This window comes from Algibacter ulvanivorans (assembly GCF_048381495.1).
Lineage (GTDB): Bacteria > Bacteroidota > Bacteroidia > Flavobacteriales > Flavobacteriaceae > Algibacter_B > Algibacter_B ulvanivorans.
This window is the reverse complement of record NZ_JBLWGD010000005.1, coordinates 172,215-228,351: the sequence shown is the minus strand read 5'-3', so window position 1 is coordinate 228,351 and position 56,137 is coordinate 172,215. Positions and strand designations below refer to the sequence as shown.

General features: G+C 31.6%; 65 protein-coding genes (2 of these 65 only partly in view). 11 read left to right on the top strand and 54 right to left on the bottom strand.

The genetic code is table 11. The annotated features are described in order from the left end of the window. From ACNG5D_RS13250 to ACNG5D_RS13035, 44 genes are all read right to left on the bottom strand, one after another. Window positions 1-318: the 5' portion of a hypothetical protein gene (locus tag ACNG5D_RS13250; protein WP_418184006.1), read on the bottom strand. It extends 282 nt beyond the left edge of the window; the window shows 318 of its 600 coding nt (coding positions 1-318); the start codon lies at window positions 316-318; its stop codon lies beyond the left edge, outside the window. Window positions 319-322: 4 nt separating this feature from the next. Beyond that, complete coding sequence (locus tag ACNG5D_RS13245; RefSeq protein ID WP_418184005.1) at window positions 323-1,135, bottom strand: CUB domain-containing protein; 813 nt, start codon at window positions 1,133-1,135, stop codon at window positions 323-325. Between the two features lie 4 nt (window positions 1,136-1,139). Then, window positions 1,140-1,373, bottom strand: a complete 234-nt coding sequence (locus ACNG5D_RS13240) for a hypothetical protein (RefSeq protein WP_418184004.1) — start codon at window positions 1,371-1,373, stop codon at window positions 1,140-1,142. A 2-nt stretch (window positions 1,374-1,375) separates the two neighbouring features. Continuing rightward, window positions 1,376-2,035 carry a hypothetical protein gene (locus ACNG5D_RS13235; RefSeq protein ID WP_418184003.1) on the bottom strand — a complete coding sequence of 220 codons (660 nt, stop codon included), beginning with the start codon at window positions 2,033-2,035 and terminating at the stop codon, window positions 1,376-1,378. Window positions 2,036-2,040: 5 nt separating this feature from the next. Next, on the bottom strand, window positions 2,041-2,265 hold the full coding sequence (locus ACNG5D_RS13230; RefSeq protein WP_418184002.1) for a hypothetical protein: 225 nt from the start codon (window positions 2,263-2,265) through the stop codon (window positions 2,041-2,043). Beyond that, window positions 2,249-2,566 carry a hypothetical protein gene (locus tag ACNG5D_RS13225; protein WP_418184001.1) on the bottom strand — a complete coding sequence of 106 codons (318 nt, stop codon included), beginning with the start codon at window positions 2,564-2,566 and terminating at the stop codon, window positions 2,249-2,251. Before ACNG5D_RS13225 ends, ACNG5D_RS13230 begins: the two co-directional genes overlap by 17 nt. A 14-nt stretch (window positions 2,567-2,580) precedes the next feature. Continuing rightward, complete coding sequence (locus ACNG5D_RS13220; protein ID WP_418184000.1) at window positions 2,581-2,808, bottom strand: hypothetical protein; 228 nt, start codon at window positions 2,806-2,808, stop codon at window positions 2,581-2,583. A gap of 97 nt (window positions 2,809-2,905) precedes the next feature. Further along, a complete protein-coding gene (locus ACNG5D_RS13215) occupies window positions 2,906-3,235 on the bottom strand; it encodes a hypothetical protein (RefSeq protein WP_418183999.1) in 330 nt (109 codons plus the stop codon). Window positions 3,236-3,255: 20 nt separating this feature from the next. Further along, window positions 3,256-3,747, bottom strand: a complete 492-nt coding sequence (locus ACNG5D_RS13210) for a hypothetical protein (protein ID WP_418183998.1) — start codon at window positions 3,745-3,747, stop codon at window positions 3,256-3,258. A gap of 11 nt (window positions 3,748-3,758) precedes the next feature. Next, the gene (locus ACNG5D_RS13205; protein WP_418183997.1) at window positions 3,759-4,334 is read right to left on the bottom strand and encodes a peptidoglycan recognition protein family protein; all 576 of its coding nucleotides are present in this window, start codon (window positions 4,332-4,334) and stop codon (window positions 3,759-3,761) included. Next, on the bottom strand, window positions 4,331-5,026 hold the full coding sequence (locus tag ACNG5D_RS13200; protein ID WP_418183996.1) for a hypothetical protein: 696 nt from the start codon (window positions 5,024-5,026) through the stop codon (window positions 4,331-4,333). The genes ACNG5D_RS13205 and ACNG5D_RS13200 overlap by 4 nt, the downstream gene beginning before the upstream one ends. A gap of 8 nt (window positions 5,027-5,034) precedes the next feature. Next, the gene (locus tag ACNG5D_RS13195) at window positions 5,035-6,957 is read right to left on the bottom strand and encodes a pectate lyase family protein (RefSeq protein WP_418183995.1); all 1,923 of its coding nucleotides are present in this window, start codon (window positions 6,955-6,957) and stop codon (window positions 5,035-5,037) included. 163 nt (window positions 6,958-7,120) lie between these two features. Further along, window positions 7,121-8,065, bottom strand: coding sequence for a DUF6712 family protein (locus tag ACNG5D_RS13190; RefSeq protein WP_418183994.1), 945 nt, complete (start codon window positions 8,063-8,065; stop codon window positions 7,121-7,123). After that, complete coding sequence (locus tag ACNG5D_RS13185) at window positions 8,062-9,408, bottom strand: hypothetical protein (RefSeq protein ID WP_418183993.1); 1,347 nt, start codon at window positions 9,406-9,408, stop codon at window positions 8,062-8,064. The genes ACNG5D_RS13190 and ACNG5D_RS13185 overlap by 4 nt, the downstream gene beginning before the upstream one ends. Continuing rightward, complete coding sequence (locus ACNG5D_RS13180; protein WP_418183992.1) at window positions 9,409-9,750, bottom strand: hypothetical protein; 342 nt, start codon at window positions 9,748-9,750, stop codon at window positions 9,409-9,411. Between the two features lie 316 nt (window positions 9,751-10,066). Beyond that, on the bottom strand, window positions 10,067-11,587 hold the full coding sequence (locus tag ACNG5D_RS13175; protein ID WP_418183991.1) for a terminase large subunit domain-containing protein: 1,521 nt from the start codon (window positions 11,585-11,587) through the stop codon (window positions 10,067-10,069). Continuing rightward, window positions 11,574-12,149 (bottom strand): hypothetical protein, encoded by a 576-nt coding sequence (locus ACNG5D_RS13170; RefSeq protein ID WP_418183990.1) that lies wholly within the window; start codon window positions 12,147-12,149, stop codon window positions 11,574-11,576. The genes ACNG5D_RS13175 and ACNG5D_RS13170 overlap by 14 nt, the downstream gene beginning before the upstream one ends. Window positions 12,150-12,214: 65 nt before the next feature. Continuing rightward, window positions 12,215-12,457, bottom strand: a complete 243-nt coding sequence (locus ACNG5D_RS13165; RefSeq protein ID WP_418183989.1) for a hypothetical protein — start codon at window positions 12,455-12,457, stop codon at window positions 12,215-12,217. Window positions 12,458-12,595: 138 nt separating this feature from the next. Next, window positions 12,596-13,876 (bottom strand): DNA methyltransferase, encoded by a 1,281-nt coding sequence (locus ACNG5D_RS13160; protein ID WP_418183988.1) that lies wholly within the window; start codon window positions 13,874-13,876, stop codon window positions 12,596-12,598. Then, a complete protein-coding gene (locus ACNG5D_RS13155; protein WP_418183987.1) occupies window positions 13,873-14,622 on the bottom strand; it encodes a hypothetical protein in 750 nt (249 codons plus the stop codon). The genes ACNG5D_RS13160 and ACNG5D_RS13155 overlap by 4 nt, the downstream gene beginning before the upstream one ends. A gap of 98 nt (window positions 14,623-14,720) precedes the next feature. Further along, window positions 14,721-15,290 (bottom strand): hypothetical protein, encoded by a 570-nt coding sequence (locus ACNG5D_RS13150; RefSeq protein WP_418183986.1) that lies wholly within the window; start codon window positions 15,288-15,290, stop codon window positions 14,721-14,723. Between the two features lie 2 nt (window positions 15,291-15,292). Next, entirely contained in the window at window positions 15,293-15,721 is a 429-nt protein-coding gene (locus tag ACNG5D_RS13145; RefSeq protein WP_418183985.1) for a hypothetical protein, read from the bottom strand. Between the two features lie 18 nt (window positions 15,722-15,739). After that, complete coding sequence (locus ACNG5D_RS13140; protein ID WP_418183984.1) at window positions 15,740-16,687, bottom strand: hypothetical protein; 948 nt, start codon at window positions 16,685-16,687, stop codon at window positions 15,740-15,742. Between the two features lie 17 nt (window positions 16,688-16,704). Continuing rightward, a complete protein-coding gene (locus tag ACNG5D_RS13135; protein ID WP_418183983.1) occupies window positions 16,705-18,018 on the bottom strand; it encodes a S49 family peptidase in 1,314 nt (437 codons plus the stop codon). Window positions 18,019-18,097: 79 nt separating this feature from the next. Beyond that, window positions 18,098-18,571, bottom strand: a complete 474-nt coding sequence (locus ACNG5D_RS13130; protein WP_418183982.1) for a hypothetical protein — start codon at window positions 18,569-18,571, stop codon at window positions 18,098-18,100. A 66-nt stretch (window positions 18,572-18,637) separates the two neighbouring features. Then, entirely contained in the window at window positions 18,638-19,150 is a 513-nt protein-coding gene (locus ACNG5D_RS13125) for a hypothetical protein (protein ID WP_418183981.1), read from the bottom strand. Window positions 19,151-19,189: 39 nt separating this feature from the next. Continuing rightward, window positions 19,190-19,429: a hypothetical protein gene (locus ACNG5D_RS13120; RefSeq protein WP_418183980.1), complete on the bottom strand. Its 240-nt coding sequence runs from the start codon at window positions 19,427-19,429 to the stop codon at window positions 19,190-19,192. A gap of 519 nt (window positions 19,430-19,948) precedes the next feature. Then, window positions 19,949-20,797: a tyrosine-type recombinase/integrase gene (locus ACNG5D_RS13115; protein WP_418183979.1), complete on the bottom strand. Its 849-nt coding sequence runs from the start codon at window positions 20,795-20,797 to the stop codon at window positions 19,949-19,951. Window positions 20,798-20,865: 68 nt separating this feature from the next. After that, window positions 20,866-21,177, bottom strand: a complete 312-nt coding sequence (locus ACNG5D_RS13110; protein WP_418183978.1) for a hypothetical protein — start codon at window positions 21,175-21,177, stop codon at window positions 20,866-20,868. 223 nt (window positions 21,178-21,400) lie between these two features. Further along, entirely contained in the window at window positions 21,401-21,574 is a 174-nt protein-coding gene (locus tag ACNG5D_RS13105; protein ID WP_418183977.1) for a hypothetical protein, read from the bottom strand. Between the two features lie 304 nt (window positions 21,575-21,878). Further along, a complete protein-coding gene (locus ACNG5D_RS13100; protein ID WP_418183976.1) occupies window positions 21,879-22,577 on the bottom strand; it encodes an NUMOD4 domain-containing protein in 699 nt (232 codons plus the stop codon). A 94-nt stretch (window positions 22,578-22,671) separates the two neighbouring features. Then, the gene (locus ACNG5D_RS13095) at window positions 22,672-22,923 is read right to left on the bottom strand and encodes a hypothetical protein (RefSeq protein ID WP_418183975.1); all 252 of its coding nucleotides are present in this window, start codon (window positions 22,921-22,923) and stop codon (window positions 22,672-22,674) included. A gap of 134 nt (window positions 22,924-23,057) precedes the next feature. Then, window positions 23,058-23,699, bottom strand: a complete 642-nt coding sequence (locus ACNG5D_RS13090) for a DNA cytosine methyltransferase (protein ID WP_418183974.1) — start codon at window positions 23,697-23,699, stop codon at window positions 23,058-23,060. Window positions 23,700-23,893: 194 nt separating this feature from the next. Beyond that, a complete protein-coding gene (locus ACNG5D_RS13085) occupies window positions 23,894-24,160 on the bottom strand; it encodes a hypothetical protein (protein WP_418183973.1) in 267 nt (88 codons plus the stop codon). Between the two features lie 102 nt (window positions 24,161-24,262). After that, on the bottom strand, window positions 24,263-24,628 hold the full coding sequence (locus tag ACNG5D_RS13080; RefSeq protein ID WP_418183972.1) for a YopX family protein: 366 nt from the start codon (window positions 24,626-24,628) through the stop codon (window positions 24,263-24,265). A 152-nt stretch (window positions 24,629-24,780) separates the two neighbouring features. Continuing rightward, window positions 24,781-25,263, bottom strand: coding sequence for a hypothetical protein (locus ACNG5D_RS13075; protein WP_418183971.1), 483 nt, complete (start codon window positions 25,261-25,263; stop codon window positions 24,781-24,783). A gap of 241 nt (window positions 25,264-25,504) precedes the next feature. Then, complete coding sequence (locus ACNG5D_RS13070; protein ID WP_418183970.1) at window positions 25,505-25,828, bottom strand: hypothetical protein; 324 nt, start codon at window positions 25,826-25,828, stop codon at window positions 25,505-25,507. Then, window positions 25,825-29,289, bottom strand: a complete 3,465-nt coding sequence (dnaG, locus tag ACNG5D_RS13065) for a DNA primase (RefSeq protein WP_418183969.1) — start codon at window positions 29,287-29,289, stop codon at window positions 25,825-25,827. Before dnaG ends, ACNG5D_RS13070 begins: the two co-directional genes overlap by 4 nt. Further along, window positions 29,286-29,444, bottom strand: coding sequence for a hypothetical protein (locus tag ACNG5D_RS13060; protein WP_418183968.1), 159 nt, complete (start codon window positions 29,442-29,444; stop codon window positions 29,286-29,288). The genes dnaG and ACNG5D_RS13060 overlap by 4 nt, the downstream gene beginning before the upstream one ends. A gap of 111 nt (window positions 29,445-29,555) precedes the next feature. Further along, a complete protein-coding gene (locus ACNG5D_RS13055) occupies window positions 29,556-29,825 on the bottom strand; it encodes a hypothetical protein (RefSeq protein WP_418183967.1) in 270 nt (89 codons plus the stop codon). A gap of 13 nt (window positions 29,826-29,838) precedes the next feature. Continuing rightward, on the bottom strand, window positions 29,839-30,000 hold the full coding sequence (locus tag ACNG5D_RS13050) for a hypothetical protein (RefSeq protein WP_418183966.1): 162 nt from the start codon (window positions 29,998-30,000) through the stop codon (window positions 29,839-29,841). Continuing rightward, window positions 29,997-30,386: a hypothetical protein gene (locus tag ACNG5D_RS13045; protein ID WP_418183965.1), complete on the bottom strand. Its 390-nt coding sequence runs from the start codon at window positions 30,384-30,386 to the stop codon at window positions 29,997-29,999. The genes ACNG5D_RS13050 and ACNG5D_RS13045 overlap by 4 nt, the downstream gene beginning before the upstream one ends. 2 nt (window positions 30,387-30,388) lie before the next feature. Next, complete coding sequence (locus tag ACNG5D_RS13040; RefSeq protein ID WP_418183964.1) at window positions 30,389-30,979, bottom strand: response regulator transcription factor; 591 nt, start codon at window positions 30,977-30,979, stop codon at window positions 30,389-30,391. Between the two features lie 60 nt (window positions 30,980-31,039). After that, window positions 31,040-31,300: a hypothetical protein gene (locus ACNG5D_RS13035; RefSeq protein ID WP_418183963.1), complete on the bottom strand. Its 261-nt coding sequence runs from the start codon at window positions 31,298-31,300 to the stop codon at window positions 31,040-31,042. 94 nt (window positions 31,301-31,394) lie between these two features. Between ACNG5D_RS13035 and ACNG5D_RS13030 the strand changes: the two genes are divergently transcribed. The 9 genes from ACNG5D_RS13030 to ACNG5D_RS12990 all read left to right on the top strand — a co-directional run bounded on the left by ACNG5D_RS13030 (window position 31,395) and on the right by ACNG5D_RS12990 (window position 46,337). After that, window positions 31,395-31,793 (top strand): hypothetical protein, encoded by a 399-nt coding sequence (locus tag ACNG5D_RS13030; protein ID WP_418183962.1) that lies wholly within the window; start codon window positions 31,395-31,397, stop codon window positions 31,791-31,793. Between the two features lie 127 nt (window positions 31,794-31,920). Beyond that, window positions 31,921-32,193, top strand: coding sequence for a hypothetical protein (locus tag ACNG5D_RS13025; RefSeq protein WP_418183961.1), 273 nt, complete (start codon window positions 31,921-31,923; stop codon window positions 32,191-32,193). A 38-nt stretch (window positions 32,194-32,231) separates the two neighbouring features. Further along, on the top strand, window positions 32,232-32,369 hold the full coding sequence (locus ACNG5D_RS13020) for a hypothetical protein (protein ID WP_418183960.1): 138 nt from the start codon (window positions 32,232-32,234) through the stop codon (window positions 32,367-32,369). Window positions 32,370-33,165: 796 nt separating this feature from the next. After that, window positions 33,166-36,324, top strand: a complete 3,159-nt coding sequence (locus ACNG5D_RS13015) for a SusC/RagA family TonB-linked outer membrane protein (protein WP_418183959.1) — start codon at window positions 33,166-33,168, stop codon at window positions 36,322-36,324. Window positions 36,325-36,334: 10 nt separating this feature from the next. Next, entirely contained in the window at window positions 36,335-38,014 is a 1,680-nt protein-coding gene (locus tag ACNG5D_RS13010; protein ID WP_418183958.1) for a RagB/SusD family nutrient uptake outer membrane protein, read from the top strand. Between the two features lie 160 nt (window positions 38,015-38,174). After that, window positions 38,175-39,488, top strand: coding sequence for a sugar MFS transporter (locus ACNG5D_RS13005; RefSeq protein ID WP_418183957.1), 1,314 nt, complete (start codon window positions 38,175-38,177; stop codon window positions 39,486-39,488). Then, a complete protein-coding gene (locus ACNG5D_RS13000; protein WP_418183956.1) occupies window positions 39,481-41,823 on the top strand; it encodes a GH92 family glycosyl hydrolase in 2,343 nt (780 codons plus the stop codon). The genes ACNG5D_RS13005 and ACNG5D_RS13000 overlap by 8 nt, the downstream gene beginning before the upstream one ends. A 29-nt stretch (window positions 41,824-41,852) precedes the next feature. Next, on the top strand, window positions 41,853-44,798 hold the full coding sequence (locus ACNG5D_RS12995; RefSeq protein WP_418183955.1) for a GH92 family glycosyl hydrolase: 2,946 nt from the start codon (window positions 41,853-41,855) through the stop codon (window positions 44,796-44,798). A gap of 3 nt (window positions 44,799-44,801) precedes the next feature. Next, window positions 44,802-46,337 (top strand): basic secretory protein-like protein, encoded by a 1,536-nt coding sequence (locus tag ACNG5D_RS12990; RefSeq protein ID WP_418183954.1) that lies wholly within the window; start codon window positions 44,802-44,804, stop codon window positions 46,335-46,337. Between the two features lie 8 nt (window positions 46,338-46,345). Here the strand turns inward: ACNG5D_RS12990 and ACNG5D_RS12985 are convergent, their stop codons facing one another. From ACNG5D_RS12985 to ACNG5D_RS12975, 3 genes are all read right to left on the bottom strand, one after another. Further along, complete coding sequence (locus tag ACNG5D_RS12985) at window positions 46,346-48,232, bottom strand: helix-turn-helix domain-containing protein (protein ID WP_418183953.1); 1,887 nt, start codon at window positions 48,230-48,232, stop codon at window positions 46,346-46,348. A gap of 108 nt (window positions 48,233-48,340) precedes the next feature. Further along, window positions 48,341-49,525 (bottom strand): glycine C-acetyltransferase, encoded by a 1,185-nt coding sequence (gene kbl / locus ACNG5D_RS12980; protein ID WP_418183952.1) that lies wholly within the window; start codon window positions 49,523-49,525, stop codon window positions 48,341-48,343. Window positions 49,526-49,529: 4 nt separating this feature from the next. Next, entirely contained in the window at window positions 49,530-50,492 is a 963-nt protein-coding gene (locus tag ACNG5D_RS12975) for an NAD-dependent epimerase/dehydratase family protein (protein WP_418183951.1), read from the bottom strand. Between the two features lie 170 nt (window positions 50,493-50,662). On the opposite strand from ACNG5D_RS12975, the gene ACNG5D_RS12970 reads away from it, so the two are divergent. Beyond that, on the top strand, window positions 50,663-51,124 hold the full coding sequence (locus tag ACNG5D_RS12970) for an Lrp/AsnC family transcriptional regulator (RefSeq protein ID WP_418183950.1): 462 nt from the start codon (window positions 50,663-50,665) through the stop codon (window positions 51,122-51,124). A 149-nt stretch (window positions 51,125-51,273) separates the two neighbouring features. On the opposite strand, the gene ACNG5D_RS12965 is transcribed toward ACNG5D_RS12970, so the two are convergent. The 7 genes from ACNG5D_RS12965 to ACNG5D_RS12935 form a co-directional block, all read right to left on the bottom strand. Beyond that, the gene (locus tag ACNG5D_RS12965; protein WP_418183949.1) at window positions 51,274-51,876 is read right to left on the bottom strand and encodes a nucleotidyltransferase family protein; all 603 of its coding nucleotides are present in this window, start codon (window positions 51,874-51,876) and stop codon (window positions 51,274-51,276) included. A 1-nt stretch (window position 51,877) separates the two neighbouring features. Then, entirely contained in the window at window positions 51,878-52,903 is a 1,026-nt protein-coding gene (locus ACNG5D_RS12960) for an XdhC family protein (RefSeq protein WP_418183948.1), read from the bottom strand. Between the two features lie 110 nt (window positions 52,904-53,013). Next, complete coding sequence (locus tag ACNG5D_RS12955) at window positions 53,014-53,283, bottom strand: hypothetical protein (RefSeq protein ID WP_418183947.1); 270 nt, start codon at window positions 53,281-53,283, stop codon at window positions 53,014-53,016. A 200-nt stretch (window positions 53,284-53,483) separates the two neighbouring features. After that, a complete protein-coding gene (locus ACNG5D_RS12950) occupies window positions 53,484-53,885 on the bottom strand; it encodes a rhodanese-like domain-containing protein (protein WP_418183946.1) in 402 nt (133 codons plus the stop codon). Between the two features lie 2 nt (window positions 53,886-53,887). Beyond that, on the bottom strand, window positions 53,888-54,205 hold the full coding sequence (locus tag ACNG5D_RS12945) for a rhodanese-like domain-containing protein (RefSeq protein ID WP_418183945.1): 318 nt from the start codon (window positions 54,203-54,205) through the stop codon (window positions 53,888-53,890). 105 nt (window positions 54,206-54,310) lie between these two features. Further along, the gene (locus tag ACNG5D_RS12940; RefSeq protein ID WP_418183944.1) at window positions 54,311-54,928 is read right to left on the bottom strand and encodes a thioredoxin family protein; all 618 of its coding nucleotides are present in this window, start codon (window positions 54,926-54,928) and stop codon (window positions 54,311-54,313) included. A gap of 6 nt (window positions 54,929-54,934) precedes the next feature. Then, a complete protein-coding gene (locus tag ACNG5D_RS12935; RefSeq protein ID WP_418183943.1) occupies window positions 54,935-55,480 on the bottom strand; it encodes a TlpA disulfide reductase family protein in 546 nt (181 codons plus the stop codon). Between the two features lie 298 nt (window positions 55,481-55,778). On the opposite strand from ACNG5D_RS12935, the gene ACNG5D_RS12930 reads away from it, so the two are divergent. Further along, window positions 55,779-56,137, top strand: partial view of an anthranilate synthase component I family protein gene (locus tag ACNG5D_RS12930; protein ID WP_418183942.1) — the 5' end (the start) only. Its footprint extends 1,048 nt past the window's final position; the window shows 359 of its 1,407 coding nt (coding positions 1-359); the start codon lies at window positions 55,779-55,781; the stop codon falls past the right edge of the window.

The window sequence follows — 56,137 nt, the reverse complement described above, 5'->3', positions numbered from 1 at the left end:
ATTTGCTGATGCATTATTTGAATTTAAAATAGATTTAAAGCGTCTTATTTTTAAAGATGTGTTTGTTGGTTTTTTTACAAAAACTAGACTATCTCGCCATTTGATTACTGTTTTTCCTTTTATATATTTTGTGCTTCCTGTGTCAATATAAACAGGTTCTAACTCTTGAATTAATACGTTTTTTATACTGTCTTTTATTTTTTCGTAATCAATTTTTGTTTCTGTGATTACTTGAGGCTCGGGATTGCATTTTTTAAAAACAACTATTGTTGCTACTATAATTGTTATTATACCGATATATGTTAGTGTTTTTTTCATGATACTAATTGTTTTCTATTACAGAAATCATTTCTATATGTGCTTCATGTGTTGAATCTGCACCATACATGAAGAAGGTTAATGTGTGTTCTCCAGTTGCTGAAGGAGTTATTTTTTGCCTGTAAATTTGCTGAGTTGATGTGAATGATATAGTGTTTGGTAAACCACCAACTAAACGAAAATCTATACCTGTTCCTGAAACTTCATAAGCTTTTATATATACTTCGTAAGTTTTTCCTGCTTCAACATTAAAAGTTGTATATGCTCTTAATAACCCAGATATTCCCGTGTCTGGCTTTAATACTATTTTATACCCTCCACTACCATTTGATATAGATGTAAATGCTACTGTGCTGTTTGTTGTATAATTACCTATAGCATCAACTTCATTAATATAACTAGATGCATTAGCGTTGTTATAAACATCTATTAAATTTATTTCTTGAATATCAATATCAAATCCTGATTGGGTTGAATCTCCATCCTCTCCTGATACGGAGTTATCTGAAGTAAAGTTTAATCTTAAATTACCTGGTACATATATTGTTTCATGATTTGTTCCATCTATTTCATAAACTTCATTTTCAAGATTGAAATTGTCTTTAAAAATTCTTAAAAAATCATATCCTTCTTCTATATCAAGGTTATTAAATGTTATTTTAAAACCTGTGCCAGTTGTTAAGTTATAGCTCCAATTTTCATTAACATTTGAAGAATAATTACCCGATGCTGGATATTTTAAATTAACAGGCGTATATGTTGGTGTGCCTTGATTTAAAAACTGCTGTTTACTTACTAAATAGGCTATTGTATTCATGTTTTTAAAGTTTTACCCAAAAATATCTTAACACACCATTAATTGTAGATTGATAAAGCATCATATCTGTATTAGCTTCAAAACTTGCAGTATCTGGCAATTGTGTGCCAATGCCTGTAGGCTCTGTGGCTTGGTTGTAAAGCGTGCCGCCAGAGAGTGTTTTAGAATATAAATCCTTTATATCTGTGGCTATAGTTTCAGCTAATGCTTTAATTCTTAATTCCTGTTCATTTGCCATGATTATGCATCTCTAACGGTTGTATAATCTGTTACAAAATTCCTGTCTGGATTTCCAACTCCAATATTTGCACAAGCTTGAGCTCTTTGTCCAACGGTTAAAGTTTGTGCAGCATCATACCTTACTCTATTGCCTAATGCGGTTGTAATAGTAGATGCAAAATTTTCATCATCTCCTAATGCAGCTGCTAATTCGTCTAAAGTATTTAAACCACCAGGAGCGCCATTAACTACTGCATCAATTAGATTATTTACTTCGGCTGTAAAATCTGAAATTGTTGATGCTGGCTGTGTTCCTGTGTGGTTGGCTCTAGCTAACAATGTAGCATCTGCACTATTTGCAGTAGCTCCATTCTCAATATTGTCTAACTTATCTTTATCAGCGGCCAACATTAAACCTGCTAATAAAGCAGTTGCACCTGTTAGAGTTACATTATCTCCGCTGCTTGAAGTAATTTGTAAAGTAGTTGTGTTATTTGTGCCAATTGCTAAATTAGTAACACCTCCTGCCGCTGCTAACGCTTCATTAATTGCATTTACTAATGAGGTTTTATCAGAAGTATTTAATCCTGTTAAAGACCCAGCATTAGCATATAGAGTTTTTACATCTGCCGCTATAGCTTCAGCTAATGCTTTAATTCTTAATTCCTGTTCATTTGCCATAATTTTTAATTTTTTGCAAGGTTGTAATAATCTGTATATGAAGCTCCGTTAATTAATCCGTCATAATCTTCCGTATTTAAGTTTTTATTTACTGTTATGTTAGGGTAATGTTGTACTAACAACGTGGTATTTGCTTCGGCTTCATTAGTGGTTAAAAAGGCTTGTTTTGCACCACCAGCTGATACTGTTAATGTTTGCTGTGGCAGGTTTGATTTAATTGTTATTTCCATAGCATTCTATATAAATTTTTAAATTAAAATATATCCCTGCTTGCCGCGAATTTGAAATTAAATTGCCTGTATAATTTCCTTTTGTAAAATCTGTTTCTAAAATATTTATAACAATAGATTTTGTTTGCGCTTCTAGAATTAAACCTCCATTGGCTACAGTATATGTTTTATTGTTTATTTGTAACGCATATTCGGTGTCTAAAATATTTAACCCACTTATTGATGGCTGATAAGAAACACCTTCATCTATTAACAAAGTGAGTTTAGCATTTTGTGTTAAATCTAAAGTTGCATTTTTCATTTTTTAGAATTTTATTATAAACATCTAGCTTCGAGAACTTTTACTAATAATTTTTCTTTTGATTTTATGGTTACAAGCTCTTTAGTTTCTTCTATTAATTGAGCGGCTTTTCTGCGCAATTTTATAGGTTTTGATATTTCTATTCTTGATAATAATGTTAGTACTTGTTTCTCAAAATCTGAAAATGCTTCTGCGCCTTTCCATAAATCTTTTACTTCAAAAAATACTGGTCTGTGTGCCATTTTAAATTGGGTTTAAAAAAAGCGTAGCCGAGTACCAAATCGAATTAAACTAACTCCCCTATTACTATAGTTTAATAAACTACGCTTTGTTTATTTATTAATTATCTGTTGTTAAGTGCTCGTAAAGTTGATGCAACCAAACTGCGCCAACACCTGCTAGTATTTGTTCTATATAGCTGGAGTCTCCTGTTAAGTAGTTTGTTACCCACGATATTAATGCTGATACTATTGGTACAGCTATTAATGTGAGTGTGCCTGATATTGCAGGTATAAACTTTAAGGCCCATGTGCCTATTAGAGTTAATACTGGTGTAAGCCATAATACTATAGTTGATGGCTCGCTAAAGTTTACTTCTTGACTTGCCATTACCGGAATGCTTACTGATAATAGTAAGGCTAACAAAATGAATTTTAATTGAAATTTCATGATACTAATTGTTTTTAATGTTAATTTTTAGATTTTATAAATTTTACCATCGCATTTATAAACTCGTTGGTATCATCGTCTACATTTACATCGATTAAATTTGGAATGGTGGGCGAATCTGAATAGACAACATCTGAAATTATATTGCCTTGGCCATCGTACCAAATTTCGCGATGTATATTTAATGATACTACATTGCTGTAAGGTGTTGGCGAGTTGCTTAACCAAACGGTACCGTTTTCTATACGTAAGCCTTTTATTTCTGGAGATTTTAAGGCTATGCTTAGTTCTGGTATATCGACGTTATAGGAGTCGACAACTAAGCCTAATTTTACGAATGATTTTGTACCGGTATCATACTCGACGGTGGCTTCGTAACTGACCGATTTTTTTTCGAGCGTTACAAATTTTAAATACTTGTCGATAATACCTGTTGTTATTTCGGTTTGGCTTTGATTGATTTGGGGCAAAAAGAGCGTTACGAATAGTAATAAAATGGATAGTCTTTTCATGATTTTAAATGTTAGTTGTTAAAAAATAATTCGTGTTTTAATTTTTTATATGCCTTATTACCTGGGCATGTTGTATTTGAGTGTTTTGAATCGCGATGTCCTTTTATGGCTTTTATTGGTAAAATGGTGCACAATGCTTCTGTAATTTGTTTTAAGCTTTTTAGCTGTTTTTGGGTTATTTCGTCTTCATTATAATTACCCAGTAAAACAATACTTATTCCTTTTGTGTTCTGGTTTTTAGTGTGATATGAAATAGTACTAAGATGATTTAGAATTAAAATATCTCCATCTGGTTCTATGGCCGAATGGTATGCTATTCTAGGCCAACCGTTATGTTTTACATGGTAATTGTTAATAGCTTCTATTGATGCGCTTGAGCTAACTGCGGTGTGATGTACCCAAATGGTTAAAGAGTCTGTATTTTTTAATGCTCTTTTTGCATAGTGTTTTGTTTCGTGCTCTAGAAGTTGTGATGTTTCTATAACGGTGCCATTTGGTAGTGTTATAGATTCGCCTGTGTAATTGTACACGGTTAATCCTGCGCCTACCATCATGGTAATTATAAGTGCTATAGCTCTGTTTTTCATGATGCTTTTTTTAGTAATTTTTGCATATTTGGTTTAAAACTATTGTTGTTGCTTAAATTGAAACTTGTTTTTTCGGCCATTGTAAATGGTACATCTGTGTGTTTTGCTATGCTCATGTATATTAAAAAATCGTTTTCATCGTCTATTGGTAAACGTGCTATTGGTAATACTCTAGCATGCTTTACACCTTCTGTTTCATAAAAATGTTTTAATATTTGAGTGGTCATTCTTGCTGTTTCTATATCGAAAAAACCATAGTATTCGGTGTCTTTTAGCATTTTTATGTAAGGTTGATCTAAGGCTACATTTGTATAAATGCGTACAGCATCAATTTTCTGTGTTGGATTTTTGTAAAAATCTATAATTGCATCTGCTGTTTTAAAATTTGTTTTTCCATTTCTTGCGGTTAGAATTAAAATTCTGTCGGCTGTGGTTATTTTGAATAGTTCGTTTACAGAGTCTTGAATAGAGTTAACTATGACTAGTTTTATGATATCATCATAAAAGCTTAGTTTTTCGTGCTGTTCTAACTTTTGAAATTTTAATTGTTCTTGCTCGATTTTTAATTTTTTATTTTCGAGCTGTAAATTTTCAATTTCTAGTTTCTTTTTTTTCTGGTCACTTCTGTATTTTAAAGCGCCTAAAATAAAGGCTGTTATTGCACTTAATATGCTTACTATATCGAGATTCATTTTTTATATCATATTGAAACGTCTGAAACGTACATGTTTGACCAAAAAGCACTCCCTGTTGCACTACCTGTTGACAATCTAAACCATCCTAATAAAGTGTTACCATTACCATCTTTTGTTGGTTGTGTGTTGTAAACAATATCACCTTGTGTCCATTTTCCTGATGTTGGCATTGCTGAAGCATAGCTTACTCTATTTGCAGTTTCTACACCTTCGCCAAAGTAACTCACACCACTTGCTACTTCTATTTCGGTGTTTGCAAAACCTTGTGTAAAATTTCCTTTTAACATGCACCCACCTGCATCTAAACTTATGGCAGCTTTAGCTGAGTTAGGATTTTCGGTAGCAACGGTGTCTTGTTTTATGTAGTTTCCGTCTAAAAAACAAAATGTGGCTACGGCATTTATTTTTATACCGTAATACGTATCGTCTTCATTTAGTCCTGGATTTAATATTGTATTTCCAGATATACGAGCGTGGGTAACATTGTTTTCTATAGCATGCCCTCCTGCCCTACTTATCATGTTGTTAGATATGTTTGCATTGAATGACCCTGTTAACTTAATAAGGCTTAAGTTGGTTTCGTTAACTGGGTCGTAGGTATGTATATTGTTATTTTTTATTTGAAATGTGCGGCGGTTAAATATTTGTGAATGATTTGTTGCATCAATATCTGCAAATTGTTGACGTAATTTTGTTACGTTCATATTAATTAACATAGTTTCAGATGAAAAGCCTTTGAAGAATATTCCGCAATCATCTATGTATCCATTTATTAATACTTCTGAAAAATTTGAAGCGGGATTTATATAAATAACCGATGTTGTGCTTGTTGGTCCTCCACACGAATGAAAGCGACAATTTTGAATGGTTAACCCTCTGATGTCTGATATTTCGGTGGCTCCAATATATAAAGCGTATGCTAGTGTTGAAAATATACAGCTTTCGATTTCGACATTTCTGCCTTCTGCTTCTATAGCTTTGTAAAATTTCATAAACACACAATTATAGATTTGCGTGTCGCAATTGTTACCTAGTAGGTTTCCGGTAGTTTTTAAACATGTTACTGCTACATCTTCGCCACGAGCGTTTGATGACCCTACGAATGTGATTCCTTTTAATTGTGTTAAAGGGTAATTGCTGGTTATGAGTGTGCCTGTATTAATTGTTGTTTTTATAACGGAACCTGTTGTGTTTACTTTAGTGTTTTCGCCAACTAATTGAAATATGTGATTTATGGTTATAGGTGTGTTTACTAAATAAATTTTACTGGTTATGTGTAATGTTTTGTTTGAACCTAAAAAGTTGATGCCATATTGAAATGCGGAGCCATCATCTGTTGTTCCGTCGCCTTGTGCTCCAAAATTTTCGACATATGCTTTTTCAAAAGTAAAATCTCCTGTGCCTTTAGTAACATTATCGAAAATTTGATATACTGATGTTGGAATGAACGTGTTGTTAAAGTTTATTGTTCCGTTTTTAATTATGCCTCCTGCGAAGTTTAAAATAACATTTAAAGGCAGCGTTATGGTAGCGCCTTGTAAATCGAAATCGTCTCTTATTTCCCAAATACTGTTAGAGTGTGTTATTGGAATGTTTTCCCAATCAAACCCTGTTCTTATAATTTTATAACCTTTTTTTCCGCCTAAATTAGATGTGCGGTTGGCGATTAATAATTTTGTGTCTTGTTTTTCAATGTCTTCATTTGATGTTATTGATGAAGGGTTTAGGCTTTCTATCCATTGGGCTTCTGTGCCAACATATCCGTTATTAACGGCTATTTGATAGGCGCTTAATCCTGGAGCGGCTTCTGGCGGATTGTTTTTATTGTATACGGTGTTATCGTGTATTTGTTTTAAAACAGTTCTTACGCCATCGCCTGTTTTATCGCCAGGGGTTGTTCCTATATTTATAGTTTCGGTAAATGCCATATTAATCTGTATCGGAAGTTATTTCGTTATTATCGGAAGTTATTTCTTCGGTATCACTTTTGAAGAAGTGTATTTTTGTTCCTAAACCTTGTGGTAATACGCTATAAATTTTAATCATAATTCAAATATCTTGTTTATTGATTTTTTAAAATAGGACAGAATTTTATACGCTTAAAATTGATTTTGTGTTGGTTAATTTTATGTGCTTTGGTGTTTGTTTTATTGTGTATTCTTGAAATTTATCGAGGTTTTTTTCTATTGTTTTTAAGGCTTCTTTTAAATACTCTTCGCCTTCGATTTTTTTATTGTTTTTTGTTCTGGTTAGGAAATCGTTTACTTTTAAATTTATATTGGTTACGGTGTTTTCGTAAGGTAAAGCATCGAAACGCATGTGTATGCCTTTGGCTGATAGCACAAACATGCCATTATCTACAGTTAACATTATGGTAAATGCTATTATAGATTTTTGCAGGAGTGTTTTTACTTCTTGGCGTTCTGGTATTGTTTGTTTTGTTTTTAAAGCATTTAATAATTCTGGGTTTATTAGCGGCTTTATAAATCTATCTTCTGAAATTTGAATGTTTGGTTTTAAAGCAACGAATGTTTGTCTTGAGTTGAATATGTAGAACCATTTATTAAAGATTGTGGTGGTATTTACTAGCAACTCTTTATAAATGGTATGGTTGGAAGAATTAAACCATTCTGAAAATTTATCTGCACTTTGTTCCATGACTTCTAGAAGCTCGTCTAGTGCTTCGTGTCCTGATTTTTTAAATGATCTTTGAAGTTCTTTAAATTGTTTGTCGGATGCGGTTTTGGTATTTTCGTTATCGACAACATGTATACCATTATCTGTAATTTGCACGGCACCAATTGGTAGATATATGTAATATGCAAAATTTGCTATGGCTTCTTGTGCTAGTTCTTGGGCTTGTATAATTATAGGGTCTGTTTGTGTTTTGCAAAACACTTGTATCTGCGCTGTTCCTATTAATGGTTTTAAAAAGCTTCGTTCGGCTTTTTTTAGGTATGGTTTTATGTTTTCTATTTCTACTGAGCCGTTTACTGACAAGTATTTACGTAGGGTTTCGGTGTCTTTAATTATCATAATTGAGCTGCTTTTTCTGTTCCTGTTGGATTTTTGTCTAGTGTGGTTAGCACGGTGTCTTCAAAACCGCCTATTAATTTATCATTCCATCCGTTGTATTCTTGAATAAACTCAAAAGGTTCTAGGGTTGTTTCGCGATTTGATTTCATGAGAGCGGATAGTATAAACCATGCTTCTCTTTTATCGCTTCCTGATCCTGCGCCTAATTTACCTCCGGGTATTCCTGCGCCTATTAGCGATGGGTCTACGCCTGCGGCTGTTAATGCGGCTTGAATTCCTGCGGAAGTATCGTCTAGATAAGCGCCGTCTTTTTTTCCTTTTTCTATTTCGGTTATTTTTAGTCCTGGTTGTGGTGTTCCGTTTTCATCTTTGTAAATTATAGACATTATAGACTTTCCGCCGTTATCAACACCACGAAGTGAAGTGTCTAATTCTTCTACAAATTGAGAGCGTATTTCTTGGCGTTTTTCGGGTGTAAATCCTTCCCAATCTTCTTTGTATTTTCTTTCGAAATATTCTTCAAAGACTTCAATGTGTAAATTCACATTCATTTTGTCTTCTAAGAATGCTTTTTTGAATTTTGGAATGGAGTTTATAATGTCTAACCATCCGCTAGATTCTATTGATAGCCATTCGGGGTCTGGGTAATAGTTTTCATTTATTAATGGATAAAATATTGGGCGTATAAAGTTGTGAATTTTGTGTTTTTTACAATGTTCTTTTACTTCGGTAGCTGACCAATAACTATCTATTAAAGGTATTTTTGATGCATACTTTGACGCCTCATCTATGCCTTCGTGCCACTTTGATGAGATATACATATTTTTAATTGATCGAGAGGATTCGTCCATTAACTCAAAACGGCAGTTAGCAGTTTGCTGTCTTTTAATTCTATTTATTTTCTTATAATCATTAGACAACACATACTCTGGGCATGCTAGCGCCCATAATTCTAAATCGGCGATGGTTTCTTTCCAAAATCGTTTCATTTGATTTTTTTTCCAAAAAGCATTGATTTCTGGGTATTCGTGAAAACATTTTTGACTGATAATACGTTTACCGTTTTCGTGATTTTCTTCTGCTAAAATAAATCCTGAGCCATAATGAGCTTTTCTGTTGGTTCTTAAACCAGATCGTAATGATCCTGCGCCTTTTATTTTCTTTATAATTTGTTGTGGGTAATCATTGTTTGCTCCCCATGCTGCTATTTTTCCATTTTCTAATTCTGTGTGTAAAACAACTGTAGTAACATTGGCATCGGCTTTTTTTGTTGAAGCAAATGACACTAAGGCTTTTGTGTTTTCTCCCGTTATAGCTATGTCGCCATGAAATATTGTACTCATTTAGTAATGCATTTTTTTTCCATTAATGGTGTCTATTAACCTAATGTGTATTTTTTTTTTGTCGCCATTTTGTAATTCTAAAAGGCGTGTTCTATTCTTACTATGGTTAGGATCTCTTTTAATAGTACTACCAGACTTAACCGATGCTAATAATGACGCATTAGTTTGTGTGTAATTTTTAGGACGTGATTTTCTCACTTGTTTATACTCTACAAGTCGGCCTCCAGATTTTGAATTTCGTTGAAGTGTTCTAAAAGAAACATCAAAAGGATAAGCATTCCCTTGCTTATCTGTTTTATCAATTATAGCTAACGCTTCAGAAAAAGAAATTTCATTATTCATGATGCTAATTTCGGTGTACTACAATTTTTAAAATAGGACAGGATATTTTTCAGACAGTTTGTATTAAAAAAAGCTCGTATTTTATAGAAAATAGATACTTCTTAGTATGGTTATTATGTAAAAAGCAATAATTTATAATGTTTTTACTCTTAAAATCTCACTTTTCAAAATGTAAAATTTTGATTTTTAGTGTGTTACACTTTATTTTTGGCTTCTGAAATCTATTTTTTATGTTCTCATAACGCCGCATCCTATGACGAACGACAATTGCCATGTGTCGAATTGCAGGATATATGAAATTTGAGTTGTGAAATGGTTACATCGTGGTTGGCAAGTCCCAGTATTCTTTTTTAGGTTTCAATAAGTCTTTATAGATAGAGAAGATAGGTATATCAAAAGCATCGGGTAGATGAGTAGTGTGCTGTTGCTTTTTCTTTTCATTACGTTCATCCTTCTTTACTTTTTGTATGCCATTTTTATCTTCGGAAGCTTCGGCGCGTTCTAATCCAATAATAAGATCGGGATTGTTTTGTTCGTTTATTTCGATACTAGGGTAACGAGAGCTACTGCCTTTTAACATCATATTGATAAGAATGTATTTGTCATTATGTGGTGCTACTGGCTTACGCTTACTCTTATCGTATACTGTCCATCCTTTAGATTGGAGTAATCGCACCAATACATCTCCATAAGTTTCGTTAGTACCTTTCCTAACCTTAGCATTACCATCGTGACCATAATATAAGTGTACTACCTTGTTTGGCAAAGGCGCATAATATTCTACAAAGTCGTTAATCAAATCTTCTAAGTCTCTTGACTCGCTAGATTGACTAGCCCACATAGACTTTAGAACACGGTATTTATTCGGTAATTTCTGGCTAATTACAGCAGATATAAATGTGCCCCAATCAATAGACAGAATTAAAGGTCTACCCTTATCTATATCATTGTCTTGTTTGCTATTAAAAGAAGCTTTAGTGTAGTTGGATGTAATACTTTCTAGATAATCATTGTCATAGTCAGTATAATAATGTTTCTCGGCTTTTAATTGTGGGTAAAACCCGTTCAATATTTCTTTTGGGCGAATGTTTAGAATTTCGGCATTATAGTATAAATCAGAAGGAGATTCATCTTTCATTTCTTCAAACCATTCCTCACGTAAGTTTAGTTTATTAATTAGAGCTGATGCTTTAATAAATGCATACTTTTTAGGATTGCGTTTTGCAACTTCTTCCATATCAGTAAACCAACGTCCCTTTTTTGTCATTGGAGTAGAAGAAGCGTAAATTTCAGCACCTAATAATGTAGCTTTTTCAAATCGCGCTTCTTTAGCTCTATTTGCTGCTTTAACATTAGTAAATAATCTTTCCTTATCAAATAGAGCCGCTTCGTCACCTAAAACACCACAAAAATTAAAGCCACGACCACTATTTGGATTATCTAAAGACACTAAAGCAAATATAGCTCCATTGGAAAAGTGAATAATATTGTCCCATTTATCTGGAGCATAAACAGGTTCGGCAAAACCAAATTTTGCACCATTTTTACCTACTACATAATCGTAGCCTTCATATATACCTAAAACCGCTAATCCTTTTTTTGTAGAAGGTAATGTACGTGCTAATATTTGTTGATATGTAGAACCGACTAAAGCAAATGAGGCACCAGGCATTTGCTTTACCATTTCTTTCATAAAAAATGCCAGAATAAAAGACTTTCCAGTACCACGACCCCACTCAAGGTATATTTTGGTTTTTTTCAAAACCGTTACAGCTAACACAGCTGCTAATTGTGCTGCGTTTAGTATAACCTCTAAATACTTACTAATCTTCGCCATTGTCTTCTACTTCTTCAAAATCTGCATCAATGATTAGCTGGTTCAAATCTAAAGAACCTGTTAACAGATGGCTTAATAAAGCATTTGCAACCTCCTTCTTGACAGACATTTTAACGGGTTTGTTTTCTAATTTTTCTGGATTAAAGTTGATGGCGTTTTCTTTGTCCACTTCGGCATATTTACCCATTAATTCAAGAGCCTTTCCTATAGCTTTTAAATCTTTGGCTTTTACGGCCATTAATAAAAATTTATGTGAGTATTCAAGTAAAATTGCTAATGAGCCATCTCTATCAGCTTTCATTACATTACCAAACAAGCGTTCGGCATTTTTTAAATCACGATAAGCTTGAGCTCTACTAATCTCATACTTTTCCATTAGAACATTCGCAGCCTGTTCTCTAGAATGGAAATTTTGACGAAGCGTGAAAGCAGCCAACCATCTATCCTTTAATTCAGTTTGCTTTTCTGTTAGAGGATATTTTGAGGAATCTTTATAGTAGGCATAAATCTTATCGAAAGAAGAGTTGCCTGTTTTTATTGTTGGTAAATGTTGTATTGCCATGATGTAAAATTGGCAATTGTCAAAAACCTAAAGTAGGACAGTAAAATTATAGATTGTTATTTTAATTATAGGTTTTCTTTTAAACACCAAACAAAGTTGGCAACACCTTGTTTTTGTGGTTCATAACCTAATGAAGTAAGTATTTCGTGTAAATCATAATCATCAATGCATCCCGTTGGAAATATTTGAAATAATAAATTTAAAACATCTGATGTAGATAATTGAAGTTCCTTTTTCGCTTGTTTAAGATTACTAGGAGAATAATGTTTTTTTATAAAAGACTTTATTTCTAAGGTTTTATCTATCATAATTAGAAAGTATTATATACCCACGTAAGGTTGCGAAACATCTTACTCAAAAGCAAAATACAGGCAAAGCCTGTACTTACGTGGGATTGTACTTTCCTTGATTTTGAGTTTAATAAAATGTTTCGAAAAGTAAATATACTATATTTCTACATATTTTTTCCATTCAATTTCATTCAATGCTTGTCCATTCTTTTTAATTGAAAATTCCAAACCATTATCTAGCATATATTGTAACCATCGTCTGATGTCTACATCAACATAAATTGGATCTAGTTCCATTCCGTAACAATTACGCCAAGTTTGTTCACAAGCTATTAATGTGGAGCCACCACCTAGAAACAAATCTCCAACAATATCCTTTTGTTTAGAACTGTTTTTTATCAAATAAATAATAATTTCTACAGGTTTCATTGTTGGATGATCTGCATTACGTACTGGCCTATCAAACTCTAATACCGTAGTTTGTTTTCTATCAGAATACCAAGGATGGGCATTTCCTTCTTTCCAACCATATAAAATAGGCTCGTGTTTCCAATGATAATCTTGCCTTCCCATTACAAGGCTGTTCTTTACCCAAATAAGACATTGAGCTAATTTATATCCTGCATCTTTTAAGGCGTTTCTAAAATTAGCTCCTTCACTATCTGCATGAAAAACATAAATAGGAGAACCTGATTCAGCGTTTAAAAAAGTTTCTTGATAGAACAAATAAAGAAATGTATAAAACGAATCATTATCCATTTTATCATTTTTAATTTTTAATTTTTCTTTAGTACCACCTTCATAATTTACGTTATATGGTGGGTCAGTAACCACCAGATTAAATAGCTTAGATTCAAGAAGTTTTTTATAGTCTTTAGAATTTGTACTATCTCCACAAACTACCCGGTGTTTTAAGTCTTTTTGTTTACTTATCAACTCATATACGTCTCCTAAAATAGTAATAGGTTCTTTAGGTGGGGTTAAATCTATTTCTTTCTCTTCTTCTTGCTTTAAATCATCTGGTAAAATATCTGAAGGAAGATCTATATCATTAATATCCAATCCTAATTCTAGTAAATCAACATCAGCAAAACATTCTTCTAAAATATCTACATCCCAATATCCTACAGAAATATTAGAAACAACATTGTATTCTTTAAACTCCTGTTCTGTTAAAGGTCTATTAGGAAGCCTTACATCTATTAATTCATCTCCACGCCCTAAATCCATTAAAACTTTAACACGTTGATGACCTGCAATAATTACTTTGTCAGTATTTACAGCAGGAATTTCAGCAAGATTATATTTCTCAAGACTTTTTTTTAATTTCTCTAATCGCTCTGGTGTAATTTTACGAGGATTATAACCACATGGAACTAAATCTTTTACTTTTAGCTTTTCTGTATGCCATTCTAAAGGCGAAAGTATATCATTCATTTTTTATTAATCAAGTCATTTAATTGTTGCAACTCCATTTCATGATGCAGTAGTTTATTTTCGGATTTTTCGAGTGCCACTTTAACTTTTGTAGCTTCAGATTTGGACAAATTTTGTTCTAATTTACTTTTAAGTAAAGACACCTTATTTTTAAATTTCGTAACCGATGTTCGCTTATTACGTCTAGCATCTGCCAACTGTCCGCCAGTATAATCTTTATAACTTCTAGATGTAATGTTTAAAGCTACTTTATGTGTTACATAGTGTTTTAAGACTTTTTGCGTTGTTTCTATAGCATCAAATAAATCTTCTATTTGTATACAAAATTTTAACGCAAGACCTTCTTCTGATGCATGTAAACGTGTTAATTGAGAGTGAAGCGAAATTGCTGTTTGAAAATCGTTACGTTGTTTTATAGCTAATTGGTGTAAATCTGGGTGTAATTGATTAAGCTTGTAAAATGAATTTGTGTGCGATTTTGCTAATTTTGGGTCAAGTTCTAAAGAAGTAGATAAAGGTGGTATTTTAAGTTTTTGCTTATTTTCTTTAATAACAGGAGGTGTTATTTTGGTATTTGTTGGATTTCTTAATTTACCAAGCTCATATTTTAATTTTTCAATGTTTGCTGTGTTTTGCTTTCTTAAAAACAAACGTAATAAGTTAGCACTATGCTCTTTTAATGAAGCATAAATAGTAACTCCTTCATGATAATTACAGCCATTTTCAAACCATTTTTCAATTTCCATAATGTAAAAATGGCAATTGTCAAATGATTATAGTAGGACAAAAAAAACCACACGATAATCGTGTGGTTTTTTTGCTAACTTAAACTTAACCAATCAAATTAAATAGATTCAGGTTGCAATGTTATTGCGCCTTTATAAATAGGGGCGTCATATCTTTGTTTATCCATAAAAACCATACTTGAAGTGTTTTCTCCTTCAACTGTAGGTTCTATTTTAGAGCTTAATTCTCCCATTCTTGTTGGGTATTTAGCAGAGCCAATTTGTCTTACTTGACCGCTTCCAAATTCTGGAGCTAAAACAATTAAATCTCTACCTTTTATTAAACGTTTATACCCTAAAATTTCAGGAGTAGACCCTAATATTTGAACCGATAGCTTATTTTCTATTGCCGGACTTTTGGTAACATCGCCAATTTGATTACTTTCTAACCCAACAGTATCGGCAATACATTTTATTTTAGTAAAACCTTTTCCTGTTTTAAACGCATGATCTGCTGTAATAGTTACTAGCTCTTCTAAAGTTGCAGCAGCTTCATTCCCACAACGTTCTTTCGGTTCTGTTAATGTTTCAAAATCTTCTAATAATGCAACATAAAGTTCTGTGTGTGAAAAAGCACCAGAAACTTCTGTACAGCTAGAACCGCCAATTGTTTCTACATCTATAGCCATGGTTATATTTGTTTTAAGAAATTACAATTAGCCTCAATTAATTGAGCCATTAACACCTCATTGTTAACAGCTTCTTCAGAAGTGTATTTCTCGCCTTTAAATCTAAAATTAGAAACACTAAATTCGAAAGTAGCATCTGCAGTTTTAAATATAGCGCCTTTAACAGGTTCTGTTTTATTTAATTTTAATTGAAGCGTTTCAAGATCTTGTTTTGCTTGTTTTAGCTTCTCAGACTCTGATTCAAGAGCTTGGTTTGCTTGTTTTAGATTCTCAGACTCTGATTTAAGAGCTTGGTTTGCTTCTTTTAAATCTTTAACTAACTGCGGGTGTTCGGCTATTTTAATTAAAGATTCTATTTCTAGATTTGTAGCACCTTTAGCAACTTCAATATTAAGCTCTTGAGCTCGTGCTAATAATTCTGTTTTATTCATATTTATTTTTTTTAAAGGTTATACCCAGGTTGACACATATACCAACTCGTTATGTCCAAACCCTAGTCCTTCCCACCAATCGGCCATTAAATAAACCTCTCTTTGGCTTTCTTCAATTCTTGGTTTTTTCATTCCATTAACTCTACGTATATAAAGGAAATTGTCTACAGGAGTACACCATAAGTATTTTTCGCCAGCCATAGATGGTAAGCCTACCAACTCAACATTAGTAAAATCAACAACAGGTTTGTTAGGATCATAATTCACATCAACACCATGCGTGTTGCGTTTATCTCTATGGTACCAACGTAACACTTTTGGATCCATATATACGCGTTTTTTTACACCATCTAATAAAGAATCTATATTATCTACAAACTCTTCAATCATATCAAAAGCATTTGCAGAACTAATAGCTGCTGTTAATGCTACATTTTGCATGCTAGAGTCTGCAATTCCTGCGTCTAATAATTTTTTAACACCATCAATAGATCCAGTAGCTGTTCCAGCAACATCGGATGTTGGAGCAACCCAACTACCTTTAAAGTAGCCTTTAAGTTCTAAATCTTCTTTTAATTGAGGAATAACTTCGTTCTCAATCATATAGCGTACAATTGGCCATTTAGCACGCTCTTGCTCGTTTACGCCTTCTAAAAAACCTAACCACGACGCTTTTACATCGTCTGGGTATAATGACAAATCTATTTTAAGATTTCTTAAAACAATGTCATTTGGTTTAAATTCAATATCGCCTTTAGGCGTGAATTTCTTTTGAAATTGTTGTACAATTTCTCCTAAAACAACATTAGAAAAACGATATGTATCTCCATCATAAATTAATGGTTTTGCATAGCTTGTTGTAACAGATTTTTGGCGTAAAGCAGACAGTAAACGTTTTTCGTTTTGCCCTTCTGGAATATAGTGTGCGCCAAAATCAGTAACTATATCGGTTTTTGTAATTCCCATTTTTTAGGTTTTAAAAATTAATTATTCATCGCTGCAGAAATATCAATATCGCCCACCATATTAGTGTCTACATCTTCTTCTGTAATTGTATTTAAAGTTTGTGTGGTAGAAGCTCCATCTCGAGCGCCATACTCTGCCACCAATGCAGATAAAACTTCTATACCTTTTTCGTTGCTCATAGCACTTGCATTTTCTACTTCGGCTTCTTTTAAGGCCTTTTGTATAAGGCTAGTAAGTTGGGTATTGGTTGATTTTAAACTTGTAATAGTTTCGTTGTCAGCATCTGCCTTAGTTTTGGCATCTTGTATTACGGAGTCTTTTTCAGATAAACTATTTTCTATAGCTGTAGCCTGTTCATCGGTTAAAATTATACCATTTTCTGTTTCGCCTTCAGAAAAAGAATCGCCAATAACGGCTTCAATTAAAGGCACGTTAATTTTGCTCATTGTATTGTTTTTTGAATTATTTGTATTGGATTTATTTTTAGTTTTTGAAGTTTCAAAAACACTATTAACAACGTCTTCTAAAGTTCCTATAGCATCAATTAGTCCTTCTTTAAGCGCATTGTTTGGCGAAAAAATATCGCCTTTTAAAGCTTTTTCGGTTAGTTGCGGCCTATAAATTTTCATATCATTATGAAATTGTTCCGCACTTGGATTTAAAATTGCTTCAATTAACGGGCGTTCATTTCCTTTTTTAAGTTCTCTACTTTGAATGTTTTTTTCTGGAGACAAATCAGCATAAAATTCATTAATTGTGCCGCCTTTCTTTTTTATTACGCCTTCTAAATTTACACTATGGTACATGCTACCTATGCAGCCTATAAAATCAGCATGTTTATGTGCTGTAATTTTTTTTGCTGCGGCACTAAAATAATAGGCTGCACTTCCTATAATATCTTTTGTAAATACTTCAACTGGTTTTGGATAATTATTTATAAACTCTGCAAACTCTGCATTTCCAGAAGCTTGACCACCGCCAGAGTTTACATTTAAAACAACACCAGCTATTTCTGCTTCATTTCTCCATGACTCCATCATATTTATTATAGATTGCGTGCCTTTTGGCCCGCATTCTTGATCGTATTTAAAAATAGGGTGATGAATGTTTATAATAGCAACAGATGTGTGTTTTGGTAAGGTTTCTGAAGTATTAGAGGATGATTTTAAACCGCTTACAGATTGAAAATAATGTGTAGTTTGTGGTAACGTATTTTTTATTAAAATATCTTTACCATTTATTATTTGAAATAAATAAGGATATAGAATAGACTTACTATTATCAGTAAACATCCAATTATCACTTAAAAGACTGTAAAAATTTTTATTCATTTGAAACATGCTTTTATTAGCACATTACAAACATAATTTTATAGTAGTTTTTAAAATAGGACAGTTTTTTTTAAAGAACCTAATCGTTAATAAATACAGGCTTTTGCGGTATTTTTCCGCTTATAACAACTTTAATCGAAGACCCGTCTTCATAATTTTTGCCATTAATATTTTGGTAATAAAAATCTAAAGGGTATTGCTTTGATCCGTAAATAACTTGCTGTCCAAAATGTTTAACACCTATTAATACTACTTTCTGGTTTAAGTATTTATTTAAATAAGTGTCTATTTTTTTTGATTGATTTTTAAACTCGATATCGGCTTTAATATTATATAGTATGCCCGATGTGCTTTTTTGAGGTGGCGCTGTGATGTTAATCTTTTCGCCAACAGGTAGTATATTTAAATCATCATCAGTTAAAGAAATTTTAATACTAAAAGCATTGGTGTTGGTTAAAAAACTAGGGCAATATTCTAAATCATCAACACTTATTATATTTACACTAAACCATCCGCCAGTTTGTTCTTCTAAATTTGTATTTGTATTACTCATTTTTAATCAATTTAGGATAAAAAAAAGATTTCCAAAAACTGTCATACACGGAAAACCTTATTGTTATTAATGTTTTAAAATTTGATGTTTAGTGCAAGGTTTAGATTTGTTACTTTTTCTATCTCTATAAAAAGTTCTATAAATTGAATCTGGGCTTATTTCGTCTTCAGAAATATTATAAAATTTTAAAAATTGACTTATAGCTCTTAATGTGTTTTGATTGTTGGTTGAATTATGCGTGTCATTATAAAACTTAAGGTTACTTCCTACTGATACTTCTATATAACTATACAAATCGTTTAAAAAAACTTTATGAACCATTTCTGACAAATGCTTTAATTTTGTTGCAGAAATATCAAAACCCACTTCTTTAATTATAGATGCAGGAATGTTAATTGAATAATAGTCTTCTTTACTTATATTGGTATTGGCTTTTCTATAATTTTTATCTAAAATATCTATAAGATACCTACCTAACCAAGAACGTCTACTTACACAGTGTGTGTCTCCATATTTTTGAGTTAAGTATTTTTTTAAATAAGGCTTTAAGGGCAAATTTAGAATTATTGTTCCAGGCATAATGTGCAGTTTTTATAAAAAACAAAATACCACTTTTTTTTATATTTTTCTGGCTTTTATTACGTAATTTTTACCTGATAAGGTTAAAGAATATGATGTTTTAACGCCATCGCCTATAATTTCAAAATATGAAACTTTTTTGTTTTTTAATTCTTCTACAGCAATCTTTACTGATGTTTCTGTACCTTCATTTTTTACTTCTTTTAAAGAATTAAACGGTCGGCCTTTTGATTTTTTAGTAATTCTTTCAAAAATTTTAATTGCAGGTTTTGTTGACATTTTTTTACATTTTTTTATTTCAACAAATATAATTTTATTAAAAACCTCAAAATAGGACTAATTTCTAAGTGCCTTTAATTTCGTTGAATTATTGTTCAACTTTTCCAACAAACAACACAAACAACTAAAAAACAAACACTTAAGTTTATTTTAATTGTTGGAAAACGTTGAACAACAGTTGTAAATGTTGGAACAAAAAAAACATCGTTCAACGTTTTCCAACAAAAAACACTTATATTTTTTCAATAAAAAAAACGCTAATTAACTAATAATTAAACAGTTACAATAAATAATATATATAATGTTGGAAAAGTTGAACGGATGAACGTTTTATGGCGGCTTTATCTGTAAAAGTTTTTTAATTTTGGGGTTGCGGGGGGTGTTTGAAATAGAAAAAAAATAAATATGGTTTAAGAACTAATTAATTAGGTTTTTAAAGCTTTTATTTTCATCACAATATTTTATAATGCAAAAAACCGCTTTATAGCGGTTTTAAAAATCGGGGATGCGGGGTTAAGCTTAAGCTGCCTGAAGCTGTTTTGAAGCTGGAAGTGTTAATTGCATTTTTATATCTGCAGCGCGCATTGCCTTTTCTAAAGACGATGTGGTTAAATGCGTGTAGCGTTCTGTGGTTTCCATTTTTTTGTGTCGTAAAATATCTTTTAAAATTTTAATATCCATCCCATTTTCTAATAAATGCGTAGCTCTAGAGTGTCTTAAATCATGAACTCGAATATTCCTGGTAATATTAATTCTTAATAATGCTTGTTTTAAAACTTTACGAACACTCGAAGCACTATACTTCCCTCCTTTAGGGCCTTCGAACAAATACACTTTTGGTTTGTATTTAATATAGTATTCGCGCAACAATAATTTTGTAGCTTCAGGAATAGGCACATATGCTGTTTTGTTTCCTTTACCAGATATTATTTTTATTTGATTTTTGGTTTTACTAACATCGACAAGTTTTATATTTAGAGTTTCGCCAACTCGAAATGCACCACTATACATTAATTGCAAAAGAGCTTCGTGTTTTAAATTTTTCATATTTTGAAATAGATTAAATACTTCGATTTGACTTAAAATATTAGGAATAAAATCTGGAGCTTTTGGTTGGGGTATTTTCTTTATATAACTCAATTGTAAGACTCCGCCATAAAAATGGTTTAAAGCGCCATGCGTTTGTTGTATCGTTCTTGCTTTACCTCTTTGCAACATAAATTTAATTATTTGCTGCCGAGTTACTAATCTAGGTTTGGGATATAATTTTAAAAACTTAACCAAAATACTCTTATAAATAGTTATTGTTCTTTCTGATTTTCCTGAAATATTCAAATAATCGCAATAATCTTTAATGTAATTTTCCATTTGTATTTGTATTTAAATTAGTATATTTTTTAAAAGGTGTGTATATGAGGTTGTTGTAAACAATAAAATTACTTTAGGATTTTAACATCTACCAAGTTGTTGTATTTATCATTTAAATCGCTTAATTTATCAACTTCTACTATTCTACTAACTTTAGTCCTATAATCATCAATCATTGCGTGTCCGCTATCTATAAAAGTCCAATAAGTTATTAAGCACGTAATTTTACAGTTCCCTTTCGGTTTACAACAACGGCTATAATTAATAGCATCTCTTATTTCACATAAAACCTCTGTGTTAAAATGACCGTCTTTAGTCTTATTTAATTCATTGTTTACTAACCAAAGTATTATCTCTTTTTGTTCTTTGTTTAAATCCATAGTTTCAATATTTAATTTATTTATTATTCCACGCTACTAATCATAGCCAAATCCGTTGTAAACAAGTGCTAACTATTGTATTCTTTATCAAGTTTGTTAATCATATATCCTATTAATCCACTTATGTTCTCTTTCCCAAGTATCAAAACAGATAAGTTCCGTGCTTTTGTTTGTTGCTCTTCTGTTAAGGTTATGGTTACTTTTTTAGTTTTACTCATATCTACTATTGTAAGGCTAATTTGTATGCGTCTAAACAATCACTAAACGAAACTTTCTTATCGTATTTTTTCCAAAGCCAATGAACTGCAAAATCACTTGGTATGCTTAACACACCGTTTACATCATCCCACATTTCGTTTAGTTCCCAAGCCATTTTAATAATTAAATCAGTTTTCATAATTATCTGTTTTTAAGTTTATATAAGCAAAGATAGTAAATACTTTGTAAATACCAAATAATTAAGTGTTAAAATTACCGCACCAATTTACAACAACGTATATAATTCAGTTGCTTAAATCCGTCCACTTCTGAAAGTTTCAGAGTTATAACCAAAGTATTTAATATCTATTCTCGATAGTGCTTTCACACGCAACCGAAATCATATATTTTAACGTTATAAAGTATTGCTTAGGTCAGTTCATTTTTACTATGGTTCGGTTTCTATCCAGAGAAAAACAAAAAAGCCTTTGCGCTCTTTTTAGCTACTTACGGGAATTTCTTTTTCTTCTAGCTTCATAAATCTGTTCATTTCTAGCTATTCTTTTCTTTTCAAATTCATCGAAATCTAATTCTTTTAATTTTTCTTGTCGCTTCTTCCATTTTTGATACTTACATTTATTACAAGTATTAGTGCCATAAGCATCAAACTTTGATTGAGGAAGGGTTTTCATACAATCCTTACAAGTTCTATTAACTGTTTTTCCGTTTTCATCAAAAATTGAATTTTCCCTAGTAAATTTTCTATGTACTTTTCTTCCTTCTTCTAATTGGTGTCCAGATATTCCTTTTTTAAAATTAACTTCATGAGAAGCCGAACATGTAACGTATTTTAAATTTTCAATTCGGTTATCAGTTTTATTTTTGTTTTTGTGCATAACAACCCAGTCACGGCCTTTAATATTTGTATTAGTGTTAAATGAAAAGTAAAACAGTCTTGGTAAGTAGATATCTATTTGACTACCATTCATGCTAAATCTATATTTAAGATTACCTGTTTTGTCAAGAAATTGTTTTACTATTATTTCTTTTTTCCATCTTTGACCACCCTTAGTATTTACATATCTACCAACCGATTTAATTCTTCCAAAATTTGAAACCTCATAATAGCCATCTAAGGAAAATGCGTCAATCCATATTTCGCCTTCAATATCATTTAAGTCGGTATTTAGATATAAATTCATATTTTGTCTTTTTGTTGGCACTTCTATTTTTTTGTTTTTTTAGTATATCAATTAACTTTTATGTTTTGAACGCAACACTTCATAAACGTAACCGTTACCCACAATTTAATGCTTTGTATCTTTTCCACAGTTCGCTTCTATGATAATCTTCCGTACACATTGGTAACTCTTCGCTAAAATCTAACACCGCATCAAACAGTTCACGCTGTTGGGTAACACGTTGTATAATTAATAGCTCATTTAAGAGTTTATATATAATTTCCGTAGATTCATTTATACCATCTTTTGTCATCTGTCTTGACGCAATGGCTACTGCTATTTTATGTTTTATTTCAACTTCTGTCATTGTTTATATTTTTAAAGTTATTATTCCACTACTAATCATACAACTATCCGTTACCTGCAATAAACCTTTTAAAAATCGGCGACTTACTCATACGGCTGTACGGGTACAAAACGCTTCATACACTCGTGTATAAATCATATTGCACTAAATAAACCAACTCTTTCAGATTCATTGATAATATGCAAACCCACTTCTGGATGCACACAATTTCTTAACACCTGTCCAGGGCAATGATTCCCTTTATAGTAAATATTACCTTCATACTGTATTCCTAACCAGTCTTTCATTTTTTGAGTTTCTGCAACTGTTCCATTTGTAATAAATCCTTTAATGTTTGGCACTTCAATTGGTAGTATTTCAAAATTTGCCCAAAAATAATGCCGACCCATTATTGTAGTTGGTTTAATTAAAGGCTCGTAATATGGTTTCACATTTTCAACTATCCATTTTCCTTTATAAAAGTGAGTTAAGAATATGATTATTTGGTATAAAGAAGCATCAAAGTAATCAGCTACATCGTGCCTTGTTGCTTTCATCATCCTGGTATGTTTTTGGCAAGGTGGAGAATCCCAAATAAAGTCATATTCGTTTCTATGTTTTTTTAGATAGTCCATTGCATCATCAATAATAACTTCATCATTCGGGTTATTATCTTGATAAACCTTTGCAATTTTAGGTTCTAATTCTACTGCTGTTATGTGATATTTGTTTCTATCCCAATATTTAGCATTTCCGCCTAATCCAGCGTGTAAATTCAATACTTTTTTCTTACTCATAATCTATAATTTTGGGTTTTGCAAACCCACGCCAATTTTTAAAAGGTTTACAGTTCGCTTCGCCAGGTAACACGTAATATAGTCCAGCTTCCTATCGTCAGCCGATACCATATTACTATTCGTTATGCACAATATTTTCAAAAAACCGCCCCACTGTTATGCACCAAAAAACTAACCATATACGCAGTATATAATTAATGTTTTGGCAATTCATTCGCTTCGGGATGTTTTTCGTAAAACTTTTTAATTACGTTGTTAAAGGATTCAAAAGTTTTCATTTCTTCATTGTAAGTAGCGCCAAACTGTATAGCTTTAATTATCAGCTCGTTTTTTATTGGATGATTAGTTTTTAAAAACTCTTGTAATCCCCATTTTAAATTTTTTTCAGATTCTTCCCCTCTTGGGTTATTTCCGTTTAACATCACGTTTTTTACAAACTTAATCATCGATTTCTCATTCATCTCTTTTAGTTTTTTAAATTCCAAATTGTTAGCCAAATAAAAAGTAAAACAGCAATTATTATTGCGCTTATAAATCCTATTGTAAATCCTATCCAAAACATATTATTTATTTTTATCGTAAATGTTTCCTATTATTTTTAAACGTTTTCCAGCAGCTACAGTTAATAAAAGCCAATCATTGTTTTTATCATAAACCACAAAAGAGCAACTACGCCATATTACTGTTCCTTTAATTATACTATTTTCAACAATATCGCCTTCATAAATTACATCACCGCCTTCAGCTATAAAACCAGTCATTTGTGTTACCGTTTCTTTATCAACTTCAAATATATTACTGTGTTTAGCTATATAGGCTTTGTCGCCTTCTTCGTAATAACCGCCTTCGATTATCATTCCTTTTTTATGAGTTTTAAAAGATTCACCGTCTTTTAATAATTTTCCTCTAAATTTTAAAGTTCTATTCATTTTATTATGTTTTTTATGCCTGCTATCGCAGTCAGGCGGTTTTTTAAAAATACAGATGCATAACACTGTGTAAAATTCATTTGCCGAAGCAAGTTTGTAAATAGGCAAACAAATCTTACACATATTCGTTACCAAAAATAAAAAAGGGCGACTTACTCGGTCGGCTCACTCTTGTATTTAAAGTAATCAATCGCTATATCTAAATTTTGTATTCCAGTATGAGATACTTTTACATAACCATATCTCTTATTTACCCAACTTTCATAATCAATTCCTGCACCATATTCAAAAACAGGATTTAATATAAAAAAGTAGGGGTTATTCGTTTCATCAAGCCATTCAAACACTTCTTTTTTGTTTTTATTAAAAGAAGAAACAGCTATTTCTAATTCTCGTTCTTTACTTGAAAAATGCTTTTTATTTAAAATTGCACGTGTACCTATTTTATCACTAAAATCAAGGTTTTTTATTGTTTCAATTAGTGCTTTGTTTTTTATGTAATTAAAAAGCTTAAACCTCACGAAACTTCCTAAATAATCATAAAGTTCAACATTGTTTTTTAAACACTCTTTTTTTGTGTTTTCTTCTATATCAAACCAAGTAGGTTCTATTTTATTAAATTCTATTGCTTTCATACTGTTATAAACATTTGGCTACGCCACGCCCTTTTTGTATGCACCATTAGAACAACCAAGCTCCAAGTGCAAAGCCTATTGCAAAAACTATTGCAAATGGTATTAGTAGTTTATTAAAAAATTGCTTTCCTATTTCTCTTCCTATTTCATTTCCAAATGACATAATATCTATTTTTATTACTAAAATTAACGGTGCATAACTTTTTTTTAAGAGTCCACTTCATCAGGTAACACGTTATATTCATTTTGAATCGAAAGCTTTAAAATATTCTGCTGGAGTAATTTTATTTATACCTTTTATTTCACAGTTTTTTTTGTAATCCAATTGCTGGAGGTTGTTAGCAACATCAAAAGAAAAATCAATAACTGGTACATAAATTAATCCGCTGTTATAATAATTTTCTAGAATTTTGCTATTGTGATATTTGTCTAGGCAATATGGTCCTGAAATTGTTCGTTTTACTGGATCTTGCAAATAATACACGATACCAAATTTTAAACAACCTGCTGCGTATAACAAATCTTTTGTTGTGGCTTTTCTTATTTCGGTTTTTATAACTATCATGCGAATGGAATTTCTTCTGATTCATTTGATTCTGAAGCGATTTTCATAACTTCATTGATATCTTTTTGTTCTTCTATACTGGTATCTTCTTCTAGGGTTACTAAGCCTTTTTCTAACATCATTGTATAGTTAAATGCATAACAGCTTTGTGTGCCTGCTGTTCCAAATCTTTTTCCTTTTATAAGTCCTATAAAATAGGGGCGGGATTTAAAGTAATTTCTTAATGTTGTTTGATTTAAAACGTCTACCCCTTCTCGTGTGGTGGCTTCTTTATTATAAAACTGATATACTGATTTTAAACGCAGGTAGAGTATTTGGTCTCGTGATTGATTTTCGTGTATGGACTCGCTTCTTTTTTCTCCTATTATTTTAAAAGAAACATCTCTTGTTATTACAAATTCTTGATGATCTTTAATTCTTTTTTGTTCAAAAAGCCAAGTAATAATATTCCAAAACTCATTTAATCCACTACTATCGGATATTTGCTCGGAGTTTGTGAGTATTAAATCTTTACAGAGACTTAATACTTTTTCGTCGTCAAAAGGGAAATTTATTTTTGTTTTTAAAATTTCGAAAGTTGTTAGTAACATTGATGTGTTTTTAAACACACGTTCATCAAACTGTTCGTTTTTCAATTCCTCTTTTAGTGTTCTTTCTGATTCTGAATATGTACGCGGCAACGATTTTTCAAAATATTGACGATGTTCTATAATTTTACATATTAAGCTGTTAATGCCCTCGTTAGTAATATTTTGTAAATCTGTAAAGTTTTCTTTTTGTTTGCTGGTACGGTTTTCTTTTTTAAAATACAGTCCTATAGTTCTATTTCCTAGAGCGCCATCTTTAAAGGTAGGCATAAACTGTCCGCAATAATAAATGGCCGACAGTATTTTTTCTATAGTTGTTCTGGTTGAGCCAATATCTTTACTTTTTACACGCCCATTACCATTCCATCCGCCCATAATTAAGTTGGCGACATCTTCTTTTATGTTTTTGTCTTGAAATTCATCACAAAAAACAACGGTATTAGTCGTCCTGGTTAATGTTTTTGATAGTCCTGAAGGAGTTACTTGAGTTAAGTCTACGCCTGCCATTCTGTAGTAAAAGAAATTTTGTAATATTAAACCAAATGCCGATTTTCCAGAACCAGTTTCGCCAAAACCTCCTAATAAAGGAAAAGATGTGTAATGTTGTAAAAATAGATCGCGAAATAGGGCTCCACAATTAAAAAGTATGCCTATTATTGCTTTATCTTCAAATACGGTTATCATTTTATCCATCCATTCGGATAGAGATATTGCTGATTGTTTATACACAAAATACCTATCGTTTTCATATAAATCGTCGCCTTCTTGTGCGTCTTTATACATCACAGAGAATGATGGCGAGTAGTAATTATCTATTTTTTGATTGTATTCATTTTCCGAAGTGTCTATTCCTTCTAAATGCATAATACCGTATTTATTTACGGGTCTAAATTTGCCTTTCCATTCTACTCCATTCGCAAAGGCAAAAAATTGTTTTTTATTCCAGCCCATTGTTAAGAGTTCAAGAGCTGGCTCGAAAGCACGGTTGTACCTCCTAACAAATCTGTCGAAATGTTCGGTTTTTATTCCGTTATCTGTATAAAACAAGAAGCCGTTTTGACGGAATAGAAAGCGCCGAAACTCGCCAAAACTTGCTAACATTTCTGAGTCGAATTCTATAATTTTTTTTTGATTGGCTGTATTAGTTATTTCTCCTAATCTTTTATTTTCTTTTTCGCCCATAATTTGAAAAAGTGGCTCAAACTTAAAATCTGTACCTTCAATAAAATGGCCGTTTAATGGAAAAAAGAATTGATTTTTTATTGTTAAAAATCCATGCTCTAAATATTCTTCCATGCTTCCGCCTTCTGGTAGTTTTAAGTTTTTAGTTGAATATAAAGTACCATCGGCTTCTTTTTGTTTTTGCTCTTCTTCAGCAGCTTTAATTTCAAATTTTCCTATTTCGGCTTTTAAGGCTGTAGTGGGTATTTTTAAAATTTTTGCTATTTGCTTTACATATTCAGCACGTTTTACTTCGTGTTTAATTTTAAAAAGGGTTTCGGCTATTTCGGTTACTGCTTTTGTTTTTTTGTAGGGATCTATTTTTTGAATTTCGGCTTTTTCTTTTGCTAACTCTTTTTTTATTTTTGAAACATTATTTGCAATTTCTTTATTTGTTGCTTTTGCTGCTTTTAATTCGTCGGCAGTTAATCTATTTAAATCTATTTTAGCAGATAGAGCATCCTGTATTTGAATATCGTAAAACTCTATCATGCTATCAACATCTTGCTGATATCTATTTCTAACCAAGTCGAAATTACTGGCTTTAAATAATACAGCATCGTTTTTGTTGTCTTGAATCCAGGTATACATATCTAATTGCGATCTAGAGAATGTGTCTGGATCTTCGCCATCGGGCAATAAACAAATTGAAACATTTAGTCCATGAGCCAAACAAATATCAATATCTCCATCTTTTTTAAGCATGGTTTTTAAGCCGGCTTTATCTCCATCTCGAAGCAAAACAACTTCATCTGCATATTTTTTAAGCAACTGTGCATGTTTGTCGGTTAAAGCGGTGCCACAACTAGCCACGGTGTTTTCGCAACCGTTTTGATGCATTGCTATAACATCGGTATAACCTTCTGTTAATACTACAGACCCTAGTTTATTTATAATGTGTTTGGCTTGAAATAAGCCGTATAGCACGTTCGATTTGTCGTAAATTAAACTTGATGGAGAGTTTATGTATTTAAAGGATTTGTCTAGTTTGGGGTCGTTATTTTGTCTACCACCAAATCCAACTACTGTTCCTTTTTCATTATGAATAGGAAACATAATGCGGCTACGAAAAACATCATAACTATTGTTGTTTTTTGTTTTTGATAGCCCTAACTCTTTAGCTACTGCAAGTGTGCCATTTGCTATTGCCCATTTAGTGAGTTTATTTTCATTACCATTAAATCCTATTTGAAAATTTAAAATGCTTTCTTGGTTAAATTCGCGTTCGGTTATTATTTGTTTTGCCCAATGGCTGTTTGGCAACTGTTTATAAGTATTATAAAAACTACGTGAAGATGTTTCTGTAAATTTATACATTTCGGCTTTTTGATCGAGCCTTCGTTGTATTTCTGGAGTAACTTCTTCTTTTTCAAGGTATATGTTATGTATTTTTGCTATAATTTCTATGGCTTCAATAAAATCTACTGCTTTATGCTGCATTACAAACTTTATTCCATCGCCTCCTAATCCTGTTGAGAAACATTTAAAGATTTGTTTTACTGGCGACACGGTAAACGATGGTGTTTTTTCTTCTGAAAAAGGCGAACAACATTTATAGTTCCCTGCTACCTTTTTTAAACTTGTAAATTCGCCAATGGTTTTAACAATATCTGCTTCTCTTACTCTGTCAACCGACGTGTTTGTATATCTCATTGGTTAGCTGTGGTATTATTTAAAACTTCCTCTTTATAAAACTTGGCTCCTGCTAAAAAACCTCTTGATAATGATTGTTTGTATTTTTTGCCTTCAACATAATGCATCATGCCTGTTGTTATTTTTTCTTGATCGGTTTGTTGTGTTTTTTTCATTATCTTTTTGATTAAATTACCAGCGTTTATCTTGGTGTATATATTGGTATTAATACACCAATGATAAACTTCTGGGTTAAGAATAACTTGCTACTAATCATTCTATTTGGGTTAAAATAGCGCCTTAAATATTTTCTTAGCTTCTGGAAGGTGTCCAATATCCTTTCCGTATCCCATAGTTTCGGCTATTAATTCTGGTGTAATATCATCTACTAGCTTTGTAGATTTAAAGAAGCCCATAAAACCAGATTCTGCAGCTGGTTCATTTTCCCATGCTACGTAAAGGCGTAATTGATTGTTTTCGGGTAACACGACTATAGCTGCTATACTTTTTCCTTGGTGTGTAAAAAATTGCTTTGATTTTATTTTTTGTGAATTCATAATTTAAATTTTATTAGTTTTTATCTTCTGGAACTGGACCATGTTTTTTAAATTCTTCTTCTAAAATGTTATTCCATTCTTCTGTGGTGTATGGTTTTTTTCTACATAAAATGTGTAATATTGTTGCCATACCAAACACAAGAGTTATAATGGAAATTATGTGTATATCGCTCATGGTTTTGTTGTAAAAATGTTATTAGGTTCTAATAGTTTAGCGAGTTGCTTTTGGAATGATTCGCGAAGAGTATGTCTGTCTTCATGGGATATATCGTTATTATAATCCATTGTGGCAGCTATTTGTTCTTTACACCTATCTATTTCTTTTTGACGTTTTAAAGCATCTTCTTTAGTAAACTGATGCTCATGAACAAAGGAGTAGCTTCTTAACATTTGGTTGTTGTTACAAGAGCAACATGTTAGCGTGTCTGGAAATTGTTTTAATATAATATCGTTTGATTTTTCTAAACTTGAAATAGATTTAATTTTAACGATAAAAACTTGCTTAAAAACTAAGTTTAAACACTTAGCACAATAAGCCTTTAATGTTATGTGTTTCTGCATGATTAAGCTACTATTTTATATTGGAATGATAATTTTAATACATCGTACTTACTGGTAACCCCCAAATCTTTAAATAATTTTTGTTTATGATTGTCTAGCGTTTTATGAGCTATACCTAACACACACGCTATTTGTTTATCTGCTAATCCTTTAGCCATTAAATCAATAATTACTATTTGTCGCGGGGTAAGTATGTGTTTGCCTATGTTTATGGTTTTTGTACTCCATAATAGGCTTGGGCAATTTGTTTTATGCCTAAAATTTTCAGAAGGCTGCAATACATTATTACTTATATCTGGCGTGGCATCTAGCTCGCCATACATATAATATGTAAATAGTTCTATTTGCCTTGGTAAATGGTCTGTTACTCTGCTTAAAAAACGTTGTGCTTTGTGGTCTTTTAAATAAGCACGCTTTAATAAGTTAAAATATTTAAGCGGTAAATCTGAAAAGTAGTGAGAACAGCCGTTTTGCATCCAAATAACTTGTTTTGTTGTGCGTACACCAATAAACTCTACATTATTATCGCTAGGTAATACGCCTGCAATTGGGAGTTTAGGATTAGAATTGTTAATTTTGCTCTTGTTAATCATAGGTTTTAAGATTTTGTGATTAATTTTTATTAAAACTCGTAGTTACCGCTACGAGTTTTTTTATGCCGATTTTAAAATTTTTTCTCGTTTTGCTTTTTTCAATAATTTTGTAGCTATTACAGTTTCCGCCGCACTATATATAGCTTCTTCTATTTTTTCGTGTTCTCTACCACCGTTAAAAACTACTCTTACTTGATTAGCTGTGTGGGGTTTATTGTTTTTATTAACAACTCCCCTTTTTTTTAATTCAGCTAAAACAAGTGAAGTGTAATGATTTCCTAACACCTCTTTTAATCGAGAATTTTCTTCTTTAGATATCATATAAAATCCCTATTGGTTTATATTGTTTTTGTTATTATCTTGGTAATGATTTGATAATACAAACATAAGACAAAAAAATCTAATTAAGACAAAAATGTCTAAAAAAATATCTAAAATAAAAACAAACATTCGTCAATACGCTGATTTTAAAGGATTTTCAAGACGTGAATTTAATATTTTAATTGAAGCTTCTGAGAGCTTTTTAAAAAGCGATGGAGGTTTTAATGTTGACTTCTTACCTATTATTAGACAAAAATGTCCTGACCTAAATATCAATTGGCTTCTATTTAACGAAGGCGAAATGATTATAAAAAATTTATACCAAGAGAATAATATTATAAATACGGTTGAAGAACCCAATACTTATAGTTACAAAGACAAGTACATTCAAATACTTGAGGAAAATAGAATTCTACAAACTAAGGTTATTAATTTATTAGAAATAAATAGTAGTTTAAAAAAATCTGATACACAGATTCTTGATAAATCTTAATTAAATAAATATGAATATTAACAAGTTAAAATTGAACATTACACTAATGTGTCTAATAATTTCTGGTATTTGTTTTTCTCAAAATTATACTTTTAAAAAAGTGGTTTATGAAAATCAAACTGTTAAAATGAACGGGAGAATTCAAATTCTAGACTCTATAATTATAATTAAAACAAACAATACTCCATCAAGACTAAAAGTAAAGAAGACTCTTAATACTATTCAAACTAAACAATACAAAGTAATCGATATAAATAAAAATTTTTCAATAAGAATAACTTTAAACACTCCAAATAAACCAACCAAATTAAACCCTATATCATTGTTATATGAAACAAAAGACGAATTTTCTGAAAAATATTCGTCTATAGTATATTTTTTAAAAGACGAAAAAATGTAAGAAGATGATTTTTAAAATTTATAATGATTATTGAAGCCATGAAAAAAAATAAATTAATTTTTAAACTTTCTGAAACCCAAAACGGCTGTTTATCTGAAGATATTGAAAAAATAATTAAAAAAGAGCGTTTTGAAAAAACTGAAAGAAGCAAAACTACAGGTATTAAAAGAGATTAACAGCTTTTACACGTGTCATTTTCGTGTCAATAAAAATTAAAAACACATAATTACCATTATGTAACATCTTGATAATAAAATGTTTGCATATTTTAGTTTCGCAGTAAAGAGTTCGATTCTCTCCGACTCCACTAAAACCCTTGTAAAATATTATAAGGGTTTTTTTATTACTTTTTTATATTCTTATCTGCTATAAATAATAACGCAATTACTGCATATTAATACCTCATTTAATAATAAAAATGAGCCTTATTTTTTGTTTAAAACATTAAAAAACGAGTAAAATTTTAAATCTACACACCACTACTAATTTTACTAAAAACATAACGTTTATAAGCCTTGAAAACAGAAAGCACTCTAAAATTCATGAATTTTAGAGTGCTTTTCTCTTAAAAACCTAAAACTTTAAAAATCTATAAATACATTGTTCTCACCAAAACTAAGTATTCGCATATTTTACAACATGCACTTTCAAGTTTTTTAACCCAAACTTAAAAACGAAAAAACAACAACTAACTAAACTAAAATATATTATATGAAGAAAAACTAACTCTTAAAAAAAACCCAGAAGATGCGCCAACAACTTCTAGGTTAATATGAAATATTGCACGAAACAATATCTATTAAGTAAAAACAAATTTATACTTCTTTTTTTATTAATAAAAGTATTGAAACTCATTAATTTAAAATTAGCATAGTTTTTTTCTTGTTTAGTGTAATATCTTCATAATCAACTCAAACAAAAAAGGTGCCTCGCACTAATTATTCATTAAAAATTAACTAACTATTTTAAATTATGAAAGACTTTTTTATAAAAAAATATTTACTAATAGCAGTACTTTTTGTCTCAAACTTGGTTCTTGCTCAAACAACACCTGTTTCTGGAACAGTTACAGACGAGGGTGGCGTGCCACTACCTGGTGTAAATATAATTGTTGAAGGAACAACAAACGGAGCACAAACAGATTTTGATGGAAACTACTCCTTGCAAGCTTCGGCTGGGCAAATACTTGTTTTCTCTTACATTGGAATGGAAACTGTTAAAATAACAGTAGCTAACTCTACCACTATTAATGTTAGTATGAAAGAAAACACTAGCCAATTAAACGAGGTTGTTGTAACTGGATACTCTAAACAATCTACTAGAAATGTAACAGGTTCTGTAACTGTAGTAAAATCTGAAGATTTAGAGTCTACATCACCTGTTAATGTAGAGCAATCTTTACAAGGTTTAGCATCTGGAGTACAAGTTGGCTCTGAAGGTGGTCCTGGTGGAAGCGCATTAGTAAGAATTAGAGGGTTTGGTACTATTAACAATAACGACCCTTTATATATTATTGATGGTACACCTACAACCTCTGGAATAAACCAACTAAACCCTGCCGATATAGAATCTGTACAAGTTTTAAAGGACGCATCTTCTTCTGCCATTTATGGATTTAGAGCTGCCAATGGTGTAATAATAATAACTACAAAAGGCGGTAAATATAATAGCAAATCTAAAATAACCTTTAGTTCTACTGTAGGTGTAGACTATATAGCTAAATCAGATTTTCCTAAAGCTATAACGCCACAAGAATCGGCCGAAGTAATTTGGACACGCTTTTTAAACGATGGCACAACACCTTCGCACCCTCAATACGGTAATGGAGCAACCCCTGTTTTACCAAACTATCTTACTCCTGCAGGAGCTGAAACTGTTGATGAGTCTACATATCACCCACTTACCAATAAAATTACAAGAGCTAACAAAGCAGGAACCAATTGGTTTGATGAGTACTTTAACTCGGCTTTAGTACAAAACCACAATTTAGGAATGTCTGGCGGTACAGAAACTGCTAGGTTTAATGTTGGGTTAGGTGTTTTACAACAAGATGGTGTAGCATTAGAGTCTTACTTTAACAGATATACTTTAAGAGTTAACTCTGAATTTAAAGCATCAGACCGTGTTAGGTTTGGAGAATCTTTTAATATTGCATACTCCGATAAAGTTGGTATTGGTGGCAACCAAAACTCTGATGGTGATATCGATTTTATATACAGAGCCGACCCAATATTACCTGTTTACGATATTGCTGGAAATTATGCCGGAACTCAAAGCCCTGGTTTAGGAAACGGATTTAACTCGGTTGCCGCTGCCAAAAGAAATAAAAATAATGTTGCAAGAAGGTTGCGTGCTTTAGGTAATGTTTACATGGAAGTTGATGTAATTAAAGACCTAACATTTAAAACCAACCTAGGCTTAGATTACGAAGCTTACCATGGTTCGTTTTTCACACAGCTAAACCCAGAAGTTGCAGAACCTACATCTGTAAATGGTTTAAGCGAAAATACCTCTTATGATATTTCTACAACTTGGTTTAACACATTAAACTACTCCACAACCATTAACAACCACGGTATAGACGTACTTGTTGGAACTGAGTTCTTTAAAAGTAAATTTAAAGCCTTTGGTGGTCGACGCACAGACTTCTTTACCAACGCTCTAGACTACAGGTATTTAGATGCTGGTACAGGAACAAGCACAAATTATGGTTTTGGAGGAAAAAGAGCTTATTTCTCTGCCTTTGGTAAGCTAGATTATAATTATAATGACAAATATTTACTTTCATTCTCTATGCGTAGAGATGCGACCTCTAGATTTACAGAAAAAAACAGAGTAGGTTATTTCCCGTCTTATAGTGCAGCTTGGAGATTATCTAATGAGAACTTTATGCAAGACGTATCTTTTATAAACGATTTAAAAATTAAAATTGGTTATGGAGAGCTAGGAAACGAAAGTATTCCTCAAGGTAGAGTATTTAACCTATACGGAAACGATGTTAATACTTCTAATTACTCGGTATCTGGCAGCAATTCATCAGCAGCCGCAGGATATAATTTAACTTCAATTGGTAACCAAAATTTAAAATGGGAAACTACAACAACCAAAAACATTGGGATTGATGGTTCTCTTTTAGATAACAAAGTAAACTTTAGCTTCGAATACTATAAATCTGAAACCGTAGACATGCTTTTAAGAAGCGCTGGAGATATTACTATTAATGGTCATGTTACCGCTCCATACGATAATCTTGGTAGTTTAGAAAATAAAGGTTTCGATTTTTCTATTGGTTACAATGGCTCTATAGGTAATGATATTAAGTTTAGTGCCAACGCTAACATATCTTCTTATAAAAATAAAATATTATCATTAACAGATAACCCAGACTATTTTTTAAATGGTAATGCCGCTAGAGAAACATTCCCGTCTAGAACACAAGCAGGGCATCCTTTAGCCTCTTTTCATGGATTTATTATTGATGGTATTAACCAAAATCAAGAAGACTTAGACGCTACAGGAGACTATTTAGGTAAAGAGATTGGAACCTTTAAATATAGAGATGTTGTTCCAGATGGTGTTATTGATGATAATGACAGAACATTTATTGGTAACCCACACCCAGACTTCACCTATGGTTTAAACTTAAATTTAGAGTATAAAAACTTCGACTTTGCTGTATTATTTCAAGGTAGTGAAGGTAACGATATTTACAACTTTACTAAGTTCTTTACAGACTTTAATAGCTTTCCAGGTGCTAAAAGTTACAGATATTTAAATTCTTGGAGTCCTACAAACACAGGATCTTCTTTACCAAAATTAACAAATAACCCTGCACAACATTACTCTAGTGCTAGTACGTATTATATTGAGGACGGTTCTTACCTAAGATTAAAAAATATTCAAATAGGATATAATTTCTCTAATAATCTTACAGACAAATTAGGCTTAGATTCATTAAGGTTATTTATTCAAGCTAAAAACTTAATTACTTGGACAAAATACTCTGGTTTAGACCCAGAAATTAACCTTCAAAGTTATGGCGGCGATAGTGTAAATTTAGATTTAGGCATAGACAGAGGTGCATACCCTGTAGCAAAATCTCTTTTATTAGGACTTAAATTAACATTATAAAACTTAAAACATGAAAAAAACAATATTAGTATCACTAGTTGCAAGCTTTATAATTGCATCATGTGAAAAAGAATTAGACATCAACCCTCAAGGAACTCTTACCGAAGGGGTTATAGAAATAAATGAAACATGGGTAAACCAACAACTAGTTAGTGCTTATGCAATGCTTGACGGAAACCCAGGTTATTTTTGGGCACCTGCATCAAACTGGGCTCTTGGCGATGTAGCATCAGACGATTTTCATAAAGGATCAAGTATTGACGACCAACCACCACTAAACGATGTAGAACGTTATGCACCAAATACAACTAATATTTATTTAGTACGAAAATGGCAAGCTCTTTATGAAGGTGTACAAAGAACCAACCAAACCCTTAACTCTATAGAATTAGCCATTGAAAAAGGAACAGACCCAAGCAAACTACTTACCTTAGGAGCTGAAGCTCGTTTTTTAAGAGCACACTACCATATGGATGCTAAAAAAATATGGAACAATATTCCATATATATTAGAAACAACAACAGAAGCCGTATCTAACGAAATTGATGCGTGGCCAAGTATTGAAGAAGATTTAACATATGCTATTAACAACCTTCCAGATACACAGGCAGATGCTGGCAGACCAACCAGTTGGGTAGCCAAAGCATATTTGGCTAAAGCGCACATGTTCCAGAATGATTTTACAGCTGCAAAACCTGTTTTAAATGATATTATTGGAAGCGGTCCTTTTATGCTAGTTGATAATTACCATGACAACTTCAACGGAGAAAAAAACAACAATTCTGAATCTGTATTTGCAGTTCAAAACTCTGTAAATGATGGTGGAGAAGGTTATGTAAACGGAAATAGAGGAAACAGACTTAACCACCCTTACGGTTCTGATGCACCTGGTGGCGGATGCTGTGGTTTCTTTCAACCTAGTCAAAACTTAGTTAATGCATTTAAAACTGATGCTAACGGTTTACCTTTATTAGATACTTTTAACGATGTAGATGTGCTTAGCGACCAAGGTATAGCTTCTAGCGATCCTTTTACACCATACGCAGGAAATCTAGACCCAAGATTAGACTGGACAGTAGGAAGACGAGGCATAGAGTATTTAGGCTGGGGCGAAATGCCAGGTATGAGATGGACCAGAGACCAAGCCAATGGCGGGCCATACGTAGGTAAAAAGCACGAAATTTTAAAATCTCAAGAAGGTACAATATCTGCCGCAGGCTTACCACAATATAACGCCATAAACACACCTTTAATTAGATATTCTGATGTGCTTTTATGGAGAGCAGAAATTCATGCAGAAGAAGGCGAACTAGAATTAGCAAAAAACATTGTAAACCAAATAAGACGACGTGCTGCTAACCCTGATGGTTTTGTAAAAAACCCTGATGGAACAAATGCCGCTAATTATGTAATTGGAGAGTATGTTACATTCCCAGATATAGATTATGCAATTAAAGCCGTTCGTTTTGAACGTCGATTAGAGTTAGCTTCAGAAGGACATAGATTTTTCGATTTAGTACGCTGGGGTATTGCTAGTCAAGTATTAAATAAATATGTTGACGAAGAACAATCAAAACGTGTATACCTTAACGGAGCCGATTTTGTAGCTGGTAAAAACGAATACTACCCTATTCCGTTAGATGCTATTAATACTTCTAGAGATGTATTAAAACAAAATCCAGGATATTAATTTTTTTTTTGAGTTAGTTTATTGTTTAGTTTAGTCGGAAGGCAATATCTTCTTTTTAGATATTGCCTTTCTTTTAAAACCTATAACCATTTAAAATTATATAAATTACTTCTAATTGTTTAAATAAACTATAATTTTATAAAAACCATAAACATCTATAATGAATCAGCAAAAATCGTATCGTTCGTCCTTCATTTTATTAACTACCTTATTTTTTCTTTGGGGTTTTATAACAGTTTTAGTAGACTCTTTAATACCCCGTTTAAGAGAATTGTTTACACTCTCATACTTTCAAGCTGGTATGGTACAATTTGCATTTTTCGGAGCTTACTTTATACTCTCCATTCCTGCAAGTTTTATCCTATCTAAAATTGGATATAAAAAAGGCATTATTTTAGGTTTAGTTACTATGGCTTTAGGTTGTTTATTATTTTACCCAGCTGCTTCCTATCGCGTTTTTGGTATTTTTATGTTGGCCTATTTTATTCTTGCTGCAGGCATGACAGTTTTACAAGTTGCAGCAAACCCTTATGTAGCCGTTTTAGGTTCAGAGCAAGGAGCATCAAGTCGCTTAAATTTATCGCAAGCCTTTAACTCGTTAGGTACTGCAATTGCGCCTGCTATTGGAGCCTTGTTTATTTTAAGCGATAAAATAAAAACAAAAGAGCAGATTTCGGCACTTACTAATACTGCTAGAGAGAGTTATTTAGCTAATGAAGCTTCAGCAGTCCAAAAACCTTTTTTAGGCTTAGCTATATTTATAATAGCCATTGCAGGAATATTTCTTTTTGCCAAACTCCCAAAATTGATAAGCGAAAAGTCTACTGGAACTTACGCCCAAGTATTTAAACAAAAAAACCTAATGCTTGGTGTAATTGGTATTTTATTTTATGTTGGCGCAGAAGTAGCCATTGGAAGCTATTTAGTTAACTATTTTTTAGATATGAACCTAGTTAACGGTATAAAACAAAATGGTTTCATGACAGCTATAGCAGAAACCATGTTAAATTCTGGTTTAGCAGATAACGACAATAAAGCTATTGTAGGTGTTTTTGTTACCTTTTTTTGGTCTGGCGCTATGATTGGTCGCTTTATTGGTTCTTATCTAACCAAAATAATAAAACCTGGAAAAGTATTAGGTATTTTTTCATGCATAGCCATAACCTTAATACTTATATCAATAAGCACAACTGGCTTAATAAGTATGTGGAGTATTCTAGCAGTTGGCCTATTCAATTCAATCATGTTCCCTACCATTTTCACACTAGCTATTAATGGAATTGGAGAACTTAAACCAAAAGCCTCTGGCTTATTATGCACAGCTATAGTTGGCGGAGCCATAATCCCGCCTCTTTATGGCTATTTTACCGATATTATTGGCTTTAAAGCCGCTTTTATATTTGTTATTGTTTGCTACACATACATTTTATGGTATGGGTACAAAAATTCTAAAAAATCTATTTCTCATGTATAAAAACCTTGTATTATTACTATTTATAGGATGCCTTTTAAGTTGCAACAACAAAACCGCTACTACCAAAAAAAACGAAATAACATCAAACGTTACAAAAACCGATTACACGCAGTTTGTAAACCCTTTTATTGGAACAAGCAAAATGGGCCACGTTTTTCCTGGTGCAACAGCCCCATTTGGTATGGTACAATTAAGCCCACAAACCAATTTTGAAGTCATGTTTAACGACAAAGGTTTATATAATGCAGAAACCTACGAATATTGCGCAGGCTACCAACACAAAGACTCGACCATAATAGGTTTTGCTCACACCAACTTTAGTGGTACAGGCCATGCCGATTTAGGCGATTTTTTAGTTATGCCAACTACCGGAAAACTTATATTAGATCCGCTTAAAACAGAAACAGGAAACAAAGGCTTTTACTCAACATTTTCACATAATAAAGAAGAAGCTTCACCTGGTTATTACAAAGTTAATTTAGACAGTTACAATATTAAAGCAGAACTTACAGCTAGCAACCGTGTTGGTTTTCATCAATACACTTTTCCAAAATCTAATAATGCACATATTATTCTAGACATGGTTTACAATGTTTACCACCACGATAATAAAAACGTCTGGACATTTATTCGTGTTGAGAATGATACTTTAGTAACAGGATATAGACAAACTAAAGGTTGGGCAAAAACTAAAAAAGTATTTTTTGCCATGCAGTTTTCTAAACCATTTAAAAGCTATGGCCATAAAAAATACGACAAAGTAATATACGATGGGTTTTACAAACGCTTTAAACAAGACGAAAATTTTCCAGAAATGGCAGGAAAAAACATTAGAGCTTATTTTAATTTTGATACTCATGATAACGAAAAAATCAATATAAAATTCGCTTTATCATCTGTAAGTACAAACGGAGCTTTAAAAAATTTAGAAGCAGAAATTCCGCATTGGGATTTTAATAAAACCAGAAAAGAAACCAAAACTAAATGGAATAAAGAATTATCTAAAATTGAAGTAACCACGCTAACAGCAGGCGATAAAACAAACTTTTATACCGCCATGTATCATGCTAATCTTTCTCCTATTTTATACGAAGATGTAGATGGAAAATACCGTGGTTTAGACCAAAACATAAACACCTCTAAAGGATTTACAAACTACACTATTTTTTCGCTTTGGGATACCTACCGCGCCTTACACCCCTTATTTAATATAACGCAACCCCAACGTAATAATGATATGATTAAATCTATGCTTGCACATCATGATGAAAGCGTACATAATATGCTTCCCATTTGGAGTCATTATGCAAACGAAAATTGGTGTATGATTGGGTATCATGCTACATCGGTAATTGCCGATGCTATAGCAAAAAATGTTGGCGATTTTAATTATAATCACGCCTTACAAGCCTCTGTAAATACCGCAAATGTTCGCTATTTTGATGGCATAGGCGACTATATTGATTATAAATACGTACCCGACGATAAAAGCCACTCATCGGTTTCTAAAACTTTAGAATACGCTTATAACGATTGGTGCATTGCACAAATAGCTAACAAAACAAATAATACAAATGTTGAAAATGAATTTTTAAAACGCTCTGAATATTACAACAACGTTTACGATCCTACAATTGGATTTATGCGACCAAAATTATCGGACGGAACGTTTAGAAAAAACTTCGACCCTATGGATACTCACGGACAAGGTTTTATTGAAGGAAATGCTTGGAATTACGGTTTATATGTCCCACAAAACATTGATAAAATGATTGGTATGATGGGTGGCAAAGAGCGTTTTTCGCAACAATTAGATTCTCTTTTTACTATGGAAATTGAAGATAAGTACATTGAAAATCATGAAGACATAACACGCGATGGTATTATAGGAAACTATGTGCATGGTAATGAACCTGGGCACCACATTCCTTATTTATACAATTGGACAGGGCACCCAGAAAAAACGCAAGCTCGGGTTCGAATGATTTTAAATACAATGTACGCCCCAACAGTTGAAGGCCTATGCGGAAATGATGATGCAGGGCAAATGAGTGCTTGGTACATTTTTAGTAGCTTAGGGTTTTATCCTGTAACCCCTGGCTCTCCAGATTACGCTATAGGAAGCCCATTGGTTAAAGAAGCTACTATTCATCTAGACAACGAAAAAACATTAACCATTACCACAAAAAACCAAAGTAAAGAGAATGTTTACATTCAAAAAATTGAATTTAATGGAGAAGAAATTTCAACTCCAGTATTAAATCACAACACAATAGTAAAAGGCGGAACTCTTACTTTTTATCTGGGAGACAAACCATCTACATGGGGTAAATAAAACATGAGCTTTTAAAAACAACTTTTTAAATGAAAAAAATAATATTAGGCCTTTTGGCTATAGTAATAGCATCTTGTACAAAAGAAGAAGTAAAAACACCTGCAGACTATGTTGATGTTTTTATAGGCACAAAATCGCCGGGACACACCTACCCTGGGCCAACTCTACCCTTTGGTATGGTACAATTAGGTCCAGATACCAGAAACGACCATACCAGTTGGCCAGCTTGCGCAGGCTATGATTATACAGACACCTCTATTTTTGGCTTTACACATACCCATTTATCTGGTACTGGTGTGCCAGACTTAGGAGATATTTTATTAATGCCAACAACTGGTAAAATTCAAACAACGGCCGGCAATGCCGAAAATACAGAAACAGGATACCGCTCAAAATTTAACCATAAAAACGAAACTGCTACACCAGGATATTATAGTGTTTTATTAGACGATTACAATGTAAAAGCAGAACTAACAACTACTTTACGAACTGGCTTACATCGTTATACATTTCCAAAAGCTAATGCAACCCATATCATTTTAGATTTAGAGCACAGAGATCCCGTAGTTGAAGCCGAATTTAATATTATTAGTGACACCGAAATTTCAGGATATCGAAGATCTAAAGCTTGGGCAGGAAATCAACGCCAGTACTTTGTGGCTAAATTTTCTAAACCATTTATGTCTTATGAAGTTCTTCATGGAAACACAACATCCTCTGAAGGAAAAACATTTAACAATAAAAAAATAATTGCGGCATTAAATTTTGATACTTCAAATAGCGAAGTATTGGTACAAGTAGCATTATCGGCAGTAAGTATTGAAGGAGCAAAAAAGAATTTAGAAGCTGAATTTGCTAATTGGGATTTTGATAAAGTGAAAAATGATGCTAAGGATATATGGAATAAATCTTTAAGTAAAATTGTAATAACAGACTCCAATGAAGATAAAAAAGAAATATTCTACACATCGTTATATCACAGTCTTTTAACTCCTAATTTATATAGCGACGTTAACGGAAAGTACAGAGGCATGGATGATGAAATTCATACAGCAGATGGCTTTAATAACTACACCGTGTTTTCGCTTTGGGATACCTTTAGAGGGTTACACCCACTATTAACCATTGTAGAACCAGACATTACAAGAGATATTGTAGTAACGCTTCAAAAAAAATACGAACAATTTGGAGAATTACCAATGTGGGAATTGGCTGCTAACGATACAAGATGCATGATAGGATACCACGCCGTTTCTGTTATGGCCGATGCCTATGTAAAAGGCATAACTAATGTTAATGCTAATAAAGTTTTAGAAGCCATGGTGACAAGTGCAAACGTAGAAAAAAGAGGTATAAACTATTATACCCAACTTGGTTTTGTACCCACAAATAAAAGTAGCCAATCGGTTTCTAAAACTTTAGAATATGCTTATGATGATTGGTGTATTGCACAAATGGCAAAGGCTATTGGCAATAATGAAGTTTATAATGAATTCTCTAAACGCGCACGCTTTTTTGAAAATCTTTTTGATAAAGAAACCAATTTTATGCGACCAAGGTATTCTGATAGAAAATGGTATGAAAATTTCGATCCTACTTCTGTAGGACAAACCTATAATTTTAATTTTACCGAAGGCAACTCCTATCAATACAGCTTATTTGTTCCTCATGATATTGCCACAATGGTAAAATTAGTTGGCGGCGAAAACCAATTCGATTTGTGGTTAGATAATTTGTTTAATGCAAAAGCTGTTGAAGAGGAAGAAGATTCTGATGTTTCTGGACTAATTGGGCAATACGCACATGGTAACGAACCAAGTCACCACATTGCTTACCTATACAATTATATAGGAAAACCATGGAAAACACAGGAAAAGGTACACGAAATATTAAACAAGTTATATTCCTCTGAAGCAGATGGTCTTTGCGGTAATGATGATGCCGGACAAATGTCTGCCTGGTATGTATTAAGCAGTTTAGGCTTTTATTCTGTTACACCTGGAAGCCCTTACTATGTTATTAGTAGCCCTACATTTAACGAGGCAACAATTAATTTAGATAATGGTAACAAATTTACTATTAAAGCAAAAAATGCTTCAAAAGAAAACATTTACTTTTCATCTTTAACGTTAAACGGAAAGCCTTATCCTAACTCTTATTTAAAACATGAAGATATTTTAAAAGGTGGCGAGTTGGTTTTTGAAATGACCAACAAACCTAATAAAACTTGGGGTGTAAATAAAGTTAACTGGCCTCTTTCTGATACTAAAGAAACTGTAAAAATACCATACTTAAAATCCGATCATAACGTATTTTTAAACAACATGGTTGTAAATCTAGACTGCGACACCAAAAATGCAGAGATATATTATACAACCGATGGATCCGAGCCATCAAAAAGCAGTAAAAAATTTAGCCAACCATTTAATATTAAGAAAACTGTTTTATTAAAAGCTAAAGCATTTACAAACGGCTTAGAACCAAGTTATACAGCCTCTATTTCGTTACAAAAACAAGAACCTATTAACAATATTAATAGTAGCATGCTTAGTAATGGCTTAACATATTCTTATTACGAAGGTATTTTTCGTTCGGTTTACGATTTTTCAAGAGAGCAACCCATTAAAACAGGTAGCACAAGTAACATTAATATAACAAATAGATTAAGAGAAGAATGGATTGGTTTTGATTTTGAAGGCTATATTAACATACCTAAATCTGGAACCTATAACTTCGAATTGTCTGCTAACGATGGCGCTCAACTTATAATAGACGGAAAAGAATTATTTGAAAGCGATGGTAGAAAATCTTTTAGCTTCACTCAAAAAAACGACATCATTCTATCAAAAGGATTACATAAGTTTCAGGTAAAATATTTTCAATGCTCAGATAATATAGAATTATTAGCATATTGGAAAGGACCAGATTTTAATAGACAAGAAATTCCTGCTTCGGTTTTCTTCAGAAAAAAATAAAACATGAAAAAAAACATATTAATTATTGCCTCGTTATCTGCCCTTTTTATGGCATGTAATAAAAGCGTAAATAACAATAACTCTTTTAAACAAGGCTACAAAAATATTGTAAGCGCACAAACATTATTTAAAAGTTCGCAGCCTAGTTTTAGCAAATCTGAAGATTTAGACAAAGTTTTTGATACTAATGTAAACACAAAATATTTAGTAGCACACCCTACAAATACTGTTACTATTGAAAACAAAACCCTATCTACAATTAAAAAATACACCATAACATCTGCAAATGATGCCCCAGGAAGAGACCCTAAAAACTGGGTTTTTAGCGGCTCTGCAGATGGGGTAACTTGGCATGTATTAGACACCAAAAACAACGAAAAATTTAATAAAAGAGGTGCAACAAATACTTATTTATTAAACAATAATACAGCAAACTATAGGTTTTACAAATTTGATTTCGAACATGCGCACACCTCTGTTTATGGAGATAATTATTTACAAATAGCAGAAATTGAACTCATAGCTTTTACCAACTTACCTGTTTCAGAATTTACGGTAAATACCAATCGAGGAAAAATTAACGATACCATTTATTTCAAAGACAATTCTGCTAATGCTCCCGAATCTTGGTATTGGGTTTTCGAAAATGGTACGCCTAATACAAGTACTTTGCAAAACCCTAGTGTTGTTTATAACACTCCAGGAAATCATCATGTTAAATTAATTACTAAAAACAAATATGGTACAGACACATTATTGGTAAAACGAAAAATAAAAGTATATAACCCAAACCAACCTTGGCAAGGGTTTTATTACCCCGAAATTACTTTAACACATACCGATACCACTTCTCAAGGCTATAAAAGAGCACAGGCTATAATACCAGATATAAAAAAAGCTATAAACGAAGTTACTTTAGGGGTATGCAAACAACTGTATAAAAATATTTCGGAAGTTCCAGATTTTGAAAAGGTAAATTTCACATATAATTGGAGTAATGTTTTAGCGGCAAGAGGCGGTAATGCCTCTGCTATGGAACTCTGGTTTAGTACAAAATATATAGAAAACGCTTTAAAAAACGAGCCCGATACTGCTGTTAAATATGAAATCTATGGGGTTTTATGGCATGAACTAACGCATGGTTACCAATTTTCGCCATCAACAGAAAACAACCAATATAAACCTGGATTCGATTATTTTGCTTTTTTAGAAGGCGAAGCCGATTTAGTTAGAATTAATGCTGGGTATCACAAAACTAGACACCCAGATTTAGGCTTTGATAATTATAAATACCTATCGGGTTACACAACATCTGGCTTTTTCTTGAAATGGATTGCAGATACTTATGATAACGATTTTATTTACAAATTTAATGCTTCGGTAAAAACCATTAAACCATGGAGCTATAAAGCCGCTATAAAAGATATTATAAATAAAGATGTAGACTCGCTATGGAAAACCTATAAAATTCATGTAAATAATTACAATAAAACTAATAAGCCTGTTAAAAAGAAAAGAATAGACTGGACAAGTATGTAATTACATAATTATGCCAACTCCATATTTGCCTCTTGAGTTAATTCTTTAATAAAATACGAAGGTAATATACCCTGTCTTTTTTTAAAAGCAGCATTAAACGTATTTAAGTTATTAAAACCAACCGAAACAGCTATGTAGCTTAATTTACTTTCTCTAAAATCTTTTTCTTTAAGAAGTTTAGCTAATAAATAATTAATTCTAAGCTCGTTAATGTAATTACTAAAATTCGATTTTTTTTCTTGATTAATAACTTGCGACAAATATTTAGGGTTTGTTTTTAACTGCTGTGCCGTTTGCCTTAACGTGCAATTCTGGTTAATAAAAAATAAATCTTGTTCTAGCTTATTAAGTTTATTTAGGATAATGGTTTTCACATTTTCGTCAATAGTATTATTTGTATTAGATTTTCTTAAAATTTCATCTTCTTGATTACTATCTATAACATTTACCTCTTTACGTTCTAAACGCTCTAACTCTGATATTTTATTTCGCATATCTAGCTGAATTTTTGCTAATTCAACTGTTCGTTTATATAATAACTTATTTTTATTCTTAACTTTTAAATATGAAAATGTAGCTATTAACCCTAAAATAAGAATACCAATAAGTATGGCTATTATAGTATGTATTTTAGCGCGTTGCGCTTCGTTTTCTAGTGCTAGAATTTCTTGTTTTTGAGTAATTTCTTTTATTTTTCTTTTCGCTTCTAGAATTACAATTTTTTGTTCTTTCTCGTTTGAAAAAAGCGAATCTTTAATTGAGTTATGTAGTGCTTTATATTCAAAAGCTTTTGAAGTTTCTTTTTTTGCTTCATACAAATCTCCTAATATTTTACTTGTAGATTGTACAACATCAAAAGCATTTATGGCTTCAGCCGCATATAAACTTTTTTCATAAAATGATATTGCGTTATTAGTATCATTCGTTTTTAAATATAATTCGGCTTGTAAAATTTGTGCTCTGGGAATTCTAAACCTAAAGTCGTTTTTGTAATTTAATGTTAACGCTTTTTTTATATAATTTTGAGCATCGTCTAACTGGTTGTTTGAGGTATAGATATTAGCCATATTCATATATACAATACTTTGTATATAATCGCCAGGTGGCTTCATTTTATTTTCTAACTTTAAATAGAAATTGTATACCTGTAAAGCGCCATTTGTGTCTCCTAAATTTGCTAAAATTCGCGCTATTTCATCAACTTTAAAATATAAATACTGAACCTCTTTGTTTTTAAGTGTATAATCAAGCCCCTTTAAACAATGGTTTAATGCTTTTTCGTAATTTTCGGTTCTTATATAATAATGCAGTAAAGCGCCATGGGCTTTCATTAAAATATAATTGTTTTTAGCTTTTTCGCCTAAGTCTAATAGTTTTAAAGCAACATCTAGAGCTACATCATACTCGCCTCGCTCTGTATGTATAAGCGATTTTAAACATTTAATATCCGAATATATGTTAGGGTAATGTGTATCATTGGTTTGCGTATCGATAGAGTTTAATAAGTACGTAGACTCATCAAAATCTCCACTAACAAATAGCAAATAAGCTTTATTATAATTAGCCTGTAAATTTCCTTCCTTGTAAGCTATAGCTTTAGATAAATCTATAGCTTCATTGTTAAATTTACAGGCTTTACTTGCGTTTTTATATTTATAAAACGTATATAAATTAAGTAGATTTTTAGCTTTTTCTTCGCCTGTTAATGTCTTATATTCTTTTAATAAAGTGGTTTCTGATAATGTTTTCGTGTTTACACTTTCAGAATTATCGATTAACTTTTCAATTTGCTTAAAGTAATTTTGAATTGAATCTTTTCTAGTTGTTTGAGCATAAAGCAAAACACCTCCTTGAAAGTAAATAAATATTAAAAGTATTTTAAAAAACCTATTCATCTCAAATTAGTAATTCAATTATTAAAACTAATAAACTTACATAAAGTTACTCAATATACAATTTCATCTTAGTACAACAAGAAACAAAAGCTAAACATACTACAATTTTTAAATTACTTCTAGTTGTTTACCAACCTTTGTAAAAGCAGCAATAGCTTTATTTATATGTGATTTATCATGAGCGGCAGATAACTGCACTCTAATTCTTGCTTTACCTTTTGGTACTACAGGGTAGAAAAAACCAATAACGTAAATACCTTCGTCTAATAATAATTTTGCAAATTCTTGAGCTACTTTAGCATCGTAAAGCATTATTGGTACTATAGGGTGTGTGCCCTTTACAATATCGAAACCAGCAGCAGTCATTTCTGAACGAAAGTACGTTGTATTATCCTCTAACTTATCTCTTAATTCTGTTGATTTTGTAATTACGTCTAACACTTTTAGCGTAGCTCCAACTATAGCTGGGGCAAGGGTATTAGAAAACAAATAAGGTCTTGAATTTTGTCTTAAAATATCTACAATTTCTTTTCTGGCTGCTGTAAAACCACCAGAAGCACCTCCTAGAGCTTTACCATAGGTTCCTGTAATTATATCTACACGATCTATTACATTATGGTATTCGTGTACACCTCTTCCAGTAGCTCCCATAAAACCTGTAGAGTGGCATTCGTCAATCATAACTAATGCATCATACTTATCGGCCAAATCGCAAATTTTATCTAACTGCGCAATGGTACCATCCATAGAAAAAGAACCATCGGTTACTATTAATCTACGTCTAGATGAGCTTGCTTGTTTTAATTGCTCCTCTAGATCTTCCATATTATTATGGGTATACCTAAACCTTTTTGCTTTACATAAACGTATACCATCAATTATAGATGCATGGTTTAAAGCATCGGAAATAACAGCATCTTCTGCCGTAAGCAAAGGTTCAAATAAACCTCCGTTAGCATCAAAAGCAGCAGCATATAAAATACAATCTTCCATGCCTAAAAACTTGGCTGTTTTTTGCTCTAGTTCTTTATGAATATCTTGGGTTCCGCAAATAAACCTAACCGATGATAATCCAAAACCATGAGTTTTAATAGCATCTATTCCGGCATTAATAACCTGTGGGCTTGCTGCTAAGCCTAAATAATTATTGGCACAAAAATTTAGCACCTCATCTTGAGATGTTGTATTTATTGCTGCTCCTTGTTTAGATGTTATTATGCGTTCGTTTTTGTATAGTCCGTTTGATTTAATTGTGTCAATTTCATTTATTAAATCGTTTTTTATACTGTACATATTTTTATAGAATTACTGTGTTATTTGAATATTTAAGTTCTAGATTTTTTAGCATGATTTCTGTCATCATTTTTAAATTGAATTCTGGTTTCCAATGCCAATCATTCTGTGCATGCGAATCGTCAATACTTTTAGGCCAAGAATTAGCTATATTTTGTCTAAAATCTGGTTGATATTTAATTTTAAAATTAGGGTAAGTTTCCTTAATTAATTCTGCCAACTGTTCTGGATTAAAACTCATACTAGCTAAGTTATATGAAGTCCTAATAGTAATGTTTTCTTTAGGCGCATCCATTAAATCTATAGTTGCTTTAATAGCATCTTCAATATAAATCATTGGTAGAGTTGTTGATGCCTCTAAAAAGCAGGTAAAAGTTTCGTTATTTACTGCTTTATGAAAAATATCTATAGCATAATCTGTAGTGCCTCCACCTGGTAAAGATTGATATCCTATAACTCCGGGATATCTTAATGAACGAACATCTAATCCATATTTATTAAAATAATAATTTGCCCAATTTTCACCAGCTGCCTTACTCATACCATATACTGTGCTAGGCGTTAAATTTGGCGATTGTGGTGTATTTATAGTTTCTATATTATTACCAAATACCGCAATAGAGCTTGGATAAAATACTTTTTTTACTTGATTAAGTCTAGACACTTCTAGTACATTAAAAAAGGTTGTCATATTTAAATCCCATGTTCTTAAAGGCTCGCTCTCTCCTTTTGCAGATAAAATAGCTGCTAAATGATATATTTGAGTGACTTGATACTTTAAAACAATATTTTTTATAGCATTGAAGTCTGTTACATCAAGAATTTCAAACACACCTTTAAATTCGGTATTAGGCCTTAAATCTGTAGCAATTACATTAGAAACACCATGTTTTTTTTGTAGCATCTCTGTTAAAACAACCCCTAATTGGCCGCTTGCTCCTGTTATTAATATTATTTCTTGATTCATTTTTATATAATTTTAACTAAAACAAAATTATATATTTTGAAGTATTCAAAGTTAAATAACCTTATATTAATAAAAAAATAAGTAATTTTAACTTTTTGTTTATGGTTTTAAAGAAATATAAACTTAAACACTAATTATTTTATACCTATAAAAGTAATTTTATCTTCATAATGGAAAGAATAGACCAAACAGACCTAAGTATTTTAAGAATTTTACAAAAGGACTCTAAAAAAACAACAAAAGAAGTTGCAGAGTTATTAAACTTAACAGCTTCGCCTGTATACGAACGTATTAGAAGGTTAGAAAAACGAGGCTATATAAAAAAGTATGTTGCATTATTAAACAAAAAACATCTAAGCTTACCAATTACAGCCATTTGCATGGTATCGTTACGCTACCATAATGAAGGGTTTATTGATACTTTTGACAAACAAATTAATGCATTAAAAGAAGTACAGGAATGCTATCACATGGCTGGTAAAGTTGATTTTTTTTTAAAAATTAATCTTGGAAGCCTTGATGAATATCACGAATTTGTTCGATCAAAACTATCGAAAATTGAAAACATTGGTGTACTTGAAAGTTATTTTGTTTTAAAGGAAATTAAATCTACTACAGAGTTTTATATATAAATAAAAAAATTAAACTTCAACAGATAGTAAACTAAATTATTAATATAGGCTTAAACAAACCTTATATTTTTTAAATATTTGATTAATTTATTTCGTTAAGCAAGTATCTTGAACCAATAACTAAGGCTAAGCAATACGTTTTTCTAACTTCATTTAATATTTAAAGACTTAATTAAGTTCTGGTAGTCTTCTTGGGTATCTATATCTACAAGTTTATTAGCCTTTGGTATAAACCTAATTATATTGTTCGCATTTGAGTTTAAAAACGATTTAGCACCTTTATCTCCTTTTAAATTTAATAGTTCTTTATAATAAACAGACGGAAATATGGCTGGAACACCGTTTAAATTTTTATAAGCAGAAACTACAACTTTACTTTTATGTGTATTAAATAACTGAATAAGATTATTTATATAATTAGTATCTACATTAGGCTGATCTGCTAACATTATTAAAACACCATTGGGCAATGGTGTTAAGCTTTGTAAATACTGCATTGAAGATACAATACTTGAACTTAAGCCTTTTTCCCAATTTGGATTTAGAATAAAACCTACTGAGCAACTTATAATACGCTTTTGTATAGTTTTAGCATGAGCCCCTAAAACGCAATACACTTTATTTGCTTTAGAGTTAACAGCTTGATTTATTGCGTTTTGCAAAAGACTTATGTCTTTATAAGGCAATAGTTGTTTTATACTTCCCATTCTAGAAGCACTACCTGCTGCTAATATAACTATTGCTATATTCATTTTATGATTGTAAATGAATTTTTCCTGTTATATACTTTAAATTATCAGGTTTTTTTTCTCTTGTTATTGCCAGTATTTCTGATACAATTGAAACTGCTATTTCTTCAGGTGTTATAGCGCCTATATTTAATCCTGCTGGACTGTAAATACTATTAAAAAAAGATTCGTCAACGTCTGATAAATAGTCTAATAAATCGTTTTGAAGTTTATCGCGTCTTTTAGCAGATCCTAATATTCCAATATAAGCTAAAGCATAAGTTTTTAATTTTAGCAAACAGCTTAAATCTTGCGCATAATTATGTGTCATTAAAACAACAGCAGAGTGCGCATCTAAAATATTGTAATTAAAATTTTCTGGAGTGCTAGATATTACTGTTTTGGCACCAGGAAAATCCTTAAGGGTTTTGGGGTTATTAACAGAAGTTACAACATCTATTTCCCAGCCTAAAATTGCTGCAGATGCGCATAACTTTACAGCGTCATGCTCGCCACCAACTATAAGCAATTTAAAGCATGGTTTAAGAGTTTGCTTAAATGCTTTTAATGTTTGGTTTTTGGTATTTAATTTTTCTTTTGAAAACGTATAACTTCTATTTGTATTAAAAGCTATCTCAGAATAAAAATGTCCTTCAATATTATCTTCTTTTAAGTAATAGGATGTTATAATAATAGGAACCCGCTCTTCTAACTTTGCAAAAAATATTTTTTTAAAATCGTTGCTAACTATAAAGGGCTCTATTAGTATATAAAGTACGCCTTCGCACCCCAAACGGTATCTACCATCGTAGGTCATAATTTTAGCAGCACCTGTTTTAAATACAGATTGTGCTTGCCTTAAAACTTCTTTTTCTACACAACCGCCACTAATAGCACCAACCATTTTACCTTTACTTGAAATTAACATTCTAACTCCAGGGTGTCTATAGGACGAACCATCTAAATCAACTACTGTTACTAAAACATTTTTAATACCTAAAGATTGATTTAGGACTGCTTCTTGTACAATTAATTTAAGTTCATGAGTCATTCAACTAATATACTGCTTAAAACAGTAATTTTAAAAAGTTTAACTTTTTTACATAAAAAAAGCTTCTACAAAATAAATTATAGAAGCTCTTTATATTATTTGTTGCAAACTTAACTTACACGTTGCTTTTCTTTCATCTTTTTTAACAACATTAGTTCATGTTGTATTTCTTCTTTTCTTTCATTAAATTTTCTTACTCGCTCATCAATTAATTCTTGATTTCTAATTCGAGCTTGTCTCCTTAATTCGGCTTTTTCTAATTCTTTTTGCTGATTCTTTTTTTGGCTCATTTTCTCTCTAGCAACAGAAAGATACGAAAACCCATACATGCTCAAAAATAGAAGAGCAATAATTCCTAATATGACGAAACCATTATCCATATTATAAATAATTTTAAATGCTATTAATTAATTTACTAAAAGAGAGAGCCTTAAATTAATAATTTTGTATTAAAAAGGCAAACTTTTATACAAAAAAAATAAAATTTAAAGACTACAAAAAATAAAAAAGGTAAAGTGCTTAAAAAGTGGTTGAATTGGGTTTACAAGCTTCAATTACAAGGTTTATGCTATATAAACAACTAGTGTTTTACAACTTTAAAACCTTTTTTAATCCAATTACTTATACCGCCCTCCAACTCGTATATTTTTTTAAAACCTAAGGCTTTAAATGTAGAAACGCTTTTAGTGCTTCTATTACCGGAATGGCAATATATATAAACGGGCTTATTTACATTTAATAAACGAAGACTGTCTTTAAAATGCTGCGAAAAATAATCGAAATTTTTTGCTGCATTTATATGATTATCTTTAAACTCCTTTGCTGTTCTTACATCTATTAATTGCTCGTAATTTTTAGCAATGTATGTTCTAAAAGTTTCTGGCTTTAATTTTATAAATTGTGTAGATAAACTAGACTGGCAGCTACACATTAAAGTAAATAAAAACAAACCATAGAAAAAGTAAATGGCTTTATTTACCATAATTATTCTGCATCAACAACATCTCCAGTCCATTCTAACATACCGCCTTCAAGGTTATATGCGTTTTCAAAACCAAGTTGTTCCATTATTTGGCAAGCTTGCCCGCTTCTGTTTCCAGAACGACAATACACGTAATAATTTTTACTTTTATCTAGATCTTCTATTTCATTTATAAACTCTTGACCTTTATAAATATCTATATGTATGGCATTTTTTATAATCCCTTCTGCTACTTCGGCATCTGTTCTTACATCTAGTACTACTGCTTTATCGTCATTAGCTAGTTGCTCTACCCATTCTTCTTGTGTTAAATCTTCCATATTTAATTTTAATATTGGTATGCTACAAAATTAATATAACTAATTTTATAGACGAAAAAAAATCCGAAGTATTACACGCCGGATTAATATTATTTATATTCGCTATTATACTTTAATAGAACAGCCAATAGCCTTGGTTTCTTGTTGCTCTACTGCTTTACCGTTTAGTAATGCATTAACGGCATTTTCAACAAACTTAACTTTTACAGCCGATGCATTTTTATGGTTATCGTCTATGGCACCAATATATTTAACAACATTACCTTTTTTGGTTTTTTGTAAAACATATACATGTGGTGTTTTGGTGGCTCCAAATTTTGGGTATACATTTTGTTTTTCATCTATTAAATAAGGAAAAGTAAACCCTTTTTCTTGAGCTCTTTTTTTCATTTCTGGTAAAGCATCGCCTGGTTTAACTTTGGTATTATTTGGCATTATTGCTATAACGGGGTAACCTTTAGATGCATATTTTTCGTTTAAGGCCTGTATTCTATCTTCATACATCACGGCAAAAGGGCATGTATTACATGTAAAGGTTACTATAAATCCTTTAGCTTTATCATAGTCTGCAAGAGAAACCATGTTTCCGTCTATATTTTTTAACGAAAAATCTTCAGCTACGTCACCTATTTTATAGCCATTATACGTAGCATTATTTATAGTAAAAGCGCTTACTAAAAGTAAAAGTATGGCTACGGGTACTAATTTTACTAACTTTTTCATATGTGTTTAATTTATAAATTGTTTAACTTCTTTTTCTAATGCTTCGTAATTAAACGATTGCTCGTAAAACTGTTTTTTATCATTTTTATAGATTACGGTAGCTGGAATTGATCCTGACCAATTTTCATCAACTTTTGGTATCCAAGCATTCATATTAGCATCATCTAACACAATAACTTTTGATGCTAAGTTGTTTTCTTTAATAAAAGGCTTCAGCTTTTTATCATACAAATGCGGAAAATCTAAACTTACCAATACAACTTCTACATTTTTATTTTTATATTCTGCATTTAATTTTTCAAAATAAGGCAATTCCTTAACACAAGGCGCACACCATGTTGCCCAAAAGTTAATAACATAAATTTTATCATCTCGTTTTTTTAAAAATTTTTCAAAACCAGCATAATCATAAATTTCTAACTCAATATTATTAGTTATGGTATTATTAACTATAACCTCTTGAGTGTTTTCTTTAATAACCTTGGCTGTTTTGTTATTTTCTTTACAACTTACCATTAAAAAAATGGCAACAATTAGTACATTTAACTTCATAAGCATAAAATTAATTAATACTTCTTTGCATTTCTTATAGTTTAACAAACTTTTATGTAAAAAAGCACATTAAAGTTTTGTGTATAACTTTTTTCATTTCTATATTTGAACCAGTAAAAAACTAAAAATGAACTCAATTTTAAATAATACTTGGTGGTGGTGCTTTCGAAACTAATTTTCGTGAAGTAAACCCTAGTATATTTATAACTTAAAATATTCAAAAGGCTTGTCATTCACGACAAGCCTTTTTTTATTAAAACATTTCATTTTCATAAAAATGGAAATACAAAAACACAAAATGAAAAAATTTAGTCTTTATACACATCACAAACGCATATTAACAGACACCATTACTCCTGTTACTGTATATTATAAAATTCGAGATAAATACCCAAACAGTATTTTATTAGAAAGTGGCGATTACCATAGAAGCCATAAAAATTTCTCTTACATCTGTTTTAATCCTATTGCCACAATAAAGGTTGAAAATGAAGTCATTTCGCAAACCTTTCCAGATGGCAGTACAACAACTTTAAACATAACAAACAATGTAAATGTAGCTGATGAGATTCATAAATTCACAAAGCGATTTGATGTTAATTCTGAAGAAAAATTCAAATTTATTAACAACGGAATTTTTGGCTACACCGCTTATGA

What these genes read in the sequence shown, in the direction of transcription:
- ACNG5D_RS13245 (WP_418184005.1), bottom strand. Translation starts at nt 1,135, where the DNA reads ATGAATACAATAGCCTATTTAGTAAGTAAACAGCAGTTTTTAAATCAA.
- ACNG5D_RS13240 (WP_418184004.1), bottom strand. Translation starts at nt 1,373, where the DNA reads ATGGCAAATGAACAGGAATTAAGAATTAAAGCATTAGCTGAAACTATA.
- ACNG5D_RS13235 (WP_418184003.1), bottom strand. Translation starts at nt 2,035, where the DNA reads ATGGCAAATGAACAGGAATTAAGAATTAAAGCATTAGCTGAAGCTATA.
- ACNG5D_RS13230 (WP_418184002.1), bottom strand. Translation starts at nt 2,265, where the DNA reads ATGGAAATAACAATTAAATCAAACCTGCCACAGCAAACATTAACAGTA.
- ACNG5D_RS13225 (WP_418184001.1), bottom strand. Translation starts at nt 2,566, where the DNA reads ATGAAAAATGCAACTTTAGATTTAACACAAAATGCTAAACTCACTTTG.
- ACNG5D_RS13220 (WP_418184000.1), bottom strand. Translation starts at nt 2,808, where the DNA reads ATGGCACACAGACCAGTATTTTTTGAAGTAAAAGATTTATGGAAAGGC.
- ACNG5D_RS13215 (WP_418183999.1), bottom strand. Translation starts at nt 3,235, where the DNA reads ATGAAATTTCAATTAAAATTCATTTTGTTAGCCTTACTATTATCAGTA.
- ACNG5D_RS13210 (WP_418183998.1), bottom strand. Translation starts at nt 3,747, where the DNA reads ATGAAAAGACTATCCATTTTATTACTATTCGTAACGCTCTTTTTGCCC.
- ACNG5D_RS13205 (WP_418183997.1), bottom strand. Translation starts at nt 4,334, where the DNA reads ATGAAAAACAGAGCTATAGCACTTATAATTACCATGATGGTAGGCGCA.
- ACNG5D_RS13200 (WP_418183996.1), bottom strand. Translation starts at nt 5,026, where the DNA reads ATGAATCTCGATATAGTAAGCATATTAAGTGCAATAACAGCCTTTATT.
- ACNG5D_RS13195 (WP_418183995.1), bottom strand. Translation starts at nt 6,957, where the DNA reads ATGGCATTTACCGAAACTATAAATATAGGAACAACCCCTGGCGATAAA.
- ACNG5D_RS13190 (WP_418183994.1), bottom strand. Translation starts at nt 8,065, where the DNA reads ATGATAATTAAAGACACCGAAACCCTACGTAAATACTTGTCAGTAAAC.
- ACNG5D_RS13185 (WP_418183993.1), bottom strand. Translation starts at nt 9,408, where the DNA reads ATGAGTACAATATTTCATGGCGACATAGCTATAACGGGAGAAAACACA.
- ACNG5D_RS13180 (WP_418183992.1), bottom strand. Translation starts at nt 9,750, where the DNA reads ATGAATAATGAAATTTCTTTTTCTGAAGCGTTAGCTATAATTGATAAA.
- ACNG5D_RS13175 (WP_418183991.1), bottom strand. Translation starts at nt 11,587, where the DNA reads ATGGCGAAGATTAGTAAGTATTTAGAGGTTATACTAAACGCAGCACAA.
- ACNG5D_RS13170 (WP_418183990.1), bottom strand. Translation starts at nt 12,149, where the DNA reads ATGGCAATACAACATTTACCAACAATAAAAACAGGCAACTCTTCTTTC.
- ACNG5D_RS13165 (WP_418183989.1), bottom strand. Translation starts at nt 12,457, where the DNA reads ATGATAGATAAAACCTTAGAAATAAAGTCTTTTATAAAAAAACATTAT.
- ACNG5D_RS13160 (WP_418183988.1), bottom strand. Translation starts at nt 13,876, where the DNA reads ATGAATGATATACTTTCGCCTTTAGAATGGCATACAGAAAAGCTAAAA.
- ACNG5D_RS13155 (WP_418183987.1), bottom strand. Translation starts at nt 14,622, where the DNA reads ATGGAAATTGAAAAATGGTTTGAAAATGGCTGTAATTATCATGAAGGA.
- ACNG5D_RS13150 (WP_418183986.1), bottom strand. Translation starts at nt 15,290, where the DNA reads ATGGCTATAGATGTAGAAACAATTGGCGGTTCTAGCTGTACAGAAGTT.
- ACNG5D_RS13145 (WP_418183985.1), bottom strand. Translation starts at nt 15,721, where the DNA reads ATGAATAAAACAGAATTATTAGCACGAGCTCAAGAGCTTAATATTGAA.
- ACNG5D_RS13140 (WP_418183984.1), bottom strand. Translation starts at nt 16,687, where the DNA reads ATGGGAATTACAAAAACCGATATAGTTACTGATTTTGGCGCACACTAT.
- ACNG5D_RS13135 (WP_418183983.1), bottom strand. Translation starts at nt 18,018, where the DNA reads ATGAATAAAAATTTTTACAGTCTTTTAAGTGATAATTGGATGTTTACT.
- ACNG5D_RS13130 (WP_418183982.1), bottom strand. Translation starts at nt 18,571, where the DNA reads ATGAGTAATACAAATACAAATTTAGAAGAACAAACTGGCGGATGGTTT.
- ACNG5D_RS13125 (WP_418183981.1), bottom strand. Translation starts at nt 19,150, where the DNA reads ATGCCTGGAACAATAATTCTAAATTTGCCCTTAAAGCCTTATTTAAAA.
- ACNG5D_RS13120 (WP_418183980.1), bottom strand. Translation starts at nt 19,429, where the DNA reads ATGTCAACAAAACCTGCAATTAAAATTTTTGAAAGAATTACTAAAAAA.
- ACNG5D_RS13115 (WP_418183979.1), bottom strand. Translation starts at nt 20,797, where the DNA reads ATGGAAAATTACATTAAAGATTATTGCGATTATTTGAATATTTCAGGA.
- ACNG5D_RS13110 (WP_418183978.1), bottom strand. Translation starts at nt 21,177, where the DNA reads ATGGATTTAAACAAAGAACAAAAAGAGATAATACTTTGGTTAGTAAAC.
- ACNG5D_RS13105 (WP_418183977.1), bottom strand. Translation starts at nt 21,574, where the DNA reads ATGAAAACTGATTTAATTATTAAAATGGCTTGGGAACTAAACGAAATG.
- ACNG5D_RS13100 (WP_418183976.1), bottom strand. Translation starts at nt 22,577, where the DNA reads ATGAATTTATATCTAAATACCGACTTAAATGATATTGAAGGCGAAATA.
- ACNG5D_RS13095 (WP_418183975.1), bottom strand. Translation starts at nt 22,923, where the DNA reads ATGACAGAAGTTGAAATAAAACATAAAATAGCAGTAGCCATTGCGTCA.
- ACNG5D_RS13090 (WP_418183974.1), bottom strand. Translation starts at nt 23,699, where the DNA reads ATGAGTAAGAAAAAAGTATTGAATTTACACGCTGGATTAGGCGGAAAT.
- ACNG5D_RS13085 (WP_418183973.1), bottom strand. Translation starts at nt 24,160, where the DNA reads ATGAATGAGAAATCGATGATTAAGTTTGTAAAAAACGTGATGTTAAAC.
- ACNG5D_RS13080 (WP_418183972.1), bottom strand. Translation starts at nt 24,628, where the DNA reads ATGAATAGAACTTTAAAATTTAGAGGAAAATTATTAAAAGACGGTGAA.
- ACNG5D_RS13075 (WP_418183971.1), bottom strand. Translation starts at nt 25,263, where the DNA reads ATGAAAGCAATAGAATTTAATAAAATAGAACCTACTTGGTTTGATATA.
- ACNG5D_RS13070 (WP_418183970.1), bottom strand. Translation starts at nt 25,828, where the DNA reads ATGATAGTTATAAAAACCGAAATAAGAAAAGCCACAACAAAAGATTTG.
- dnaG (WP_418183969.1), bottom strand. Translation starts at nt 29,289, where the DNA reads ATGAGATATACAAACACGTCGGTTGACAGAGTAAGAGAAGCAGATATT.
- ACNG5D_RS13060 (WP_418183968.1), bottom strand. Translation starts at nt 29,444, where the DNA reads ATGAAAAAAACACAACAAACCGATCAAGAAAAAATAACAACAGGCATG.
- ACNG5D_RS13055 (WP_418183967.1), bottom strand. Translation starts at nt 29,825, where the DNA reads ATGAATTCACAAAAAATAAAATCAAAGCAATTTTTTACACACCAAGGA.
- ACNG5D_RS13050 (WP_418183966.1), bottom strand. Translation starts at nt 30,000, where the DNA reads ATGAGCGATATACACATAATTTCCATTATAACTCTTGTGTTTGGTATG.
- ACNG5D_RS13045 (WP_418183965.1), bottom strand. Translation starts at nt 30,386, where the DNA reads ATGCAGAAACACATAACATTAAAGGCTTATTGTGCTAAGTGTTTAAAC.
- ACNG5D_RS13040 (WP_418183964.1), bottom strand. Translation starts at nt 30,979, where the DNA reads ATGATTAACAAGAGCAAAATTAACAATTCTAATCCTAAACTCCCAATT.
- ACNG5D_RS13035 (WP_418183963.1), bottom strand. Translation starts at nt 31,300, where the DNA reads ATGATATCTAAAGAAGAAAATTCTCGATTAAAAGAGGTGTTAGGAAAT.
- ACNG5D_RS13030 (WP_418183962.1), top strand. Translation starts at nt 31,395, where the DNA reads ATGTCTAAAAAAATATCTAAAATAAAAACAAACATTCGTCAATACGCT.
- ACNG5D_RS13025 (WP_418183961.1), top strand. Translation starts at nt 31,921, where the DNA reads ATGAACGGGAGAATTCAAATTCTAGACTCTATAATTATAATTAAAACA.
- ACNG5D_RS13020 (WP_418183960.1), top strand. Translation starts at nt 32,232, where the DNA reads ATGAAAAAAAATAAATTAATTTTTAAACTTTCTGAAACCCAAAACGGC.
- ACNG5D_RS13015 (WP_418183959.1), top strand. Translation starts at nt 33,166, where the DNA reads ATGAAAGACTTTTTTATAAAAAAATATTTACTAATAGCAGTACTTTTT.
- ACNG5D_RS13010 (WP_418183958.1), top strand. Translation starts at nt 36,335, where the DNA reads ATGAAAAAAACAATATTAGTATCACTAGTTGCAAGCTTTATAATTGCA.
- ACNG5D_RS13005 (WP_418183957.1), top strand. Translation starts at nt 38,175, where the DNA reads ATGAATCAGCAAAAATCGTATCGTTCGTCCTTCATTTTATTAACTACC.
- ACNG5D_RS13000 (WP_418183956.1), top strand. Translation starts at nt 39,481, where the DNA reads ATGTATAAAAACCTTGTATTATTACTATTTATAGGATGCCTTTTAAGT.
- ACNG5D_RS12995 (WP_418183955.1), top strand. Translation starts at nt 41,853, where the DNA reads ATGAAAAAAATAATATTAGGCCTTTTGGCTATAGTAATAGCATCTTGT.
- ACNG5D_RS12990 (WP_418183954.1), top strand. Translation starts at nt 44,802, where the DNA reads ATGAAAAAAAACATATTAATTATTGCCTCGTTATCTGCCCTTTTTATG.
- ACNG5D_RS12985 (WP_418183953.1), bottom strand. Translation starts at nt 48,232, where the DNA reads ATGAATAGGTTTTTTAAAATACTTTTAATATTTATTTACTTTCAAGGA.
- kbl (WP_418183952.1), bottom strand. Translation starts at nt 49,525, where the DNA reads ATGTACAGTATAAAAAACGATTTAATAAATGAAATTGACACAATTAAA.
- ACNG5D_RS12975 (WP_418183951.1), bottom strand. Translation starts at nt 50,492, where the DNA reads ATGAATCAAGAAATAATATTAATAACAGGAGCAAGCGGCCAATTAGGG.
- ACNG5D_RS12970 (WP_418183950.1), top strand. Translation starts at nt 50,663, where the DNA reads ATGGAAAGAATAGACCAAACAGACCTAAGTATTTTAAGAATTTTACAA.
- ACNG5D_RS12965 (WP_418183949.1), bottom strand. Translation starts at nt 51,876, where the DNA reads ATGAATATAGCAATAGTTATATTAGCAGCAGGTAGTGCTTCTAGAATG.
- ACNG5D_RS12960 (WP_418183948.1), bottom strand. Translation starts at nt 52,903, where the DNA reads ATGACTCATGAACTTAAATTAATTGTACAAGAAGCAGTCCTAAATCAA.
- ACNG5D_RS12955 (WP_418183947.1), bottom strand. Translation starts at nt 53,283, where the DNA reads ATGGATAATGGTTTCGTCATATTAGGAATTATTGCTCTTCTATTTTTG.
- ACNG5D_RS12950 (WP_418183946.1), bottom strand. Translation starts at nt 53,885, where the DNA reads ATGGTAAATAAAGCCATTTACTTTTTCTATGGTTTGTTTTTATTTACT.
- ACNG5D_RS12945 (WP_418183945.1), bottom strand. Translation starts at nt 54,205, where the DNA reads ATGGAAGATTTAACACAAGAAGAATGGGTAGAGCAACTAGCTAATGAC.
- ACNG5D_RS12940 (WP_418183944.1), bottom strand. Translation starts at nt 54,928, where the DNA reads ATGAAAAAGTTAGTAAAATTAGTACCCGTAGCCATACTTTTACTTTTA.
- ACNG5D_RS12935 (WP_418183943.1), bottom strand. Translation starts at nt 55,480, where the DNA reads ATGAAGTTAAATGTACTAATTGTTGCCATTTTTTTAATGGTAAGTTGT.